Origin of the sequence: Aeromonas sp. Y289-2 (assembly GCF_027705925.1) — a bacterium.
Lineage (GTDB): Bacteria > Pseudomonadota > Gammaproteobacteria > Enterobacterales > Aeromonadaceae > Aeromonas > Aeromonas veronii.
Genome location: NZ_JAPDCH010000005.1, coordinates 113,719 through 171,389, shown reverse-complemented (window position 1 = coordinate 171,389; position 57,671 = coordinate 113,719). Strand labels below are relative to the sequence as shown.

The following is a 57,671-nucleotide window of genomic DNA, read 5'->3' as shown; positions in this document are numbered from 1 at the left end:
GCGCGCCTCGGCCTGCACAAAGCAGGCTTCTACGCGTTGTTGCAACAGGGCGACAAGCTGGGCAGGGGTGGCAGACATCAACATCTCGTCAGATAGCGGATAAGCAAAAGGGGAGCCAGGCTCCCCTTTTATCACAACAGCGAGCCTTACAGGCCAGCGGCAGAGCGCAGCAGTTCGGCCTTGTCGGTCTGCTCCCACGGGAACTCGTTGCGACCGAAGTGACCGTAGGCAGCGGTAGCCTGGTAGATCGGGCGCTTCAGATCCAGCATCTGGATCAGGCCATACGGGCGCAGTTCGAAGTGCTCGCGCACCAGCTTGACCAGCAGATCCTCGGCAACCTTGGCGGTACCAAAGGTTTCCACGCTGATGGAGGTCGGCTCGGCCACGCCGATGGCGTAGGAGATCTGGATTTCACAGCGATCGGCCAGACCGGCGGCAACGATGTTTTTGGCAACGTAGCGGGCGGCGTAGGCAGCAGAACGGTCAACCTTGGACGGATCCTTACCGGAGAAGGCGCCACCACCGTGACGGGCCATGCCGCCGTAGGTGTCGACGATGATCTTGCGACCGGTCAGACCGCAGTCACCCATCGGGCCGCCGATAACGAAACGGCCGGTCGGGTTGATGAAGTATTTGGTGTCCTTGTTGACCCACTCGGCCGGCAGCACCGGCTTGATGATCTCTTCGCGTACCGCTTCAACCAGATCTTTGTGGCTGATGGATTCGGCGTGCTGGGTAGACAGAACAACTGCATCGACACCGATGATCTTGCCTGCGTCGTCGTAGGCGAAGGTCAGCTGGCTCTTGGCATCCGGACGCAGCCACGGCAGGGTGCCGTTCTTGCGCACTTCAGCCTGACGCTTCACCAGCAGGTGAGAGTAGGTGATGGGGGCCGGCATCAGCACGTCGGTTTCGTTGGTGGCGTAGCCGAACATCAGGCCCTGGTCGCCAGCGCCCTGCTCCAGCGGATCGCTGCGGTCAACGCCCTGGTTGATATCCGGGGACTGCTTGCCGATGGCGTTCAGCACGGCGCAGGAGTCAGCATCGAAGCCCATGTCGGAGTGGGTGTAGCCGATTTCACGTACGGTATCACGCACGATCTCTTCGATATCAACCCAGGCAGAGGTGGTTACTTCACCGGCCACCATGACCATACCGGTCTTGACCAGGGTCTCGCAGGCAACGCGTGCCTTGGTATCTTGCTTGAGGATGGCGTCCAGTACCGCATCGGAGATCTGGTCCGCAATCTTGTCGGGATGGCCTTCGGAGACCGACTCGGAAGTAAACAGCTTTGCCATGATAAGAGTCTCAGCTTGTCTGGGTTATCGCCACGGCAATAACCGGATGAATGGGATGGTGTAGAGGTATCTACATCTGGACGTCTATTTTAATTAGCGCCCCCCGTGATTGCCAGCACTATTTTGTCGCGCAGTGTCCAATGGGTCACAAGCGGTGCTCTCCTATCCCGAAAGGGATGGAGATCAAACGTTTTTCTCTGGTTGCTTTGGTCAATAGAGAGCAAGAAAAGCGATTGTCCTCCCAAAGCCACTTTATTCATCCAGATAATATTTGCACGCCGCGCGCCCTGCTGGGACAATAACGCGCCTTAATCTTGGCCATCAAATGAAGCAATCGCAGGAGATTCAGATGCCTTCTCGTAAAAAGCTTGCCAATGCCATTCGTGCATTGAGTATGGATGCCGTTCAAAAAGCCAACTCCGGTCACCCGGGCGCCCCCATGGGAATGGCGGATATCGCCGAAGTGCTGTGGCGTAGCCACCTCAGACATAACCCGAACAACCCCAAGTGGGCCGACCGCGACCGTTTCATTCTCTCCAACGGCCACGGCTCCATGCTGCTGTACTCCCTGCTGCACCTCTCCGGTTATGACCTCTCCATCGACGATCTGAAAAACTTCCGCCAACTGCACTCTCGCACCCCGGGTCACCCGGAGTACGGCTATGCACCGGGCGTTGAAACCACCACTGGCCCGCTGGGTCAGGGCATCACCAACGCCGTTGGTATGGCGATCGCCGAAAAAGCCATGGCTGAGCAGTTCAACCAGCCGGGCCACGACATCGTTGACCACTACACCTACGCCTTTATGGGCGACGGCTGCCTGATGGAAGGTATCTCCCACGAAGCGTGCTCCCTGGCAGGTACCCTGCAACTGGGCAAGCTGATCGCGTTCTGGGATGACAACGGTATCTCCATCGACGGTCACGTAGAAGGTTGGTTCACCGACGACACCGTCAAGCGTTTCGAAGCCTACGGCTGGCACGTAATCCCGGCTGTTGACGGTCACAGCCCGGAAGCCATCAATGCCGCCATCGAAGCCGCCAAGGCCGAGACCGGCAAACCGACCCTGATCTGCTGCCGCACCATCATCGGTTACGGTTCTCCGAACAAATCCGGTTCTCACGACTGCCACGGCTCACCGCTGGGCAACGACGAGATCGCCGCTGCTCGCGCGTTCCTGAAGTGGGACCACGCTCCGTTCGTTATCCCGGCCGATATCGCTGCCGAGTGGAACGCTCAGGAGAAGGGCGCCAAACTGGAAGCCGACTGGGCTGCCAAGTTCGCTGCCTATGAAGCCGCTCACCCGACTCTGGCTGCCGAATTCAAGCGCCGTACCGCTGGCGAACTGCCGGCCAACTGGGCTGCCGAATCCGCCAAGATCATCGAAACCCTGCAAGCCAACCCGGCCAAGATTGCGACCCGTAAAGCGTCCCAGAACTCTCTGGAAGCCTTCGGCAAGCTGCTGCCGGAGTTCATGGGTGGCTCCGCTGACCTGGCGCCGTCCAACCTGACCATGTGGTCCGGCTCCAAGTCTCTGACCAACGACGATGCCTCCGGCAACTACATCCACTACGGTGTACGCGAGTTCGGCATGTCCGCCATCATGAACGGTATCGCCCTGCACGGTGGTTTCATCCCCTACGGCGCCACCTTCCTGATGTTTATGGAGTACGCCCGCAACGCCCTGCGCATGGCCGCCCTGATGAAGCAGCGCGCTATCTTCGTTTACACCCACGACTCTATCGGTCTGGGCGAAGATGGCCCGACTCACCAGCCGGTTGAGCAGATCGCCTCCCTGCGTCTGACTCCGAACATGAGCACCTGGCGTCCGTGTGACCAGGTTGAATCTGCCATCGCCTGGAAACACGCCATCGAGCGTACCGACGGCCCGACCTCTCTGATCTTCTCTCGTCAGAACCTGGCCCAGATGGACCGTACTGCCCAGCAGCTGGCTGATACCGCCAAGGGTGGCTACGTGCTGAAGGATTGCGCCGGTACTCCGGAGCTGATCCTGATCGCCACCGGTTCCGAAGTGGAACTGGCCGTTGCTGCCTATGAGCAGCTGACTGCCAAGGGCCGTGCCGTGCGCGTGGTCTCTCTGCCGTCTACCGACGTGTTCGACGCCCAGTCTGCCGAGTACAAAGAGTCCGTCCTGCCGTCCTCCGTCACCAAGCGTGTGGCCATCGAAGCCGGTATCGCCGACTACTGGTACAAGTACGTCGGTTTCGGCGGCAAGATCATCGGTATGACCACCTTTGGTGAGTCCGCACCGGCCGAGCTGCTGTTCAAGGAATTCGGCTTTACCGTGGAAAACGTGGTTGCGACCGCAGAGTCCCTGTAATAGCTGACTATTGGGCCACTCTGGCCCAATAGCCGGAAAATAAAACGCCCTCCATCGCAAGATGGGGGGCGTTTTTTATTCTGTTACTATAAAAAAAGCCAATACTAACCATTGCTCTATTTGAATGATAAATATCGATTTACAGATGCTTGCCAGGGTATATTGGTGGAGTATGGGTTGACTTTAATAATTAATTTTAGAAAGTGAATTTCTCACTGGGGAGAAGCTTTGGATACAAGTTTAATTGTGGCATGTATAGGAGTGGTTAGTGTATTAGCGAGTGCGCTTGTGCAATATAAGCTAGGTCGTTTGAATGAAAGATCAAAAAAGGAAGAAGAGGTTAGAACTCAAGCATACTTGGATTTTGTTAATGTAGTCTCTGAAATTGCCAGTTCATCCAATAGTGGCAATAGAAGTGTTGATGGTGAACGACATAAAAAACTCGTAAGTTCTAAAAGTAGAGTAGTGCTTTTGGGCAGTGATCAAGTAGTAAGAAGTGTTAGTGATTTTTTATGTAAACACCAGCAGCTTAGTTCAGCAGAATCTTATAAAGATTTTACATTGGTTATAATGGCAATGAGAAAAGATGTGTCAGTAAAAAATAGATTAAAAAGCGATGAGTTAGAAGTGGCATTGTTTGGAAAAAACTAGCCAGTAGGTTCGATTAGCGAAGCGTAATCGGACGTTCGCGTTTTTTAGACGTTGCCATAAAAATAATGTCCATCCTATTACCTAAAAAGAGACCGGCATATAGCCGGTCTCTTTTTTATTTCTGCAACCCTTACGCCTGCGGCGGGGTACTTTCCGCGTTGGATATCACCGCATCCACCTCGGCCTGCTCCACGATGGGCCTTATCAATCTGACGACAAGGGTGCCATGGTTAACACCAGCTTGCCAATATGACGGCCTGAATCCAGCAAATGGTGGGCGGCGGCGGCCTCATGCAGCGGGAAGGTCTGGTAAACCTGCGGTTTGACCTCACCGCGTTCGATAAATGGCCAGACATGAGTTTGCAACTGGGCAATCAGTTCGGCTTTTTCTTGCGGAGTACGCGAGCGCAGGGTGGATCCGATATGGGTCAGCCGCTTTTGCAGCATGGGAAACAGATCCAGATTGGGGGCGGCGCCCGCAATAATGCCGATCTGTACTATGCGGCCATTGATGGCGGCGGCGGCATAGTTGCGCGCGACATACTCCCCGCCAATGATATCGAGAATGATGTCGGCGCCATGGCCATCGGTGGCGGCATGCACTGCCTCGACAAAATCTTCCTCCTTGTAGAGTACGGCCACATCCGCGCCCAGCTTGATGCTGGCGGCCTGCTGCTCGGGTGAGCCGACCGTGGTGATGATTTTGGCGGCGCCAAATGCCTTGGCCAGCATGGTGGCGGTCGTGCCGATGCCGGAGGCGCCGCCATGGATCAAGATAATGTCCCCTTTTTTAAACTGGCCCCGTTCAAACATATTTGACCAGACCGTCATAAAGGTTTCCGGCAGTGCCGCGGCTTCGACAAAGCTCAATCCGGGCGGCAGGGGCAGGACATTGCTCTGGTGGGCGACGCTGTACTCGGCATAGCCGCCACCCGAAATCAGCGCGGCGACCTTGTCGCCAATCTTGAGATGGGTCACCTGCTCCCCCTTGGCGACCACGACCCCGGCGACCTCCAGCCCGGGAATATCCGATGCCCCTGCCGGAGGCGGGTAGAGCCCTTTGCGCTGCATCACATCCGGCCCATTGATGCCGGTTGCATAGTGCCGGATCAAGACCTCATCCGGCTTGGGCTTGGGTGTGGCGCGGGTGGTCAGTTGCAAGACATCGGGGCCACCTGGCTGGGTAATCTCTACCGCGCTCATGGTGGCGGGAATGGAATAGGCGTTATGCATCAGCGGCTCCTTGTAACGAGGTGATATGAGGTTCCCCGAGTGGGATGAGCACCAAGATAGTGGAGATTGCTGATGAATAAACGCAGTATTATCCCTCACCTGTAATGCAAAAATGCATTTCAACCGGGAGTCGTGATGAACTGGGATGATGCGAAAATTTTTCTGGCGTTGCATCGGGAAGGGAGCCTGAGGGGCGCCGCCCGTGTGGTCGGGGTCGATCAGGCCACCATTGGCAGGCGGATTGCCGCACTGGAGCATCGTTTGGCGGCCACGCTGTTTCTCCGTACATCCAAGGGGTATGCGCTGACCCATGTCGGAGAGATAGTGCTGGCCAGCGCCCAGCAGATGGAGCTGGCGGCCATTGATTTTGTGCGGGCGGCGCAAGGGGTCGACAACCGCCTGGTCGGGGAGGTCAGTGTGGCGACCACAGACACCCTGGGGATGGATTTTCTGATACCGGCCCTGACCGAGCTGCATCAGCGTTATCCCGATATCAGGGTCATCCTCAATACCTCGACCCAGGTGGTCAATCTGTCCCTGCGGGAAGCGGATATCGCGATCCGGACGGTGAAGCCGGACAATCCCGACCTGATTATCCGCAAGCTGGCCTCCTGGCCGGTCGGGTTGTATGCCTCCGCCGACTATCTGGCTCGCCATGGCATACCCGAAGCGGGCACCGGTTTTACGGGCCATTCGCTGGTGGTGTATGAGCCCCACTGGCAGAGCGCGCGATCCCCCATGATGCTCGAAGAGGCGGCCGAGGGGGCCACGGTCGCCGCGGGGGTCAATACCAGCCTGATGCTGCGTCAGGCCCTGTTGATGGGGCTGGGGCTTGGCGAGGTGGCGGTTCCACTCGCCGAGCAAGCCGGGTTGGTGCGGGTCTGGCCCGAGCGGCAGTTACAGCAATCCTACGATGTGTGGCTGGTGACCCATCAGGATGTGCAACATGCCGCGCGGGTCAGAGCGGTCATGGATGCCATCGTCAGGGCATTTGCCGCGATGGCCTAAGTCTGGCGGGGATTCTGTTCAGGTTTTGTCGCAGCGTGGTCACACCTCTTGCCATAGTCATGGCGGTTGAGGGAAAACCCTCATTTACTTGGTCTCTGACAGTCAATACTGTGAGACCGAGTCCACCACTACTGGAGCCTGACCCATGACTGACATGCTTGTTGACGATAAACAACCGACCCCGGATCCGGCAGAGCAGAATGCCTTCTTCCCATCGCCCTACTCCCTGAGCCAGTTCACCTCGCGCAAATCTGACCTTGCCGGGGCCGACTATCCCGCTCCCTATCGGGAGGGGCGCTGGAAGATCCTGCTGATCGGGGCCGATGAGCGTTATCTGCCCACCGACAACGGCACCCTGTTTTCCACCGGCAACCATCCGGTCGAAACCCTGCTGCCCATGTATCACCTCGACAAGGCGGGCTTTGCCTTTGACGTGGCCACCCTCTCCGGCAATCCGGTCAAGTTCGAGTGGTGGGCCATGCCCGGCGAAGATGAAGAGGTGCTGGGGCTCTATGGCAAATATCAGGCGCAGTTCCGCCAACCTGCCAAGCTGGCCGACCTGCTGAAAGAGGCGCTGGCTGCCGACTCGGACTATATCGGCGTCTTTATTCCCGGCGGGCACGGCGCCCTGATGGGGCTGCCGCAGAGTGCCGAGGTGAAAGCGCTGCTGGAGTGGGCGATGGCCAACGATCGCTTCATCATCTCCCTCTGTCACGGGCCTGCTGCGTTGCTGGCGGTGGCCAATCCAGAGACCTTCGCGGGCTACAAGATCTGCGCCTTCCCCGATGAGCTGGATGCCCAGACCCCGGCAATTGGCTATATGCCGGGCCACCTCACCTGGAAGTTTGGCGAGAAGCTCAAAGAGATTGGCTTTGAGATCGTCAACAACGGCATCTCGGGAGAGGTGTGCCGGGATCGCAATCTGCTGACCGGTGACAGCCCGCTAGCGGGCAATAACCTCGGCAAGCTGGCCGCCACCACCTTGCTGGAGGCGGTTGCCAAGCGATGAGGTTGTCGTCATCGCCAGCGAATGCGTTGCAGGTCGCGGTGGCGCTGGAAGGGTGCCAGCGGCTGGAGGAGATCCAGCAACTGGTGCGCGCCTTTGCCACCCCGCTGGGGTATCACCGCTTTGCGCTCTTCTCCATCAGTGCCAGCGAGGAGGGGGTGGTCGAGCATCTCTACTGGCTGGAGGGGGAGTGGCTGGAGAGCGGCGAGGCGGTCGACCTGCATGCCTATATGCGCGAGTGCCCGATGGCGATGCATATCAGGGAGCGAGACCAGCCCTTCTTCTGGAGCAAAACGGTTGGCGCTGCTGGCGAGCAATACCGTATCGTTCGCCAGCCTGAGGGGCCTGGCCGACATGGCTTGCAGGTTCCCGTCTATGGGCCGTTGGGACTGGAAGGGGCGATGAGCTTTGGCGGCGATCAGATCGATGCCAGTGCCCACACTCGGGTTGGCCTTGCGCTGATCGCGGCGGCTTTTCATGCAGCTCGTCGCCTGATGGAGATGCCGGTAGCGGGTCACGAGCGTGGCCTCACTGGGCACGAGCGCGAAGTGCTGGAGTGGGTCTCCCGGGGTTGGCGCCATGCCGATATCGCCACCACCCTGAAGCTTTCGGTGCGCACGGTCGAGAACCATCTGCGAAGTGCTCGCCGTCGACTGGGGGTGGCCACTACCGCAGAGGCGGTCAGAGTGGCGATCAGGAACCGCGATATCGAGGGCTGAGGGGCTATCCCTTTGTCTGGCATGTAAAAAGAGACCGGCATATAGCCGGTCTCTTTTTTATTTCCGCAACCTTTACGCCTGCGGCGGGGTGCTTTCGGCGTTGGACATCACCGCATCCATTTGCACCAGGGCGCCAGCGGGCAGCTCGCTCACGCCAATCACGGTGCGGGCAGGCAGATAACCCGGGAAGTATTTGGTGTAGACGGCGTTGACCGCATCCAGATCCGCGATATTGGCGAGCTGGATATTGACCTTGACGATATCGTCCATCACATGGCCGATGCTCTCCACAATCGCCTTGATATTGCTCAGGCACTGGGCGGTCTGCTCCTTGATGCAGCCAGCCAGGATCTTGCCGGTTGCGGGGTCAATCGGCAGTTGGGCAGAGAGATGGTTGTAGTGGGAGAAGGCGACGGTCTGTGTGTGCAAGGGGCTGCGCGGTGCCTTGTCGGTATTGCGGGCACGGATCACCAGATTGTGACGGTCTTCCACCAGTTGTGGCGGGGTGCCGTCACCGTGGGAGATGACCGCATCCATCTGCACCCGTGCCCCCATGGGCAGAGCGGCGGCACTGACTACCGAGCGGGCAGGCAGATAGGCCACGGCGCGGGCGATGGCGGAGTCGGGGAAGAAGGTGGTGTAGACCTCGTTGACGGCCTCCAGATCTGCCAGATCGGTCAGATAGACGGTGACCTTGACGATATCGTCAAACGGCACGTCGATGCTCTCCAGCACCGCCTTGATATTGCGCAGGCACTGGCCCGCCTGCTCCTTGATGCCACCGGCAACCAGCTGGCCCGAGGCGGCCTCGACCGGCAGCTGGGCGCCGATATTGTTGTAGTGGGAGAAGGCCACGGTATGGGTGGAGAACGGATTGTGCGGCGCCTTGTCACTGTTGCGGGCGAGCTTCACCAGCGGGCAAGGATCTTGCGGGAAGGTGCCTTCGCCGTTGGAGATGATGGCATCGATCTGCACAAGCGCGCCCAGCGGCAGGGCGGCGACGGCGAGGGTGGTGCGGGTCGGCAGATAGCCCGGGAAGAATTCGCGATAGACGGCGTTGACCGCCTCAAGATCCGCCATCTCTTTCAGGAAGATGGTCGCTTTGACCATATCGTCCATCACATGGCCGATGCTCTCGATGATTGCCTTGAGGTTGCTCAGGCACTGTCTGGCATGCGCGGTGACATCGCCACTCACCATCTTGCCGGTGGCGGGATCGACCGGCAGCTGGGCGGAGATATTGTTGTAATGAGAAAACGCCACCGTTTGGGTGCTGGGGCCCAGATCCTGGGGTGCATGGGGGGTATTTCTTGCTGACTTGATGATGGTGCCACTCATAGATATGCCTCTTTTTAATATTTGTTGTTCATTCAGGTACAGGTTTACCCCATCTTGTTGTGCGCCACGGCCACTGCGCCAGCGGCGGCATCCCCGGTTATTATTTGTGATCCACTCAATTACTGAGAGGAATAAGGGAAGAGAGGACAGGGTAGATATTTCAGACGCTGCGATTCTATGAGTGGCTATCAGGGGTTGCAAACCGCTGATTGCATTTCTATGAGATGGCTCAATGGGCGCAAATTTAATCATATTGCTATTCAATTCACCCGAAATCGTAGCCAATTCGTGCGCAAATGGTGCCGAACCGGCGAACAGCCTTGCCCTGACTGGGTTTGCTCTCCCCCTCTTCGGGATATTGGCGTGTGAATAAAGGGTTAATATTATGCGCTGATGTGCAAATAATGCATATTATGGTGCATGGATATCTGTTTTCAGCTCTTTTAAGGGGCTATGAAAACTCCCGTTAATATGCATATCCACCTTATTAAAGATACCTCTGGAATATAATTCACGGCTTTTGCATTCCTCTCTGTTAACGATTATTCCGGCATACTCGATGACGCCTTGCTGGCAGCCTGGATCTGTTATTAGCGCCATAAAATTCTATGCCATGAATTTGCACGGCGGATCTGCTCCTGCTGCACAGGAGTTGGGAGCATGGCGTTGGCGTGACGGTGTGCGGGAGCTGTGGTGCTGGATGAGAGGTGGCGCTGGATGAGGGGCGGTGGTGGCAATACGCGTCTCTTCACGCCGGTTGCATCCCCCGATGGGTGGGGTTGCCCCGCGTCATCGCTTTTTCCACTTTTTGCGGCTTTGTCTGATCTCCCTCTTATCTGTGGCTGGTTGTGATGATTGGGATGGTTTTCAGGGCTCGGGAACAGCTCAGGTGATTTCGCAGGAATAAAGTTCAATGTTCTGTTTTTAAAGGGAAATTCGTCAAAAAATGGATTTATCGACCGCTTTTTATGGTTTCTTGATGAAACTGTTAATTAGTGGCGTGATTGCGAGTCAGGTCGCTTTTTTCAATCGCTATTAATCGTATGATTAATAAGGTAATCAAGGAGCCCTGACGGAGAGCATCGATGCACCGGCAGGCCATTGCCCAGGATTGGCAAGCGAGATCGCATCGCGATCATCATTACCTGACAGTGGAGGATTTATGCTGGGTTTCGTTCTGGGCGATATGTATTGTCAAACATCTGGGCAGCGGTTACCTCCTCGCCTGGGAAAGAGTTTTCCCATTCCTGCCGATTACCGACTGCGCGGCCGGGTATCCGCCGCCATCATGACCATCGAGAGCCTGCTCGATACCCCTTATCCGCAAAAGCAGTTTCGTGATCTGGTCTTTGGCGCCTTTATCGAGCGCCAGCGTCGGCTGTTTGGCGAGCATGTCATTGTGGCCCGCATAGAAGGGGAGGAGGGGCTGGAGCTGTCGATTGATCTCTCGTTTGTCAGCACCGCCGTACCTGTGGGCCTGCTGGCCATCTCTGAAGAGCTGGCCCTCGCCACGGCGCCGCGTCCCAAGAAGAGCCATCCCCACTACGAGGCGCTGTGCAAGGCGATCGACTGCATGGTGATGCTGATGTTTTATGGCAAGGTGATCCGCCAGCGGAATACGGTGTTGGAAAATATCGGCCATCAGTTTGGTTATCAGCCCGCGGCGACCCTGACAGCGCGCGTTGGCAAGGGGGGGGAGGATGATTACGACGCCTTCATGGTCAATATCATGACCTGTATTGCCCACTCCAACTCGCTCAAGGAGGCGCTGGAGAATGCCAGCCGGATGGGAATTCAGGAGCCCGCTTTCTTCTGCATCGTCGGTGCGATTGCCAGCACCCTGTGGGGCGTGCCCAGACAGTGGGCGTATCAAGCCTCACAGCTGATCCATCGCTCCCACCATAACTACATCCAGAATCTGCTTCGCTGTGAAACTCGTGCCGGGCGGCGCCATATCAATCTGGAGCCGCCAAAGCCCCCGCTGTTTGCACCGATCCGGCAACAGGTTGTGCGTCTGTTCAAGGGGGCACACTGATCCGCAGCCCCCTTGTCATCACTCAGGCGGGATAAAGTGCACCCAGTACAGCCGGACGGCTGGCGCCGGTGACGGCGGGCAGGTTGCCCGGCTTGCGGTGAACAAAGCACATGGCCAGCCAGGCAAAGGCAGCGCCTTCCACCCAGTCGGGGGCAAGGCCCAGCTCGGCGGTGCTGGCGATGCGCCATGCAGGCAGCAGGCTGGCCAGCTCCTTCAGCAAGGGGGCGTTATGGGCACCGCCGCCGCAGACAAACAGCTCGGCTTTCGGCTGGCTGGCACCGACTGACTCGGGCCGGGCGGGCAGTTGGCGGGCGATGCTGTGGCAGGTGAGCGCCTGCAGGGTGCGCTGCACATCCACGGGGGCGTATGAAGTGCCTGCCAGCTCCCCATCGAGCCAATCGAGGGTAAACATCTCCCGTCCGGTGCTCTTGGGGGCGGGGGTTGCGAAGTAGGGGTGAGCCAGCAGTTTTTCCAGCAGGGCCGGGATGGGCTTGCCACTGGCGGCCCATTTGCCACCGGCGTCATAGCTGCCGCCGTGGGGCTGATGGCGGCGATACCAGCCATCGAGCAGGGTGTTGGCCGGGCCGGTATCAAAACCATATACCCCGCCCGGATTGCCCGGCAGCACCGAGATATTGGCGATGCCGCCGAGGTTCAGTACCACTCGCAGGGCGCCGGGTTTGGCAAACAGCGCTTGATGGAAGGCGGGCACCAGCGGCGCCCCCTGACCGCCGAGGGCCATATCCATGGTGCGAAAATCGGCGATAACGTCGATGCCGGTCAGGGCGGCCAGCAGGGCGGCGTTGCCGATCTGCAGGGTAAAGCCAAGCTGGGGGCGATGGCGGATGGTCTGGCCGTGGCTGCCGATAGCGCGAATATCTTTGGGCTCAAGCTTCGCCTTGGCCAGCAGCGCGTGGGTGGCGGCGGCAAACTCTCGCGCCACCAGATTATCGGCCACCCCCATGCGGTCGATTTCGTTGTCGCCCGGGGTGCAGAGGGCATGCAGCGTGCGTGCGGTCTCTTGCGGCCAGGGGTGACAAAGCGCCGCTTCGACCCGCAGTTCATCCCCGGCGATCATCACCAGCACGGCATCAATGCCGTCCATGCTGGTTCCCGACATCAGACCGATATAGCGCTCAGCCATGGTGTCTCCTTACATTGCTGTTCGAAAATACGGTGTGCAGAGAGGGTGAAGAGGGGAACGGCTTTCATCCCATGCCACATGGCGTGGTCTTTGACATCAGACCGATATAACGCTCAACCATGTTGCATCCTCAATGCGGACCGGAAAAAGAGTGAGAGAAACAGGATAGATAAGCCCTTGCTTCCGTGCCACATGCCGCTCCCGGTGTTCCATCTCATCTTATGTTCGAAAGTGGACTCATTTCAATCTGATTGCCTGGCGCGGGTTCAATAAAAGGGGCTGGCAGGGCCTTCACCCTGCCAGCACAGATGACTTAGTTGCCGCGACTATCCCGCTTGTTCTGGGCCAGCTGCAGCTCGGGGTTGTCGAGCTTGGCCAGTTGCGGCATCGCCAGCTTTTTGAAGTTGGCCAGCTCGCGTCCGCTCAGAGTCTCTGCCTGCGGCAGGGTGAGGGTGCGCGGGTTCTTGTGAATGCCGCCCACCACGAATTCGTAGTGCAGGTGCGGGCCGGTGACGCGGCCGGTGCCACCCAGAGTACCGATGGTCTGCCCCTGCTTCACCCGCTGCCCCTTGTTGACGGTGCGCTTGGAGAGGTGCAGGTACTTGGTCACATAGTTGCCGGCATGCTTGATAAAGACGTAGTTGCCGTTGAACTGGTTGTAACCGGCGGCCACCACGCTGCCGGAGCCCGCTGCCATGATGGGGGTGCCCACCGGCGCCACATAGTCGATGCCGTTATGGGGGCGGATCTTGCCGGTCACCGGATGGAGGCGGCGCGGGTTGAAGTTGGAGCTGATGTATTTGAAGTTGACCGGCGCGCGCAGGAAGCTCTTGCGCATCGCTTTGCCTTCCGGGGTGTAGTAGTTGCCATCTTCATTGAGCACGGCGCGGTAGGCGGTGCCCTGGTTGACGAACTCGGCCGCCAGAATATCGCCGGAGGCGACCCGCTCGTCGTCGCGGAACTTGTCTTCATAGACCACCCGGAAGCTGTCTCCCGGCTGCAAGTCCTGGGCAAAGTCGATATCCCAGCCGAAGATGGCGGCCAAGTCCATGATCTGATCTTCGGTCATCCCCGCATCCACCGCTGCGCCCCAGAAGCTGGAGCGGATCTCGCCTTTGCTCACCTGTTCGCGGGTGTCGAGGGCGATCTTGACGTTGCGAGCGACAAAGGTCTCCTCCTTGCGGCTCACCTTGAGCGCCTGCTCCAGACTGTGGGGGTAATAGAGGCTGTGCAACTGGCCATCTTCGGTCAGCTTGAAGGTGAGCTCCTGCCCCGGTTGCAGCATCCGCAGGGGATCGCTGCCCTCGAGCTGATCGATCAGGTGCAGATCCGTGGTGCTCAGGCCGATGCGCTGGAAGATGACTCCCATGTTGTCGCCACGGCGTACCTTCACCTGCTTGGTGATGTAGCGAGGCTTGGGCGGGGTGACAGGCTGGGCGGCCTCGGCTGGCAGATCGTCGTTTAGCGCGTTGTCGTTAGCCGGTTCCCTCAGGGCAATCTCGTTGCCGTTTTCATCGACCCGTGTTGCTACTGCCTGTTCGCTTGGCCAGGCAGCCAGCATCATGATCATGATGCTCAAGATCAGCACCATCTTGCGGTGCCAGTGGGGGAGTGCGTTGAAGGCGTGCCAAATAACCATGAGAAGCAGATGAAGTCGGGCAGAATGGACGGATTTTACAGCCTTTCCAATTGGCCCGCCATTCCAGTAATATGTTTGGCCCTGTGGAATCGTGATGGAGAGTCAAAAAATGTCCCAGCTCGAGGTGGCGCTAGCCGAGATCAAGCGCGGAGCGGAAGAAATTCTGGTTGAAGAAGAACTTGTCGCCAAGTTGAAGGAAGGGCGCCCGCTGCGCATCAAGTTGGGCATGGACCCGACCGCCCCCGACATTCACCTGGGTCATACCGTGATCCTCAACAAGCTGAAGACCTTCCAGGATCTGGGCCATGAAGTGATCCTGCTGATCGGTGACTTCACTGCCATGGTGGGAGATCCCTCCGGCAAGAACGCCACCCGTCCGCCGCTCTCCGAAGAGGCTATCAAGCATAACGCCCTCACCTATGCCGAGCAGGCGTTCAAGATCCTCGACCCCGCCAAGACCCGCATCGAGTACAACTCGACCTGGCTGAGCGAGCTGGGTGCGACCGGCATGATCAAGCTGGCGGCCAAGCAGACCGTGGCCCGCATGATGGAGCGTGACGACTTCAAAAAGCGCTACACCGGCGGCCAATCCATCGCGATTCACGAATTCCTCTATCCGCTGCTGCAAGGCTATGACTCGGTCGCGCTGAAGGCGGACGTCGAGCTGGGTGGTACCGACCAGAAGTTCAACCTGCTGATGGGCCGCGAGCTGCAAAAAGATGCCGGCATGGCGACCCAGTGTGTGCTGATGATGCCGCTGCTGGTGGGTCTGGATGGCGTCAAGAAGATGTCCAAGTCCGCAGGCAACTACATCGGCGTCCACGACGCTCCGGGCGAGATGTTCGGCAAGATCATGTCCATCACCGACGATCTGATGTGGAACTACTACGAGCTGCTCTCCTTCCGTCCGCTGGCCGAAATCGAAGAGTTCAAGGCAGGCATCGCTGCCGGTACTCTCAACCCGCGCGATGTGAAGATCTGGCTGGCCAAAGAGATCATCGCCCGTTATCACGACGAAGCGGCGGCTGAAGCGGCCCACGAAGATTTCACCCAGCGCTTCTCCAAGAACGCCATCCCGGACGAGATGCCGGAAATCGAGCTGGCACTGGAAGGCGAAGGTCTGGCCATTGCCAACCTGCTGAAAGAGGCCGATCTGGTGGCCACCACCTCCGAAGCGCTGCGGATGATCAAGCAGGGCGCGGTCAAGGTGGATGGCGAGAAGCTGGAAGATGGCAAGGCACTCATCGGTGCCGGTACCGCCGTCTATCAGGTCGGCAAGCGCAAGTTTGCCCGGGTGACGGTCAAATAAGCAGTACCGTCAAATAAGCCGTCGCATCAGGCAAGCTGGCCATCAAACCGGTTCAAGCTTGTTCAACAGGGCCTCCTTCGGGAGGCCTTGTTGTATCTGGGCGGCACGGATCTGGGCGATAAAGTGCCGCAGCACGGCACTGCCTGGGTGTGGCCGTGTCGCCAGACTGATGCTGGTCATCATGCCGTTGCCCTCAATGGGGTGATAACTGACCCCGAGCGGGCGCAGCGCCGCCACCGAGCTGGGCACCAGGGTCACGCCAAAGCCCGCCTGCACCATGCCGACGGTGGAGATCACCTGCGGGCATTCGGGCCCCAGTATCGGCTCGAACCCCGCTTCCCGGCAGAGGCCCACGATGCCGTCATAGAGCCCGGGCCCGATGGCGTGGGGAAACAGAATAAAACTCTCGTCCTTCAGGCTGGCCAGTGGCAAGGGGCCTGGCTTGGCCTTGGGATGGCTGGTCGGCAGGGCGATCAGCAGCGGCTCCTGCTCGATAAGGTGATGGGCAAAGCCCTCGCTACCGCGGCAGGGCAGCCGCAAGATGGCGGCGTCCAGCCGATCGTTGCGCAGCGCTTCCACCAGTGCCGGCATGGTGCCCTCCTGCGGGCTGAGGGCTACCTCGGGGTAGCGCTCCCGATAGTCGTGCAACAGGGTCAGCACCGCAGGGTGGAGCACGGTGGAACCGGCGAAGCCGATCCTCAGCGCCCCCTGCTCGCCCCGAGCAATCCGCTTTACCTTCAGTTTTGCCGCATCTGCCAGCGCCAGGATCTGCGCCGCATCCCGATAGAGGCTCTCGCCCGCCTCGGTCAGCTCGACACTGCGGGTCAAACGACGCAGCAGCGGGGTGCCCAGGGTCTCCTCCAGCTTGCGGATCTGCTGGCTCAGGGGCGGCTGGGCCATGTTGAGTGATTCGGCTGCTCGGGTGAAATTCTGCTTTTCAACAACGGCCATGAAGTAGCGGAGCGTACGAAGTTCCATATCGATTGAGTCTCAAAGTCATGGGATCAGCGTATTGGTGTTGAAATGTGAACCAAGTCACCATTGGATCCGAACGCTAACAGGATTCACGGTGGAGGTGAAACCCGAATGGAACATATTGCAACATCTGACAGTGCCGGGTGCAGCTGTGCCCTCGAAGTGAGCCAGCAGTTTTCCCGCTGGCGCAGGCAGCATGACGGTGGCGAGATCTACCAGAGTTCCCTGATGAGCGCCCTGCTGGCGGGGGTCTACGAAGGGGAGACCACCATGAGCGAGCTGCTGCGCCACGGCGACTTTGGCCTCGGCACCTTCAATCACCTCGATGGTGAGCTGATCGCCTTCGAGCGCCAGATCCACCAGTTGCGCTCCGATGGCTCGGCACGGCCCGCCCGCGCCGATCAGAAGACCCCCTTCGCGGTGATGACCCATTTTCGCCCCTGTCTGGAGCGTCGCTTCGACCACCCCCTGAGCCGTGACGAGATCCACCAGTGGGTGGATCGGCTGGTGGGATCCGACAACGTCTTCGTCGCCCTGCGCCTCGATGGCCAGTTTGAAACGGCCAAGGTACGTACCGTGCCGCGTCAGGAGCCCCCCTATCGCCCCATGCTGGAAGCCATCGAACAGCAACCGCTGTTCCGCTTTGCCGCGGTGGCGGGAACCCTGGTGGGCTTTCGCTGCCCGCCGTTCGTGCAGGGGGTCAATGTGGCGGGCTTTCACGAACACATGATCACCGCCGATCGCAAGGGGGGCGGCCATCTGCTCGACTACACCATGGCCCACGGCACCCTGCGGCTTTCTGTGGTGCGTCACCTCAATCTGGCCCTGCCATCGGATCCCGCTTTCCGGCAGGCCGACCTCAACCCCGCCGATCTCGATCGCGCCATTCAAGCCGCCGAAGGCTGATAGACAAGGAGCAATAACATGGAAAACAGACAGTGGAAGTGCGGTGCCGAGCTGGTGGTTCGTCATCTGGAGGCGCAAGGGGTCAAGCAGGTGTTCGGGATCCCGGGAGCCAAGATTGACCGGGTGTTCGATGCGCTGGAGGACTCCCCCATCGAGACCATAGTGGTACGCCACGAGGCTAACGCCGCCTTTATGGCTGCCGCCGTGGGACGCCTCACCGGCAAGGCGGGGGTGGCGCTGGTCACCTCGGGCCCCGGCTGCTCCAACCTCATTACCGGGTTGGCGACGGCCACCTCGGAGGGGGACCCCATGGTGGCGCTGGGCGGTGCGGTGCGCCGTGCCGATGGTCTCAAGCTCACCCACCAGAGCATGGATACGGTCAACCTCTGCCGTCCGGTCACCAAGTTCAGTGCCCAGGTCAACAGCGGGGCGGCAATCTCGGAAGTGATGGCTAACGCCTTTCGCGCCGCCGAGCTGGGGCGGCCGGGGGCGGCCTTTGTCAGCCTGCCGATGGATATCATCAACAAGCCGGTGCAGGGCAATGTGCTGGTACCCCGCGAGGTGCCGGAGCCGGGCTGCGCCGATGAACAGAATATGGAGCAGGCATTGACCCTGCTGCGCAACGCCCAGAATCCGGTGGTGCTGCTCGGCCTGATGGCGAGCCGGCCGGAAAATGCCGAGGCAGTGCGCGCCTTCCTCGACAAGGCGCGGCTGCCGGTGACCGGTACCTATCAGGCCGCCGGGGTGGTGGACAGCTGCCACTTCGATGACTTTGCCGGACGGGTCGGGCTGTTTAACAACCAGCCGGGGGATCAACTGCTGGCAGGGGCCGATCTGGTGATCTGCATCGGCTACAGCCCCATCGAGTACGACCCCGTGCTGTGGAATGGCGATCGGGAGCGGCGCATCCTCCATATCGACGTGCTGCCTGCCGATATCGACAGCAGCTACTGCCCGACCGCCGAGCTGGTGGGGTCGATCCGTGCCAACCTGTTGCAGCTGACCTGCATCATGGGCAATCCGAAAATCCGCCCCCCCGAGGTGGATCGGTTGCTGCAAGGGGTACGCCAGCAGCGACTGCGACTGGCGATGCGGGCCGATGACCTGCACGGCAATCCGGTTCACCCCTTGCGTATCGTGCGCGAACTGCAGGATCTGGTGCGCGACGACATGACACTCTGCGTCGACATGGGCAGCTTCCATATCTGGATTGCCCGCTACCTCTACAGCTTCCGCGCTCGTCAGGTGTTGATCTCCAATGGTCAGCAGACCATGGGGGTGGCACTGCCGTGGGCCATCGGTGCGGCGCTGGTGCGGCCGGGGGAGAAGGTGATCTCGGTATCGGGGGATGGCAGCTTTATGCAGTCGAGCATGGAGCTGGAGACGGCGGTGCGGCTCAAGAGCAATATCGTCCACATCATCTGGGTCGATAACGGCTACAACATGGTTGCGATGCAGGAGCAGCAGAAGTATTGCCGCACCTCCGGCGTCTCTTTTGGCCCCATCGATTTCAAACGCTATGCCGAGTCGTTCGGGGCGGCAGGTTTCGCGGTGCATTCGGCCGACGAGCTGCGTGCCACCCTGCGGGCCGCGCTGGCGGTGGAGGGGCCTGCTGTGGTGGCGATCCCGGTGGATTACTCCGACAACCCGGGGCTGATGGCCCAGCTCAGGCCAGAAGTATTGGCATAAGTGTAGGCAGCAGTGCTGGCCTGAATCCTTGTGTAAGGGCAGGCAGACCCGCCCATATAGCAAAAACCGGCATCAATGGATGCCGGTTTTTTATTGTTTTGCGGGACTGGTGGCCTTAACGGGCCAGCTGGACGGCGGTGCGTGCGCGGGCCGGTTGTGGGCGGTGTTTGGCTTTTGGCGCGCAGGCCATCTTCAGGCGCAGCCACTCGCGCCACAGCAGCCAGCAGAGCGGCAGGGTGAGCAGCAGCACGGTCGCGGGCTGGGCCATCAGCACGCCATCACGACCCCACAGTTGCGGCAGCAGGAAGATGAGCGGCAGCAGCAACACGGTTTTGGCGATGGAGATGACCAGCGCCTGACGGGTACGCGCCATGGATTGCAGCAGCACGATGCCGAACATGATGATCCCCTCCAGCGGAATGGCGCCGAGGTTGAGGGTCAGGCTGCTGATGGCGGCGGCCAGCAGTTCGGGATCCTTGTCGCCGGTATAGAGCATGGCGACCTGTCCCGGCAGCAGTTGGATGGTGAGCCACACCAGCATGCCGTAGATAAAAGTGAACTTGAGCCCCATCTCCATCAGGTACTTGAGGTTGCGATGGCGCTTGGCCCCTGCCGCCTTGCTGATGAGCGGCTGAATGCCGAACGCCAGCCCCTGCAGAATGACGATAAAGACCGCTTCGGTGTAACCGGCCACGGTAAAACCCGCCAGATCCTTCACATTGCCATACACCATCAGCTGGCTGTTGTGCAGCATCAGCAGCAGGCCGAGGTTGAACTGGGCAATCAGGCTCGGCAGGCCGGTAAAGAGCAGGTGCGGCATGGCGGGGAGGTTGGGTACCAGATCCCGCCAGCTGAGGCGAAGCCGCGCCCAGGGGGTAAAGAAGTAGCCAAGACCGATCAGGCTCACCGCACCCTCTGCCATCAGGGTGGCTTGCGCAGTACCGATCAGTCCCAGCCCCAACCGACCCACCATGATGTAGTTGAGGATGATATTGAGCACGGCGCCGCTGCTCACCAGCACCATGGCCAGTTTCGGGCGGCCATCGTTGCGCAGCAGATAGGGAACCGCCAGATTGCTGGCCAGCAGCAGGGTACCGCCGCCAATCCAGGTGAGGTAGTCACTCGCCTGTTTCCAGGTCTCGGTGCCCTGTTCAATCCCCAGCCCCAGCAGGATATCGGTGTGGGTGTAATAGAGCAGCACCGGCGCAACTACCCCAAGACCGGCCAGCAGCCAGAGGGCGTTGACCAGCGCCTGACGGGCCAGTGTGTCGTTTTTCGCCCCTTGCTGGAAGGAGATGGCGGTGGCGGCCCCCATGCTGATCATGGCGGCCAGACCGATCAGCACCATGATGACCGGATAGACCAGGTTGATCCCGGCGAGGCCAGCGGCGCCCACATAGTGGCCGACGAAGATGCCGTCGATGAGGTAGTAGGCCCCCGAGACCAGCATGGCAAGAATGGAGGGGAGGGCGTAAGCCCAGAAGCGACGGGTCATGGCCCGTTGCCGCAGTGTTAAATAGGCAGACATATCTGTTCTCTCGGGGAGTTCGATTATCGAACAGCTAGTCTAGATTAATACTTATTTGGTGATAATCAGGGTTTCACTTGATGAATTGCTGAGTATTGCTCATTAATCCGGGGTTTTGGTAGTGGGCCTTGAGCATGTCGATCAGGATGCGCAGCCCGCTGCCCAGCTGATGCCGACTGGGATAGAAGAGATAGAAGCCGGCAAAGGTGGGGCACCAGGGCTCCAGCACGGTGAGCAGTTTCCCTTCCGCGACCTTCTGGCTTACCTCCTCTTCCAGACAGTAGGCCAGTCCCAGCCCCGCCTCGGCGGCGCCCAGATAGAGGGCCGGGGTGCTGGTGGTGAGCGGCCCGGTCACTTCGATCTCCAGCATGGTGCCATCGGCGGCAAAGGCCCAGCGATAGTGATGGTGCGGAGTGAGACGATAGCCGATGCAGGCGTGGCGGCTCAGCTCGCTCGGGTGTTCCGGCGTACCGTGCTCCGCCAGATAGGCCGGGGAGCCCACCACCAGATAGCGTTGGGGCGGGCCGAGGGGGATGCCGATCATCTCCTTGGGCAGCAGATCGCCATAAAAGAGCGCGGCATCGTAACCATCCTCAATCAGCCGGGGCATCAGCTCCTGCTCCACCACCTCCACCTGCATCCGCGGATAACGGGCCAGATAGTCGATCAGCACAGGTGCCAGCAGGCTGTCGATGGCGCCGCGGGGGGCGCAGAGTTTGAGTCGCCCCACCGGCTCATCGCTGTTGCGGGCCAGCTCGCAAAGCGCCTCTTCCAAGGTATTGAGGGTGGGGAGCAGCTGCTTGAGCAACCGCTGGCCCGCTTCTGTCGGCACCACGGCGCGGGTGCTGCGGTTGAGCAGCCGTACTCCCAGACGGGCTTCCAGCCCCTTCAGGCTATGGCTGAGGGCGGAGGCGGAGACCCCGAGTTCGAGGGCGGCCTTGCTGAAACTGCGGTGACGGGCGACGGCGGCAAACACTGCCAGTTCGGCGAGATCGGTACGGGTAATGGTCATCATCAATCAACAAAAAGGCGTGAGTCACAAGGGTACGCCAAGGCCGTGCTGCACACAATCCGCGCTAAACGGGTGGCTTGTTGCAAATATGTAGCTGCTCGCAGGCCATTGATTCCAGTGAAACTAAGTTGAATTGTTAAAAAAAACTCACAATAAGGCGCTTTGAGTGTGATCTTGGTCGTCCGAAAGGCGACCAAAATCAAACTTTGGTTGATTAATTCAAAAAAACGCTGTGATTAATAAGGGCATTTAATTAAAGTCAGCCCATCAAGAGTGGCGCACGTTAATCGGTTGTTAATTGAGACGGGCGCCGACCCTCAGGGTCAAAATCTCGCACTGTTGTTTGTTGCAATCCTGTTGTCACAAGGAGTGATGGCCAGGTTGCCGGGGGGGCGAGAGGTTAATATCAAGGACGGACAGCAGGCGTTCCAGGGAGATGGAACCGGGCCAAGGCCCGACCAAACAAGAATCCCATTTTCCTAGATGACAGGAACAACGTATGTCTGACATGAATATTGCAGCTGATGGTCGTTTAGCCAGCAACACCTCCCGCGGCGTCAACAAGGCCGATGTGGTCTGGATGCTGGGTCTGTACGGTACCGCGATCGGTGCCGGTGTGCTCTTCCTGCCAATCAACGCCGGTGTAGGTGGCCTGTGGCCGCTGGTTGCCATGTTGATCCTGGCGCTGCCGCTGACTTTCTTTGCTCACCGTGGTCTGACCCGCTTCGTGCTGTCCGGCTCTACCCGTGATGGCGACATCACTGAAGTAGTAGAAGAGCACTTCGGCAAGACCGCAGGCAAATTCATCACCCTGCTCTACTTCTTTGCCATCTACCCGATCGTGCTGATGTATTCAGTCGCCATCACCAACACCGTCGAGAGCGTGATTGTTCACCAGCTGGGCATGTCTGCACCTCCCCGTGCCGTTCTGTCACTGGCCCTGATCCTCGGTCTGATGGCGGTTGTTCGTCTGGGCGGCCAGGTTATCGTCAAAGCGATGAGCGTGCTGGTATTCCCGTTCGTACTCACCCTGATGGGTCTGGCGTTCTACCTGATCCCGCACTGGAACGGTGCCATCATCACTGAAGCTCCGGCCCTGTCCGACGCCTTCAACGGTGACTTCATCAAGACCCTGTGGCTGGCTATCCCGGTAATGGTGTTCTCCTTCAACCACTCCCCGATCATCTCCTCCTTCGCGGTGGACAACAAAGGTCGTTACGGTGAAGGTGCCGAGAAGAAGTGCAGCAACATCCTGCTGGGCGCCCACGTCATGATGGTAATGACCGTTATGTTCTTCGTATTCAGCTGCGTACTGAGCCTCTCCCCGGCTGACCTGGCTGCTGCCAAAGAACAGAACATCTCCATTCTGTCCTACCTGGCCAACCACTTCGATAACCCGGTTATCGGTACTGTGGCTCCACTGATCGCCATGGTTGCCATCAGCAAATCCTTCCTGGGTCACTACCTGGGTGCGCAAGAAGGCATGAACGGCCTGATGGCCAAGGCGCTGCGCGAGAAGGGCAAGAACGTTGACACCAAGCAACTGAACAAAGTCACTGCCGTGTTCATGATCCTGACCACCTGGGCCATCGCCACCATCAACCCGAGCATCCTCGGCATGATTGAAGACCTGGGCGGCCCGATCATCGCAATGCTGCTGTTCCTGATGCCGATGTACGCCATCACTAAGGTTCCGGCCATGCGCAAATACGCTGGCAACATCAGCAACGGCTTCGTGACCATCATCGGCCTGATCGCCATGTCCGGTATCATCTACAAGCTGATTGCCTGATAACTCCGGTTACCAAGTTGAATGAAGAAGCCGCCTCGCAAGAGGCGGCTTTTTTTATGGCTTTTTGGGGCGGCGAGCGGATGCGGTATCGCTACTTCATCAGCTTCTTCACCTCGTCGCTGGCCAGCGCCTTGTTGAATTTGTCCCGCGCCTCTTTCCCCTTGGCGGAGTTGGTAAAGCAGACGTGGAGAGACTTGTCCTCGAGGATCTTGCCGTTGAAACCGAGGTTGGCGGCGACGTCCTTGAGTTGGGGATCGCTCTCCAGCAGATAGGTCATCACATTCTGGTCGATGACCGCCAGATCGAGCCGACCGTTGCCGAGCTTGAGCAGGTTCTGGCTGTCCGAGCTGGTGGCGTCAGCCGAGAGTGCCTTGCTGGCCACTTTTTCGTCGAACTCGGTGGTATTCACATAGCCGGTGACGACACCAATTTTCTTGCCCTTGAGGTCATCAAGGCTCTGCCAAGTGACCGGCTGATCGGCTCGCTGGGCAAACCCGAGAGGGCCGTTACCTATGGGGTCGGAGAAGAGGCAACTGCTCTTGGGATCAAGATACTCGGGGAAGTAGCCCAGCACCTCTGGGTTGTTGGTCGCCTCGTCCACGGCCCGTTGCCAGGGGTAGAACTTGATGGTCAGCGGATCGCCAGCCAGGACAAAGGCTGCGGTCACCACCTGACTGCTCTTGCCCTGTTCAGGGAGGCTGGCGCTGGTGTAAGGGGGCCATTCAAGGCTGGTCAACACCGCCGCCTGAGCGGCCGACATGCCGAACAAGGGAAGAGTGGCCAGGGCGAGGTGCTTCCATTTCAGGCTCATAGAGATAACTCCTTGTGGTCAAACACCCCTTAAAGATAGCCCCCGGTGTCGATTGCGGATGCCGACCATGGCTGACCGGCATCCGTGCCAGCTATTTATTGTCGATATTCTCCGACTGCCAGAGGGCATAGCCCTTGCCGGAGGCCGTGGTGGGTAGATCAATCTGCATCAGGTCGTTGCCGATGACGAAGGGGCCCGTGTAGCGGGCACGCAGATCCTGCGCCAGATCTTTGACCCTGATCTTGCCGTTGAGGCCGATATGGCTGAACACGGTCAGCGCCGGTTTGGCTTCGTTCATTACCCGGGCCGCCTGCTCGGGGGAGGCGAGGTGACCGGCGATCGCCTTGTAGCCGGGGTTGGCCTTCATCTGTTTGGCAGAGGTCATGGAGACGCAGTGCACCAGCAAGTCGGCCCCTTTGGCCTGCTTCACCACTTCGGGGCTGTAGCGGGTATCGCCGGAGAGCACCACGCTGTGGCCGTGGTAGTCGATGCGATAGCCGAATGACGGCTTGATGTTGACCCCGTGGTCGTTGTCAAAGGCGGTTACCTTGACCCCGTCATGGTTGTAGACCACCCCGGCGGTGACCTCGTGGCTGTTGATCTCCACCCCGTCCAGCGGCGTTCCCTCATCCTTGACCCGGGTGGCGATGTCGGTGGCGTAGGCCTGCTGCAAGCCACGGGCGAGAGCTGTGGTGCCTTTGGGGCCGTAGAGCTCCATCGGCGCGTGGCGCTGGCCATAGGCCGGTTGCAGCCAGCCGGTCAGCCAGAGATCCGCCAGCCCGTTGGTGTGGTCGGAGTGAAAGTGGGTGAGGAAGAAGGCGTTGACCCGGCCGATGGGGATATGCAGCTGCCACAGGCGAGTGGCGGAGTTGCGGCCAAAATCGAATACCAGCTTCTGGTTGCCCGCTTCGACCAGAGTGCTGTAACCGCCCCGACTGATCTGGGGTACCGGAGTGCCGGTGCCGAGCAGGCTGACCCGAAAGATATCGGGCTGAGCTTGAGTTGCTGAGGCTGGGGCATGGTCGTGGTTGCTGATAAAGCTGCTCTCGGCGGCCTGACTGGCGCCGCTGGCCAGCAGACCGACCAGTAATGCGGCCAGATAGGTGTTTTTCATGGGAATTTATCCTGTGGGGAAGGGACGGCATCACTGTATTGGTAACTAAAAGTTGAATAAATTGGCTAAAATCCATTTCTTACTAAACTTTTGGTTGTGAATTAGGACTCGGTAGCGGGTCGTGTTACTCAGGAACGAACAAAGGAGCGGTTGTGGACCGATTGACCAGCATGCGTATCTTCACCCGGGTGGTGGATCTCGGCTCCTACAGCGCGGTGGCGAGCGAAGAGGGGATCAGCGCCCAGATGGTGGGCAAGCATGTGCTGGGACTGGAGCAGTGGCTGGGGGGCAAGCTGTTTCACAAGACCACCCGCCAGCAGACTCTCACCGAACTGGGCCAGCTTTTTCTCGCTCGCTGCCAGCGGGTACAGGAGGAGCTGGCACTGACCGAGTCGCTCACCCAGAATCTGCTGGCCGAGCCGGCCGGCCGGCTGCGCATCGCCGCTCCCCTCAGCTTTGGCCACCACCGGCTGGTGCCGCTGCTGCCCGCTTTTCTCGACCGCTACCCCAAGCTGGATCTGGATCTGCAGCTCACCCCGCGCTGGGTCGATCTGGTGGAGGAGGGATTCGATGCCGCCATCCGCACCCTGCGCCCGCAGGATGAGGCGCTGATCGCCCGTCCGCTGCTGACCCAGCACTACCGCCTCTGCGCTGCCCCCGACTACCTCAATCGCCACGGCGTGCCCCGTCATCCGGCCGATCTCGCCCGCCACCAGTGTCTGCACGGCAACTGGGGCGAGCACGAGCGTTGGCAATTTGTTGGCGAGGATGGTCAGAGCGAGGAGGTGCGGGTCGCCTCGCGCCTGCGCATCAATCACTGGCCAGCCTTGTTGACGGCTGCGCTCTCGGGTGCTGGCATCACCTTGCAGCCAGCCGAACAGGTACGTGAGCATATCGCTGCGGGGCGTCTGTTGCCGCTGCTTGGCCGCTATCAGAGCCCTGCCAAGACCCTCTACTTCATCTATCCGGCGGCGCGGCGGCAGGTGCTCAAGATCACCCTGCTGGGGGATTTTCTGGCCGAGTCCCTGCAAGCTGGGCCCGAGCCCGAATAAAAGGCTGCATATTTTCGCCCCCACGCTTAACCATCGTACTTAACAAAGGAGCGGGGCAGGCCTAACATGGCGGGATGTTTTTTTCGTCAGGACAAAAGGATATGTCTGGGTTGAAAAAGGATCTCGGGCTCTGGCAGGGGATGGGGCTGCTCGCCACCTCGCTGCTCGGCACCGGGATCTTCGTGGTACCGGCGACTGCCGCCTCGCTGGCGGGTGGGGCCTCGCTCTGGGCCTGGTTGCTGCTGATTGCGCTGGTGCTGCCCATCGCCTTTACCTTCGCTCGCCTCGGTCGTCGCTATCCCCATGCGGGCGGTGCGCCGCACCTGATTGGCCTTGCTTTTGGCAACGGCGCCGAGCGCTTCTCCGCCTTCCTGTTTCTGGCAGTGCTGCCGGTGGGGCTGCCTGCCGCCCTGATGATTGCCGCCGGCTTCTGGCACGCCCTGTTCGAGATGGGGGAGTGGACCCTCTGGGCCATCCAGCTGCTGACCCTGCTCGGGGTCTTTCTGCTGGGGCTGCGCGGGGCGCGCTCCTCCGGCAACCTGCAGTTGCTGATCGCGCTCGCCATTTTGGGGCTCACCCTGCTTATCTGGTTCAAGGGGGAGGTGAGCTGGCGCGATGCGGCCCGGCCGCTACCGAGCGCGGATGAGTGGCCCCCTATGGCCACTGCGCTGGCGGTGATGTTCTGGTGTTTCGTCGGGCTGGAAGCCTTTGCTCATATGGGGGAGGAGTTCAAGCGGCCTGAGCGGGACTACCCCATCGCCCTGCTCGGCGGGGTACTGCTGGCGGGGCTCATCTACTGGATCCACTCGCTGGTGGTGCTCAAATATGGCCTCTACGGCGATGAGGCGAAAAACGCCACCGCCATCCCCTCCCTGCTGGCGCTGCTGTTCGGCCCCACCGCCAAGTGGCTGGTGGCGGTGCTCGGCTACCTCTCCTGCTTTGCCAGCATCAACATCTACATTCAGGGCTTTGCCCGGCTGATCTGGAGCATGGCGCGGGAAGGCAAGTTGCCCCCCTCGCTGGCCGTGCTCACCGCGCGCGGCGCGCCGCTGCGGGCGCTCACTCTGGTGCTCGCTATCTGTCTGCTATGCATCACCCTCATCATCTGGCTGCGACTGCCGCTCGATGAGCTGATCCGCTACGCCAACGGCAACTTCGTGCTGGTCTACCTGCTCTGCATGGCGGCGGGCTGGCGTCTGCTCGGCGGGGTGGGCAAGGGGCTGGCGGGGGTGAGCGTTCTGCTCTGCGCTCTGGTGCTGGTGGCGCTCGCCACTCAGGTGCTCTATGCGGTGGTGCTGAGTCTTGGCTACGGCTGCTTCTCCCTGTGGCGGCGCAGACGCCGGCTGCTGACCTCTGACGATATTTGCGCCATCAAGTAGCCCCCGAAAAAAGCCCCGCAGTGCGGGGCTTGTTGTTGTCTGTCAGCGGCTTGCGGGCAGGTCGCTGCGCAAGATGGCGTAGTGGCGCAGGGAGATGAAGCCATCCCCCTTGCGTTCGCACTCCCGCGCCGTGCCCTCGTAGTGAAAACCGGCCCGCTCCAGCAGACGGGCGGAGGGGAGGTTGGGCTCCTCCACCACCGCCAGCAGCCGGTGCAGGTCGGTAGTGCGGTAAGTGAGCGGCAGCCACAGCCGCAGCGCCGCGCTCATCACCCCCTTGCCCCAATGCTCGGGATAGAGCCAGTAGCCCAGCTCGGCCCGCCGATGAGTCGGGTCGGCATCGTTGTAACCGATGGCGCCGAGCGGCTCGCCCGATCGCCGGTCGCGAATGAGGTGCCAGGCGCCACTGCCGGTACGGGTCAACTCTGCATACCACGTCATCTGGGCCTGGCACGCCGTCAGGCTGTCGTAGCTGACGCCGTAGTAGGCGACGACCCGCGGATCCGACAGACCGCGGAAGATGTGGGGCAGGTCGGCGTCGGTGACCGGATCCAGCCTGATGTGGGGTTGTTGCGTTGATGTCATGGTGGCTCCTTGCGGCCAACCGGAGTTGGCCGCGTGAGTTGAGTAGTAATGGATGGATGATGCCGGCATCAGGCAAAGCCGAGCCGCTCGGCAAGGTGCGCCAGCTCGCTCTGCCACTGCTGCTGCAGGCGCGGGGTCTGGTGTCTGGGCTTGCGGGCCAGATCGGCGGCGAGCAGGGCATCGAGTTCATACCAGCGTGCCAGCAGCGCCTCTTCGTCATCTGCCTGTCCAGCCGGGGCCTTCCCCATGGCGGGGTCGGCCAGTGTCTGAGCTGTTGTGGGGAGGGCCCTGCTTGCCTTGTCTGCTGCCGGCAAGGGGGCATCGCCGAGCAGTTCGGCATAGGCCCGCTCGGCGCTGTGGGCCTCCCGGATCTGCCCGTCCCTGATCAGCCAGAAGCGGTTACAGCTGCGCTCGATCAGCTCCCGGTCGTGGGAGACAAGTAGCACGCTGCCCGGGAAGGCGGCAATCGCCTCGGCCAGCTCCTCCTTGCCTGCCAGATCCAGGTGGTTGGTGGGCTCGTCGAGCCAGAGCATGTGGTGGCTGCCGAGGGACAGGGCGAGAAACAGCAGCCGTGCCCGCTCGCCCCCGCTCAAGGTACGTACCTGCTGGCCGTGACGGGCATAAGGGAAGCCCGCCCGGATCAGCGCCTGACGCCGGGTCGTCTCCGGCAGAGGAGCCTGCGAGTAGAGGGCATCGCTCAGGGGGGCGTCGTCAGACAGCTGCTGCAGCGACTGATCGTAATAGGCGATGCTGGCGCCGGGGTGGCAGTACCAGCCCGCCTGCGGGCTCTGCGCGGCCAGTTCGCGCCAGCACTGGCGAAGCAGGGAGGACTTGCCGGTGCCGTTGGCTCCGAGCAGCGCGACCTTGTCTCCCGCCCGCAGCCATAGCCCTTCGGCGCGCAGCAGCGGCGGCAATGCTGGCGCTGGCGATACGTCGAGGGTCTCCAGTCGCAGCAGCGTGTCGGCAGGCAGGCTCACTCCGCGCAGCTCGAGCCGCCAGGGGGCCTGCGCTGCCACCTGGCTCTGCTCCTCCTGCAGGCGGGCGATGCGCTTCTCCATGGATTTGGCCTGACGCACCAGCTTCTCGTTGTCATGCTCTCGCCCCCAGATGGCGAGGCGTTTGCTGCTGGCGCTCAGGCGGTCTATCTCTTTTTGCTCGTCAGCCCGGCGCAGGAGGGCCTGCTCATCCTCGGCGGCCAGCGCCGCTCGCGCCTCGCTGCAGGGCAGGGCGAAGCGGTGCAGCTCGCCATCGCGCAGGATCAGGGTCTGCTCGGTGACCCGATCCAGCAGGCGGCCATCGTGGGAGACCAGCACGAAGGCGCCGCGCCAGCCCAGCAGAAACTGCTCGAGCCAGAGCAGGGCGGGCAGATCAAGGTGGTTGCTGGGCTCATCGAGCAGCAGCAGGTTGGGTTGGCGCAGCAGGGCACGGCCTATCTGCAGTCGGCTGTGCTGGCCGCCGCTGAGTGCACTGACCGGCAGCGTGGCCTGAGCTTCCAGCTGCAACTCGGTCAGCAGCTTGTCCACCTGCCACTCGGCGCTCGGGTCATTGCCCAGCGCATCCAGCAGCACGGCGCGGGTGCTGAGGGTAGAGAGACCGGCGGGTAGTTGTTGGGCCACGAACTCGCAGCGGCAGGCTGCGGCCTGCACGACCCGGCCGGCTTGAGGCGTGCGCTCGCCCGCCAGCAGCGCCAGCAGGGTGCTCTTGCCGCAGCCGTTGGCGCCAATCAGGCCGAGCCTGTCACCTGCGCGGATGCCGAGTTCGAGATTGTCAAATAAAGGAAGGTGCCCCGCACTCATCTGCAGGGAATGGGTACTCATCAGGGTTGTCATGCTCTTGCTCTCTTAAATCGCGGGATCAGAAATCCCTGTCATCAGGAGCGCTGGCGACAACGGCAGAGTCGAGAAAGGTCTCGGTATGGAGGGGAGTCGGCTTTGCTCGAACCCGCTATCGCAGCGCGATGGTATGCAGGCAAGAGCAGGCAAATGTGCCGAACAGGCGGGCCGAAATGATCGGGCACGCTTGGATAACCATGTTTTACCTCCTTTTGTTTCGTTATGGCACGGTGCGGCGATTATAAGAAGAGAGCCGGATCCAGTTCAACGATTTATCATCGTTGCGAGAGGGGCTATGGAGAGGTTGCCCATATGGGCCCACTATTATCTTATCCTTGGCCCCAAACCCCCTGTTGGATCAACTCAACGGCGATTTATAGCCAAAAAAAGTGGGATCCAGCTCCCGTTTTGCTTAAAGTGATCCCTTCCGATCCCGGTGGTCGGAATGCCCGCAAGGATGCCCTTCAGACGTAAACAGGATGGCCTGGCCAGACTGACTCTCAGAGATGTGATTGCTTCGGTTCTCTTTTTATCTGTCACCTGTGGTGATAGCGCCTTGTTCCGTTCAGTCAGCCCGGGTTTTGCGTCTCTCTCATCGTGCATTGTCACCATCTGCAGCGAGTGAATCATGAGCGAATCGGTTTTTGAGATCCACGACTGGACCCTGAGCGTTGACGACAACATGTTGTGTCGCCCCGACCGCGAGGTCTACCTCGAACCCAGACTGGTCAACCTGTTGCGGTTTCTGGCCCATAATGCCGGCACCGTGTTTGGCCGCGATGCCCTGATCAACGAGGTGTGGGATGGCGCCGAGGTGACCGATCAGGTAGTGACCCAGTCCATCTTCGAACTGCGCAAGATCCTCAAAGATGGTCGCACCGATGCGACCGATTATATCGTCACCGTACCCAAGCGCGGCTACAAGCTGGTGGCACCGGTGCGGCCGTTGCAGGTGGTTTCTGTGGTGATGGCGGACGAGCAGCCCGCGGTCAATACCGCTCTCTCAGACAACCCGACGCTCTCCGATCTGAGCCCGCCTGCGGCTGAGCAGGATGATGATGCACAGCCCAATGTCGCCCCTTTTCCCGCCGGGCCCCTGACCCGCGCCATCTCCACCCATGTCAAGGATGCCCGCAGCCGCTGGAAGATGGTGAGTTTCGATATCTTCGTTGCCATCGTGCTGATCGCCATTGTCAGCATGCTCAGCTACCAGCACACCAGCCCCCAGGTGCATGCCATGCTGGATCCCAATCTGCTGGTGTTCCGCTTCCACTCCGGCATGGATGACAACAACGAGAACGTGCGCCTCGCCGATGGCATTACCCGCGCCCTGATGGGGGAGGTGGCGGTGGCCACGCCGCTGAGGGTGCAGTATGGTGCCACCACTCTGATGGGGGGCATCATGCCCGGCAAGGAGCTGAGTGTACGGGTCACCCGCCAGCCCCGTGGCACCTATCTCGATCTGGAGTATCGCAATATCAACACCAACCGGGTGCTGTTCAGCCATCAGTACCAGCTCAGTCGCCACAGTGTGCACGGCGTGTTGCAGGCGAGCAGCCAGGATCTGCTGCGCGCCCTCGACCAACCCGATGCCGAGCCGGGGATGGGCTGGCCCACCGATGATGCCTCCCTGATGGCGATGATGGAGGCGCAGTACTACATCAACAGCCGGGATCCGGTCGCCCTCAAGCGCGGTATCGATCTGCTGGAGCAGGCGCTGATTACCCATCCGGATCAGCCGCTGCTGCTGGCGGAGCGCTATCTGGCTGGCGAGGCGCTGGCCACCTTGGCGGGCAAATCCGAGAGCGAGCGGTTGCAGGGGATTGGCACCCATCTCGCCAGCGTGGTGCAAAACAGCGGCGCCCTGCCAGCCCGGGTGTGGGAGGCGTTGACCCTGCAGGCGATCCTCAACGGCCAGCAACAGCAGGCCAACTATCTGCTGGAGAAGGCGGCGAGTCGCGGCCGCTCGGTGCTCTACTACATACTGCAGGGCAAGCTGGCGGAGCTGGACGGTCGCCCCGAGGCGGCGGGTGATGCCTACAGTCAGGCCTTTCTGATGGAGGCGACCGAGCAGACCTATCTGCTCTGCCAGCAGCTCGGTTTCTACAGCAATATGGAGAGCCTCACTCCGGCTCTGTTCAATGCATTGGGTCAGAGCAAGGTGAAGCTCTTTTAACACCGCAGTTTGGTTTTCCCCCGGTCGGTGCGGTTGCCGACCTCATCCACAGGCTGCCTTCGGGCGGCCTGTGCGGTTTCTGCTCGTCTCAATCCTGCATGTTTGCCACCGGGGATGGTCGCTCTGGTGCGGCCCGATTTATCCCCCGCAGTTCCCCACTATCTACATCTGCCTTTGTCTTGCCCGCGGCATTCGCGGCACACGCGTTTGTTCGGCTTCACGCCGCGCACGCAGCTTGTGACATCTGCTCATGGTTGGCGGCGGGATAAGCTGTCCGTCACGACCCATTTCTCATTGCTGACCTGTTATCGCCATTGAGTTTTATCTCTGAGCCTGGATTGTGATGAGCCGAGCGGAGGGGCGAACAGGATGTGACTGGCCACTCAGGGTGATGATCCGCAGGGCTTCCAAATGGCCGCAAGGGCAGGGGGTTCAATGGGATCTGCTTTATCCCGGGTTTATCTGGCCAAAAATATCAAGACGGCGAGATAAGGGGGTTATCAAGGGGAAAAAATTGGGCAGAAGGATATCAAGGTTTTATCAAGATGGCGGTGCACCATGATGCCAATCTACTGTTTTTGAATGGTTTTTATCAAAAATAATGAGGCGGCGAAAAAAGTTGCCTCATATTTTTATCCGTTAGCTGGTCTTTATGTTTTCTGGGGATGAGAGGCCTAGTCTGTGCCCATTCTTTGGCGGGGCGTTCCGCCAAATGTGTATGTGACGACCCGACCTTTTATAGAACCGGAGATCTTATGTCCCTAGATACGAGCAAGAAGATTGGCCTTATCGCCTGTACAGGTGTGGTGGCCGGCAACATGATGGGGAGTGGCATCGCGCTGCTGCCTTCGGCACTGGCCACCATCGGCTCCATCTCTGTCTTTAGCTGGGCAATCTGTCTGGTAGGCGCCATGGGCCTCGCCTTCGTTTTCGCCCGCCTTGCTACCAAGAACCCGCAAGAGGGTGGCCCCATTGCTTACGCTGGCGAGATCTCTCCGGTGTTCGGTTTCCAGACCGGTGTGCTTTATTACCACGCCAACTGGATCGGTAACCTGGCCATCGCCATTACCGGCGTCTCCTACCTCTCGGTCTTCTTCCCCATTCTCAACAGCCCGATCCCGGCCGCAGCAGCTACCATCGCTGCCGTCTGGATCTTCACCTTCGTCAACCTGCTTGGCGGTAGCTGGGTGAGCCGACTCTGTACCCTGGGTCTGGTGCTGATCCTGCTGCCGGTTGTCGGTACTGCGGTGATGGGCTGGGGTCATTTTGATGCCACCGTCTACAGCCAGAACTGGAACACTACCAGCGGCAGCGACCTGCATGCGGTCATCAGCGCCGTGCTGATCTGCCTCTGGTCCTTCGTCGGTGTTGAATCTGCCGCCGTCTCTTCCGGCATGGTGAAGAACCCCAAGCGCACCGTACCGCTCGCTACCATGCTGGGTACCGGTATCGCGGGTGTTATCTACATCCTCTCTACCCAGGTGATCAGCGGCATGTTCCCGGCCGGTGAAGTGGCTGCCTCCGGCGCCCCGTTTGCAATGGCCTCTTCCGCCATCTTCGGTAGCTGGTCTGCGCCGTTCGTCTCTGCCTTCACCGCTCTGGCCTGCTTCACCTCGCTCGGTTCCTGGATGATGCTGGTGGGCGAGGCGGGCAAGCGTGCCGCCAACGACGGCAACTTCCCGAAAATCTACGGCGAAGTGGACAAGAACGGCGTGGCCAAGAAGGGTCTGATCCTGGGCTCCCTCAAGATGACTGCCCTGATGGTTGGCCTGACCGCCTTCACCTCCCAGTCCGCTCACGCTGCCGATCTCTTCAACGTGCTGACCACAGATGCGGTGCTGCTGACCATGCTGCCCTACTTCTACTCCAGCATTAACCTGATCCGCTTCGAAGGCATGACCTCCCGCAGCATCGGCGCCATGATCTTCTCCGGTGTGGCCTGTGTCTTTTGTCTGGTGGCCCTGATGGGTGCCAAGGGTTCCAACCTCACAGCTACCTTCGTGGTGTCGCTCATCATCCTGATGTTCTACGCCAAAAAACAGGGTCTGCGTCAGCACGACGCCCTGCTGAGCGAACAGCCCAGCAACTAATTCCCCCTTTTATCTTCCGAGCGCTCTTCACTCACCATCCCTGATGGAGAGCGCCCCTTTACGTGTGGAGCATTACGATGAATATCATTGCCATCCTCAACCACCTCGGCGTTTTCTTTAAAGAAGAACCCATTCGCCAGCTGCAAGCCTCCCTCGAGCGCAAGGGTTTCGAGGTTGTTTATCCGGTCGACGTCGCCGACCTGCTGAAACTGATTGAGAAGAATCCCCGCGTTTGCGGCGCCATCTTCGACTGGGACAAATACTCCCTGGGTCTGTGCAAGGAGATCCACGATCGCAACGAGAAGCTGCCGATCTTCGCCTTCGCCAACGACCAGTCCACTCTGGATATTCACCTGACCGACCTGCGTCTGAACGTGCACTTCTTCGAGTACCGTCTCGGCATGGCTGACGACATCGCCCTCAAGATGGGTCAGGCCACTCAGGAGTATCAGGACGCCATCCTGCCGCCGTTCACCAAGGCACTGTTCAAGTACGTGGAAGAGGGGAAATACACCTTCTGTACTCCGGGTCACATGGGTGGTACCGCCTTCCAGATGAGCCCGGCCGGCAGCATCTTCTATGACTTCTACGGCCCGAACGCGTTCAAGGCCGACGTCTCCATCTCCATGCCGGAGCTGGGCTCCCTGCTGGATCACTCAGGTCCGCACAAGGAAGCCGAAGAGTACATCGCCCGTACCTTCAACGCCGATCGCTCCTATATCGTTACCAACGGCACCTCTACTGCCAACAAGATCGTCGGCATGTATTCAGCGCCGGCCGGCAGCACAGTGCTGGTTGACCGTAACTGCCACAAGTCGCTCACTCACCTGATGATGATGAACGACGTGACCCCGATCTACTTCCGTCCGACCCGCAACGCCTACGGCATTCTGGGCGGTATCCCGCAGAGCGAATTCACCCGCGACACCATCGCTGCCAAGGTTGCCGCGACACCGGGTGCCCAGGCTCCCCGTTACGCCGTCGTCACCAACTCCACCTATGATGGCCTGCTCTACAACACCGGCTTCATCAAGGAGAGTCTGGATACCCCTTACATCCACTTCGACAGTGCCTGGGTGCCTTACACCAACTTCAGCCCGATCTATGAAGGCAAGTGCGGCATGAGCGGCGAAGCCATGCCGGGCAAGGTGTTCTACGAAACCCAGTCCACCCACAAGCTGCTGGCGGCCTTCTCCCAGGCATCGATGATCCATATCAAGGGTGACGTGGAGGAAGAGACCTTCAACGAAGCCTTCATGATGCACACCTCCACCTCGCCGCAGTACGGCATCGTGGCCTCTACCGAGATCTCCGCTGCCATGATGCGTGGCAACACCGGCAAGCGTCTGATCAAGGACTCCATCGATCGCGCCATCTCCTTCCGCAAAGAGATCAAGCGTCTGCGTGATCAGAGCGAAGGCTGGTTCTTCGACGTATGGCAACCGGACAACATCGACACCGTCGAGTGCTGGAAGCTGGATCCGAAAGATGACTGGCACGGCTTCAAGGACATCGATGACAACCACATGTACCTGGATCCGATCAAGGTCACCCTGCTGACCCCGGGTATGGGTCGTGATGGCAAGCTGCTGGAGAAGGGCATTCCTGCTTCACTGGTCTCCAAATTCCTGGACGAGCGCGGCATCGTGGTCGAGAAGACCGGCCCTTACAACATGCTGTTCCTCTTCTCCATCGGTATCGATCAGTCCAAGGCGATGCAACTGCTGCGTGCCCTGACCGAGTTCAAGCGTGGTTATGACCTGAACCTGACCATCAAGAACATCCTGCCGAGCCTCTATCGTGAAGACCCGAGCTTCTACGAAGGGATGCGCATTCAGGAGCTGGCCCAGAGCATCCACGATCTGACCTGCAAATACCGTCTGCCGGAGCTGATGTTCAAGGCGTTCGACGTGCTGCCGGAGATGAAGATGACCCCGCACGCTGCATGGCAGCAAGAGCTGGCGGGCAATCTGGAAGAGGTGCCGTTGCGTGACATGGTTGACCGCATCAGCGCCAACATGATCCTGCCGTACCCGCCGGGAGTACCGCTGGTACTGCCGGGCGAGATGGTGACCCAGGATTCTCTGCCGGTGCTCGAGTTCCTCGAGATGCTGTGCGAGATCGGTGCCCACTACCCGGGTTTCGAGACCGACATCCACGGCCTCTATCGTCAGGCCGATGGCAGCTACACCGTCAAGGTGCTGCGTTAATCGACAGTGACAACAGTCGAAAGTGACAACAACGGGCCGCAAGGCCCGTTTTTCCCTCCGGAATTCCTGTTCTTATTGCGTGAGTCGCCAACCATGAAGCGAGTGCTCTCCATTCAATCCCACGTAGTCTTTGGCTGTGCCGGCAACAGCGCCGCCGTTTTTCCCATGCGTCGCCTCGGGATCGAGGTGTGGCCGATGAACACTGTGCAGTTCTCCAACCACACCCAATATCGTGAAGGCTGGCAGGGGATGGTGATGCCCGGCGGTCATATCCGTCAGCTGGTAAACGGCCTGGCGGAGATCGGCGTGCTGGCCGAGTGCGATGCGCTGCTGAGCGGCTACCTCGGCTCGGCCGAACAGGGGGAGGAGATCCTGGCTGCTGTGGCCCGGCTCAAGGCGCTCAATCCGACCGCCCTCTATTTTTGTGACCCCGTGATGGGTCACCCCGACAAGGGGTGCATAGTGGCACCTGGCGTCGCCGATTTTCTGAAAAACCGGGCACTGGCCTGCGCCGATATGCTGGCCCCCAATCTGCTGGAGCTGGAACAGCTCACCGGCCGCGATATCCGCAATGTGCCGGAGGCCATCGAGGCGTGCCAGCAGTTGCGCGCGCAAGGGGTCAAGCTGGTGATGGTCAAACATCTGGGCAAGGCCGGTTTTGCCATGGACCGCTTCGAAATGCTGCTGGTGTGCGAGGAGGGGATTTTTCACCTCTCCCGCCCGCTCTACCCTTTTGCTCGCCACCCCATCGGGGTGGGGGATCTGCTGAGCGCCACCATGCTGGCCAATCTGCTGGCGGGTTGTACCCCGGTAGCGGCGTTCGAGCTTACCAACGCCAGCGTTGATGCAGTGCTGGCTCGCACCTGGCTGGCGGGGGCCTACGAGCTGCAACTGGTGGCGGCCCAGCACGAGATGGCGCTGCCGCAGGTCTCCATCCGGGCGACCCGCCTCTGAGCTGTTTGTACCAACAGCAGAAACAACAAAGCCCTGATCATCAGGGCTTTTTACATTGCAGATTCGAGGAGAGGGCTTAGTCCTGCGGGCTTTTGAGCGCCTTGACCACATCCTCTTTGGGCTCCAGCTCCTTGACCTGATTGAAGATCTCCAGCTCCCCTTGCGGACTGACGGTGTAGGCATCGGCATCCTGATAGCTGCCGCTGCCCGCGCTCTCGATGATGACCACCAGCTCGGGCTGTTTGTCGCCATTCAAATCGACCAGTTTCAGCTCCCGGATAAAGCCGTTGCGAGCCATCACCTTGCCATCCTGAAACTCATCCAGTGGAAACTGGGCGTTCTGGCCCGAATAGAGCCGCACGTCATAGCTGCCGATGGAGGCGGGCTCACCGGCCCCCTGCTCCACCCGGATCACCTGCCCGGAGGGGAGGGTCAGTTGCTTGCTAAATCCCTCTTCGGCTTGTGCTTGTGCCGCCAGCGGCAGGGTCAGCAGCCCTGCCATCATCAATGCTCTGTTCATCTTGCAACCTCTTGCTGTCTCTTGAGTGCGGGCTCCCGGGGAGCCCGCCGTGATGTTGCTACCAGATCTTCACCCGCTTCTGGGGCGGCAGATAGAGCTTGTCCCCCGGCTGGATGTTGAATGCCTCGTAGAAGGCGGGAATGTTCGGCACCACGCCGTTGACCCGGTACTCGGGGGGCGAGTGGGGGTCGGAGCGCAGCAGCATCTGCATCAGCTCGGGGCGATACATCCCCTTCCACACCTGCGCCCAGCCGAGGAAGAAGCGCTGCTCGCCGGTAAAGCCATCCAGCACCGGCGCCTCCTTGCCATCCAGCGACAGCTCGTAGGCTTTGTGGGCGATGGTGAGGCCGCCCAGATCGCCGATGTTCTCCCCCAGGGTAAACTGGCCGTTGACGAACTGGCCGTTGATGGGCTCGAAGCGGTTGTACTGGGCCACCAGACGGCTGGTGCGGAAGCGGAACTCCTTGAGATCCTGCTGTGTCCACCAGTCGCGCATCATGCCGTCGCCGTCGGATTTGGCTCCCTGATCATCAAAACCGTGGCCCATCTCGTGGCCAATGACCCCGCCGATGGCGCCGTAGTTGACCGCATCATCCGCCGTCATGTCGAAGAAGGGGGGCTGCAAAATGGCCGCCGGGAAGACGATCTCGTTGTTGCTCGGGTTGTAGTAGGCGTTCACCGTTTGCGGCGACATGTGCCACTCGTCCCGGTCGACCGGCTTGCCGAGGCGCGCCAGACTGTCTGCGTATTCAAAGGCTTGCGAGCGTTGCAGGTTGCCCACCAGATCATCCGGTTTGATGGTGATGGCGCTGTAATCCTTCCACTTGTCGGGGTAGCCGATCTTGGGGCGGAACTTGGCCAGCTTCTCGAGTGCCTGCGCCTTGGTCTCGGGCGACATCCAGTCGAGTTCCTTGATGCTCTGGCCGTAGGCGGTGCGCAGGTTCTCCACCAGCTGCTCCATCCGCTCCTTGGCCGCTGGCGGGAAGTAGCGGGCCACATAGAGCTGGCCGACCGCTTCACCCAGATGATCGTTCAGCACCCCGAGCGCCCGCTCCCAGCTGGCGCGCTGCTTGGGCGTGCCGCTCAGGGTGGTGCCGTAGAAGGCGAAGTTGGCGCGGTCGGTCTCGCTGTCGAGATAGGGGGCGTAGTCGGTCAGCAGTTGCCACTTGAGGTAGGCCTGCCAGTCGGCGATGGGGGTCTGGGCCATCACCTGATCCAGCGCGCTCAGATAGGTCGGCTGACCGATGATGAGCTCCGGCTGGGCCGCAATGCCCGCGGCGTTCAGATAGGCCTGCCAGTCGAGATGGGGGGCGAGTCGTGTCAGTTCGCTGGCGGGGCGCTTGTTGTAGTTCTTCTCCCGATCCCGCAGGGCGACGTTGTCCCACTGGATGGTGGCGAGCCGGGTTTCGAGGGCCAGAATCCGTTTGGCCTTGCCGCTCGGGTCAGACTCACCGAGGCGGCTCAGCATGGCGGCGATGTGCTGCTGGTACTTCTGGCGCAGGGCCTGACTCTCGGGATCCTGCTTGAGGTAGTAGTCCCGATCCGGCAGCCCCAGTCCCCCCTGATAGAGGTAGACCGCATAGCGGTCGGGGGACTTGGCATCGGCGTCGATCCAGATGCCAAACGGCGCGCCGCCGCCCATGCGGCCCGACTGGGCAAAGGCGCGGGCCAGCGTGGCCTGATCACCGATCCGGTCGATATCGGCCAGCGCCGGTGCCAGCGGGGTGAGCCCCTTGGCGTCACGGCCTGCCTGATCCAGATAGCTGGCGTAGAGATCGCGTATCTGCTGGGTCGGCGTGCCGGTGGCGGCCTCCTGCTTGGCCAGCCCCTCGACCAGCACCCGCACATCGGCAAGGGATTTGTCCCGCAGCATGTAGAAGGCGCCATCGGCGGGGCGATCGTCGGGGATCTTGGCGGTGGCTAGCCACTTGCCATTGACGTAGCGGAAGAAGTCATCGCCGGGTTTGACCTGGGTGTCCATATTGGCCAGCGCCAGCCCGGAGTGTTTGGGGGAGTCTTGCGGTGCCTGACTGCAGCCAGCCAGCAGGGCCAGTCCAATCAGGCCGGCCAGTAAGCTTTTCTTATTGTTCATCTTGTTTGATTCCAATTCGGATTGTTTGCTTCCCTGCCCATCTTCCTTGCTCCAACCGGTTGTGCGACCGCCTTGCGGCCAGCCTGGTGGAGAGGGCGGGCGAGCCTCACTCTAGCAGCAGGGTTGCAGCTTGATAAGCCCGACTCTGCTAAGATCGGCCGGTCCGTTTTGGGGAAGCCTATGATTTCTCATCTTTATTCTCGCTTTTGTCTGACTATGCCAGCGCCGGAAGGTTCCACCGGTCTGCTGGTGGCCTTCAGTGGCGGCCTCGACTCCACCCTGCTGCTGGTGCTGGCTGCGCAGTATGCTCGCGAGCACGGCCTGCCACTTCGCGCTCTGCACGTGCACCACGGCCTCAGTTCCCATGCCGATGAGTGGGTCGCTCATTGTGAAGCCGTGTGTCAGCAATTGGCGGTGGAACTGCTGGTCGAGCGGGTGACTCTGGCCCGCGGCAATGGCGAGAGTCTGGAGGCGCAGGCGCGCACAGCCCGTTACCAGCGGCTGACCGCCCGGATGCGGGAGGGGGAGTGGCTGCTCACCGCCCACCATCAGGACGATCAGCTGGAGACCCTGCTGCTGGCCCTCAAGCGCGGCGCCGGTCTGCGTGGCCTGGCGGGGATTTTGCCAAGCCAGCCCTTTGCCGGTGGCCTGTTGCTGCGGCCGCTGCTCGATATGAGTCGCGCCGAGCTGGCCGAGGCGGCGGCAAATCTCCCCTTTGGCTGGGTGGAGGATGAGAGCAATCTGGACGTGAGTTATGACCGCAACTTTTTGCGCCAGACGCTTATCCCCCAGCTCAAGGCGCGTTGGCCCGCCATGGCCCAGACCGCGGCGCGCAGCATGGCCCTGTGCGCCGAGCAGGAGGCACTGCTGGACGAGCTGGCCGAGAGCGACTGGCAGCAGGCGGGCGAGGGGGAGGCGCTCCAAATCGGCCCGCTGCACGCCCTTTCACCCACCCGGCGCAACAACCTGCTGCGCTACTGGATCCGCCGTCAGGGGGGGGAGATGCCATCCCGTGAGCAGCTTGCCCGGCTCTGGCAGGAGGTCGCGCTGGCGCGCGGCGATGCCAATCCCCAGCTCAACTGGGGGCGCCAGAGCTGCCGCCGTTTTCAGGAGCAGCTCTATCTGGTGAGCCCTGACCTGCAACCCTGTCATCAGGTGTTGCCGCTCACCGTGGGTGAGCCGCTGACCTTGCCGGACGGGTTGGGTGAGCTGGTGGTGCGCATGGCGGAGCACGGCGAGGGGCTGCTGCGTTCCCCCCGGCCGGACGAGCCCCTCTCGGTGCGTTTTCAGGTGGCGCCCGGGATCCCCCTCAAACCGGTGGGGCGAAGCGGCAGTCGGCGGATGAAGAAGCTGCTGCAAGAGTATGGCGTGCCTTCGTGGCAGCGGGGGCGCATCCCCATCCTCTACTATGGCGAGCAGGTGGCGGCGGTGGTGGGGCTCTTTGTTTGCGACGGTTTTATGGCACAGAGTGCCGGGCTGGTCTGTCACTGGCAGGGAAGCGGTGCCGCCCCGGTTTTGCCCGAGCAGGATCTTGCCTGAGGTGATCTCGGTGTGAGGGGGGATTAGCCCCAAAAAAAGAAGCTCCGGTCACATGGCGCGCATGTGCCGGAGCAAAGAAGAGTTCGGGATTATTCGTTAGGGCTGGCTTTGCCGGCTTTTTTGCGGGCGTAGAGGTGACTGTCGGCCGCCTCGTAGAGGCTCGGCACATCGACCCCGGATTGCCAGCTGGCGGCGCCAAGGCTGCATCCGACCGAGAAGGTGCTGAGCTCCTTGTTGGTCATCAACATGTGCTGCAGTCGCAGCCAGACCGGGCGCCACGCCTCGGGTTCTGCCGGTTGCAGCAGCAGGGCAAATTCATCTCCCCCGAGCCGGAAGGCTTGATCGGTGCTGCGGATGCACCCCTTGAGCAGCTGGGCGAAGCGGCTCAGCACCAGATCCCCCACCGGATGACCCCAGGTATCATTGATCTGCTTGAAGCGATCGAGATCCAGCAGCACCAGCACCAGACCGTGGGGCTCGCGGCTGTGCTGCTCGATGGCGCGGCCGATGGCCTCGTCAAAGTAGGAGCGGTTGCCAAGGCCGGTCAGGTGATCGAGCCGGACCAGCTGATCCAGTTTTTCCAGCCGCAGATAGAGGGGCAGCAGCAGGCAGAGCAGCTGATGGTATTGCATCAGTACCCGTTGCTGGCTGCCGCTCAGCGGATGTTCCAGCTCGTAGTGAAGCTGGCCGAGCAGCTGGCCGTGCTGGCCGCGCAGCTCGAACGGATAGTTGTGCAGGTTGAGGGTGGCCAGCGGCGGGTGCTGGATCAGCACATGGGGCTGGCCACAATCGAGGTAGAGACCGTGGATCCTGACAATTCTTGCCGCACGATCGGCAAAAGTTGTCAGCAGACCGCCGAGATCGCTCTGCCCCAACAACTGCTCGAGCAACTGGTTGCGTTCAACGCTGGGCAACGGCGTGAGCCGCTCCATCTGGCGAACCCACTGCTCGATGCCATGGCTAAAGCCATTAAGTGACGACGTATTTTCCATGGTCTTCCACCTGTAACACCTGACTACTGTCTCCTCCCTGCAATTGGCATGCCCAATATATCTTTCCTGCCCGCCAGATCGGCTGACTAAGCTTAAGTCGATAAAAGGAGAGGAAAATTTGTACACCGACCTGTTGATCCTGCTGTTCGCCGCCGTCCTGCTGGTGGCAACTTTCCGGCGCCTCGGCTTGCCGGTCATCCTCGCCTACCTGATTGCCGGCGTCTTGCTCGGCCCCCACGGGCTGGCGGTGATCACCGGCCAGTCGATCATGCAGACCATTGCCGAGCTCGGGATCGTCTTTCTGATGTTCTCGCTGGGGCTGGAGTTCTCCCTGCCGAAATTGCTGGCGATGCGCCGGTTGGTGCTGGGGGTCGGGATGTTGCAGGTGCTGCTCACGTCACTGCTTTTCTTCGCCATCGGCTGGTGGTGGGGGCTGGGTCTGGCCCAGTCGCTGGTGGTGGCGGGGACGTTGGCACTCTCCTCGACTGCGGTGGTGATCAAGCAGCTCGGCGAGCAGAAGCAGCTCCATACCCGCCGCGCCCAGCTGGGGGTGAGCGTGCTGCTGTTTCAGGATCTGGCGGTGGTGCCCCTGCTGGTGATGATCCCGATCCTCGCCCAGCCGGAAGTGCAGGGCAGCGCCCTGGCCGCCGAGATCGCCTGGGCCACCCTCAAGGGGCTGTTTGCACTCTTCACTCTGCTGGCGGTGGGCAAGTGGTTGCTGCCGCTGCTGTTTCACGAGGTGGCGCGAGCCCGCTCCGACGAGTTGTTCGTGCTGAGTGCCCTGTTGGTGGCGCTGCTGGCTGCCTACATGACCCATTCACTCGGATTGTCGATGGCGCTGGGGGCGTTTCTGGCGGGGATGATGCTGGGGGAGTCCCACTACCGTCATCAGCTGGAGGTGGACATCAAGCCCTTTCGCGACGTGCTGATGGGGCTCTTCTTTATCACCATCGGCATGGCCATGGAGTGGGAACTGGTGGCGCGGGCTTGGTGGCAGGTGCTGATCTGCGTGGTGTTGCTGGTGCTGTGCAAATCCCTGCTGGTGCTGCTGGCCGGGCGGCTGATGGGGGAGCGAAAGCGCGACAGCATGGCCGCCGGCATCATGCTCAGTCAGGTGGGGGAGTTTGGCTTCGTGTTGCTGGCACTGGCGCTGCACCACGGCTTGCTGGATCAGCAACTGGTCTCCCTGCTGATCGGCATCGGCATCATCTCCATCGCCATGACCCCCTGGCTGGTGACTCAGGCCCATTCGCTGGCCCGCAGCCTCACCGATCCGGCGCTGCTGACTCGCTCCGAGGTGGCACAGTCGGGCCTGAGCAAAAACCAGCATGTCATCATCGCCGGCTTTGGCCGGGCGGGGCAGACCTGTGCCCGCTTTCTCAAGATCGAGGAGATCCCCTTTCTGGCCCTAGACCTCGACCCCGAGCGGGTGAGCGAGGCCAAGCTGGCGGGGGAGCAGGTAGCCTTCGGCGATGCCAGCCGCCGCGATATTCTGCTGGCCGCCGGGTTGTTGCGCGCGCGGCTGGTGATCATCACCTTCGATGATCGCAAACGGGTGGAGGCGATGCTGGCACTGATCCGCGAACTGGCGGGGGATCTCAAGGTGCTGGTGCGCACCCGGGATGACAGTTTTCTGGAGCAGTACAAGCAGGCGGGGGCGTTTGAGGTGATCCCCGAATCCCAGGAGGGGGCCCTGATGCTGGTCTCCCACCTGCTGCTCAATTGCGATATCCCCATCGGTCGGGTGATCCGCCGGATGGAGCTGGAGCGCAGCAGCCAGTATCGCTTTCTGCACGGCTTCTACTGGGGGGATCAGAGCGCCAGCAATCTGGAGGCAGATCAGCTGCTTGAACGCCTCCATCCTCTGTTGCTGCACGATCAGGCGTGGGCGGTAGGTCGTGAAGTGCGCGAGTTGCCGCTCGATGAGGTGCGGATCAAGGAGGTGCAGCGTGGCGATCAAAGTCTGGAACCCAGACCCGAGCTGGTGCTGGCGGCCGGTGACCGGCTGATCCTGTTTGGTACCGTGGTGGCGATGGAGCAGGCGGAGCAGCGTTTGCTGGAGGGGCGCTGAGTCCCCTTGCACTCATCGGCCGCCTCCTTTACTCCCGCTCTTTTGGTAGCCCTTCGATATCGAGGAAGGCGACGACCCGCTCCCGCTCCCTCAGGGTGTCCTGATAGCCCAGCTTGATCAGCTGCTGACAATAACCCGGATAGAACATCAAAAAGCTGGCCAGACTGCTGGTCTCATCCCCCTTCACACCCAGCACCCGCAACAGGCGGCGCAACTTTAGCGGCAGTTTGCGCAGGTAGGCCAGTGCGATGGTGTCGAGATCCTGACTCGGTTTCAGCACGCAGGTCTCCACCCGCTTCAGCTTGAGGCGATTGCGCTCCCGCTCAGGGATAAGATCCAGAGTCTGGTTGATGCGCCACAGCCGCTCCAGATCGGAGTTGAGGGTGTCGGTAAAGACCGTATCGAGCAGATGGCTGGCAATATTGGAGCTGGTGAGATGGCCGTGATGATGGGTCGGTGCCGAGTGGGCTGGCGGATCCAGGGTGATCAGCAGGATCCGCTCCGCCCCCAGATGGATGGCGGGGCTGAGCGGGCTCAACTGGTGGATGGAACCGTCGCCGTAGAACTTCTCGCCGATCCGGGTGGCCGGAAAGACGAAGGGCAACGCCGAGGAGGCGAGCAGATGCTCAGATGTAAGCACGGTGCGTACCCCGCGCCGTCTGGCCCGCTCCCAAGGATGGTGGTCGGCCCGCCCCTGAAAGAAGGTGGTGGAGAGGCCGTCATCGTAATCCGATGCCGTGATGGCCAGCGCCTCCAGACTGCCGTAGAGGATGTTGTCATCGATGCGGTGATAGTCGATGAGTTGATCCAGCAGGCGGTGCAGCGGCGCGTTGTCAAAGAGGTGAAAGGCGTGGTTGGTGTGGGGATTGATCAGCCCTGCCGACCCTTCGTACATCAACCGCCACAGCAGGCGCCCCGGGTGAAAATCGAAGATGTGGTGAGTCTCGAAACGGCGCCAGACCCACTCCAGCTTGCGCACCCCCAGATGGAAGCAGGAGGCGTAGCAGGCGAGCGCGGTGACATTGATAGCCCCCGCCGAGGTGCCGCAAAGGATGGGAAAAGGGATGCCGAGATTGCGCGGGTAGAGCTCCGCAATCGCCTTGAGGGCGCCGACCTGATAGGCGGCGCGAGCACCGCCACCGGTGAGCAACAACGCTGTATTGGGTCTGGCCATATGCTGGCGCCTTATCGTGTTCTGACAAGAATGTTCCCACTGACAAGTTAACTATAAGGCGCTGTATCAAATATAAAAACGGGCGCTCGCCCGTTTTTTTCATGGCCCCGTGTCAAAGGGCGCGGTGAGGATTTTCCGGCCGCGCCAGCTGATCGAAGGCGGCGAATACCGGGGCGCTGGCGAGGATGCGACCGTGGCCCAGACCCCGGGTGCTCACCAGCCGGGTATGACCATCCTGGCTGGCCCGCAAGGAATCGCCGTGCGGGGCAAATCTGTCCTCCTCGTCGTGCACGATCATCGCCGCGCCGCTGCGACTGGCGAGTCGGCCCAGCGGATCAACCGTGCTCAAGGGGTGCTGGTACTCCTGCTCAATCTCCTTGACCACCGCATCGAACAACCGGATGGAGTAGCCGGAGCGCGCCACCATGCCGTAGAGCTGGGGCACATAGTCGAGCACCGGCGAAATCAACAGCAGCGGCAGGGTATCGATACCCGCCTGACGGCTGGAGAGGGTGACGGCGCCTCCCATGCTGTGGGCGATGACCCCGTGCAGCGGGCATACTTCGCTGGCCAGCTTGGTCGCCAGTTCGTCGAAGGCGCGCACGAAGCGGGGCAGGTGGCCAGTGTTGCCTGCGCTCTGGCCGTGGGCCGGATGATCGTAGGCAATGGCGGTGAAACCTTGCGCGGCGATATGGCTCATCAGCGGATAGAACTGGCTGGCGCTGCCGGACCAGCCGTGCATCAGCAGCCACAGCGGCCCCTGACCGAGCCGATAGCTCATCAATACCCCTTCGCTGGTATGGACGGCCTGCTTCACCAGACCGGCAGGTTCGTGGCCATCCCGCTGATTGCGCTGGGGGGTGAGCAGCAACTTGCTGGCGGTGCGCTTGGCATGGGTGGGGGCGAGTCTGTGGTGTAACCGGGTGCCGATCCCCAGCAGCCATTTGCTCGGGCTGAAGCGGCTGGTGTTGAAGTAGATCTTGCTGCTCATGGTCATCCTGTGGTTTTTATGTGCGAACGGTCGTGCTTTTTTGTTGATTTTTAAAAGTTAGTGTTGAACGGATGCCAAAACATCAGCGCCAGCTGCTCAGCAGAGCGTCCACCTCGGGCCAGAAGTGGCGGGCCGGATCCTGACACAGTTCGAGATCGTTGAACACCTGATCCGCCAGATAGAGGCCATAGAGGCGGTAAACGGCGCGCCAGGGATCCATCTCCCGTCGCCACTCGCCTGCGGCTTGACCCTGCACCACCTGACGGGCCAGATAGTCGAGCCAGAAGCGCACCAGTTGCCGGGCGGCTTGTTGTACAGGGCTCTCTTGCTCATGGCCATCCTGCACCGAGGTCCAGGCGTCGAGGAACATGCAGCGTCCGGCGAAGCAGTGGTTCCACGCCTGCCAGGCACGCAGCAGGGCGATCAGCTTGTCGTGCTGGCACTGGTGCTCCTGCTGACGTACCGGCTGGATCACCCGCAGCCGGAACACCTCGGCGGCGTACTCCAGCACGGCTATCTGCAGATTGTCGCGGGATTGAAAGTGGGCAAACAGGCCGCTTTTCGACATCTCGCAGGCGCTGGCCAGCGAGCCGATGGTCAGGCTCTCCAGCCCTTGCTGGCTCGCCTGCTCAAAGGCAGTCTGCAAAATGTTTTCCCGGGTCAGGCGCCCCTTGCTCATCACTATCTCCTCATTGGCGCTGGCAGCATAAAGTACGATCGTGCTAATTGTCGAGCAACAAATAGCCAGCATGGCTGGCTATCTCATCTGGCCTGTGTCGCCGCGTTCGGGGCTCAGCTCTCCTTGATATCGAGCTGTTGCAGGGCGATGACCGCCTGAGTGCGGTTTTTGACGCCCAGTTTTCTGAAGATGGCGGTGATATGGGCCTTGATGGTGGCCTCGGAGACGTTGAGCTCCCAGGCGATCTGTTTGTTGAGGCTGCCATCGCGCAGCATGATCAGCACCTTGTATTGCTGGGGGGTAAGGCTGGCCAGCTTGCTGGCGAAATCGGGGCCGTCTTCCGATTCAGGATGGAGCGAGATGCCTTCCGGCACCCAGTTATCCCCCCCGATCACCGTATTGAGGGCGTTGACCAGCTCCTTCATCGGTACCGATTTGGGAATGAAGCCGAGCGCCCCGAGCCGCAATACCTGCTGGATGATGGCCGCATCTTCCGAGGCGGAGACCACCACGATGGGCAGGTCGGGATACTGGCCGCGCAGGTGGGCCAGCCCCTCGAATCCATTGGCTCCCGGCATCTTGAGATCGAGCAGCAACAGGTCAACTTCGGGGTGCTCGCCGAGCAGGCTGGTCAGGCTGTCGATGGAGTCCGCTTCCAGCAATTGAGCGTCGTTGATGGCCATGTGCACAGCTTGGTAAAGGGCGCCCCGAAACAGGGGGTGGTCATCTGCGATGACGATGGTAAATTGGCTGTCCATATTTCGGTTAATGGCTCACATTGTTGCTAACTGATTGTTTTGAAAAATCAAACTAGCATCGCTCACCAAGAGGGTCAAACCCGCCGGTGCGCAAATGTGAAGCGACCATCGGATGTTTTGCCATCAAGGGCAGGCAGGCCGGTCGCAGGCAACTCATGCAGGAGGCAACAGATGGGATCCTTGGTATTGGCGGTGGGCACCGGCTCCACCTGGGCAATGCGGGCGGCACTGGTGCTCGCCATGAGCGGGCTGACATGGCAGGAGCAGGTGTTCGATCTGGAGGATGCCAAGTCGCTGGCGCGGCTCAAGCGGCTGGCACCGGCCGGTCTGGTGCCCTGGCTCGAACACGATGGCGTGCGGGTTCACGACTCGCTGGCCATCGCCGAATATGTTCACGAGATCTGTCCCGACCGTCAGCTCTATCCGGTTTCGCTGGCCGAGCGGGCACTGGCTCGCAGCCTCTGCGCGGAGCTACACGCGGGATTTCGCCAGATCCGTTCTCTGCTCCCCTTCTTTCTTGGGGCGCCAACCCGTATCGATCCCCCGGTGGAGGCGGTCGGCGAGCTGGCTCGCTTGCAGGAGATCTGGTCGCAGGCGCGGGGCCCCTTCTACTTTGGCGAGGCGGGCATTGTCGATGCCTTCTATGCCGTGATGGCCTATCGACTGGCCAGCTACGGCATCCTGTTGCCCGGCCAGGCCGGAGCCTATCAGCAGGCGCTGCTCTCTTGGCCTCTGTGGCAGGAGACCCTGCTCAAGGCGCGGTTGCAGTGGCCGGTGGCAGCGCGCCAGTCACTGTGAGCCTTGGCAGATAGATAAACGAGAGAGAGGAGCCAGTGGCTACCCTCTCTGTTGCTGGTGAATGTGGCTCAAGAGTTACTTCTGCCGACCGGCAAAGACCACCACCACCTTGTCATCCCCCTTCTCCCGCACGAAGGCGTAGGGAGCATCCGAGAGTTTCTGGTGGCTGCCTGCCGCAATGGCCGGATGGGCGGCGCGGAACTGGCCCAGTTGCTGCCAGTGCTTGACCAACTCGGCCTTGTCGCCGCTGGCAAGCTCCTGCCAGTTCATGTCCGAGCGCAGCGCCTGATCGAACACCCCGCCATCCTTGGCCAGCCCGCGGCCGGACTCGTCGCCGTAGTAGAGCTGGATGCCGCCCGGCAGCAGCATAAAGCTGTTGGCGACCCGGCGCTGTAGCGGCACATCCTGATAGTCGCCAAAGAACAACTTGGTGTCATGGGAGCTGATGTAGCTCAACACGTTGAACTCGGGATCCTGATTGATGCGGCTGGCGTAGCTGGCATAGGTGGGCTCGGCGCTGGCCATGCACTGGGCCTGGGGCAGGGCGAACTCGCGCTGATAGTCGAAGTTGATCAGGGAATCGAAACCGTTCTGATACCAGAAATCCTTGGCCACCCCGTGATCCCACACCTCACCCACCATGTAGAAGGGCAGAGCGTCGAGGGCCTTGCCCGGGTTGTTGGTCTTCCACTCCTTGAGTGCAGCGGTGCCCGCCTGCTTGAGCTTGGCCCACACTTCGGGCTCCAGATGCTTGACGGTGTCGGCGCGGAAGCCGTCGATGCCAAAGCGGCGCACCCAGTCGGTGTGCCAGGCGATCAGGTAGTCGCTCACGGTAGCATCGGGCAGTGCCTTGGCGAGTGTATCCTTTTTCGCCGCCAGCAACGGCGGCAGCCCTACCGGTTTGACCGATTCGGTCAGAAAGTCCGGCAGCCCCGCCACCGAGCCGGTGACGTCGTTGGTGCCGGGCTGCGGGTAGCCGGGCAGACCGGCGCGCACCCAGTCACCACTCCACCACTTGTTCCACGCGGGTGATTGATAGTCGATGAACTGGTTGTAGCCATGCCAGTTGAGGCCGCCGCTCGGGCGCCACTGGTTCCAGACGGTCGGCAGTTTGCTGCTGTTCTGAGTTAGCTCGGTGAGCCCCAGATCTTGCAAGTCGGCGAGGGTAGCGTAACCGGCGTGGTTCATCACCACGTCGAGGATGATCCGCATGCCGCGCTTGTGGGCCTCGTCCACCAGGGTTTTCAGGCTCTCTTCATTGCCGTAGTTGGGGTCAATCTTGGTGAAGTCGAGCGCCCAGTAGCCGTGGTAGGCGTAGAAGGGGAAGTTGCCCTGCTCGCCACCGCCGATAAAGCCGTGCACCTGCTCCACCATGGGGGTGATCCAGATGGCGTTCATGCCGAGGCTCTTGATGTAGTCGAGCTTCTCGGTCAGCCCCTTGAAGTCACCGCCGTGCCAGGTGGCTACCTCATCCTGACCATCCTTCTGGCGGCCGAAGCTGTGGTCGTTGGCGGGGTCGCCGTTGTGGAAGCGATCGGTCAGCAGGAAATAGACGCTCGCCTGATCCCAGCTGAACGGTGCTGGCTTGGCCGCCTTGACCGGTTCGAGCAGCAGCAGGCCACCGCTCTCTTTGCTCGGGGTCAGGGTCAGCTTGCCCTGTTTGACCACCGCCTCCTGTTTTGAGTAGGCATCCCTCAGTCGGGTGCCGTCGGGCCAGACCCCTTTGAGCGACACCGTGACCGGGCCGCCATCCCAGCTGATGCAGGGCTCTTCTGGTGGCTGGCGCTTGAACTCGCTCTTCTTGGTCGCCCGCAGCACCTTGAGGCTGGGGGTATCCGGGTTGAAGGTGAACTGATACTCCCCTGCCAGCATCACCCGCAGGGTAAAGCTCTGATCCTTGCTGCATTTGTCCATGGGCTGGGCGGTGCCGAAGGGGAGCGGCTTGCTCTCGCTCGGGCCAAAGCTGGTACCGCAACTGTTGTCTGCGTCGCTGATGCGGATCTGGTGGCTCCCCTTAGCGAGCGTGTGGGTCAGCTCCACCATGCCCTTATCCAGCGCGATCGGGGCCGCTACCGGTTGACCATCCACATAGAGGCGAACCTCGGGGGCGGCCATCGCCTGTTGGATGAACAGAGGGGCGGCCAGCAGGGCAAGCCAGAGAGGGGATAAGTGATGAGCACGACGCATAAGCCATTCCTTGAGCAGGGCAGTTCGGACAAGGGCCCATTCTAGGAGCAGCAAAGCGCGCCTTGGATCGGCAAAATGCCGATTTGTGACTTCAGTTCAAATGGTTACGTTTTCAAGCCGAGGAAAGTGTGACGGAGAGGAGATGGGAGGCTCTGTCGATCAAAATAGCGGCCATAAAAAAATGCCGGTCAGGTGACCGGCATTTGGTGTATCAGGCATCGTCGTCACATCAGACGGTGAAGAACTTGAAGTTGACGAAGGCCACCGCGATGAAGGAGGCCACCATGCCGCTGATACAGAGCACAGCAGGGCGGATGGCGGGCCAGCGATGGGTCAGCAGAATGATGGCCAGCAGGGTCGGGTAGAGCCCGAACATATAGCGTGGCATGGCGTTGAGGCCGGTCATCAGCGGGATGGTGCAGCAGATGAACATCAGGGTCGCTTCAGCCCAGCGTTTCTGGCTGAACAGGTAGCCGTTCAGGCACCAGCCGAAGATCACCATGATGGAGAGGTAAGCCTTGCGTCCGCCCAGCTCGAAACCGCTCAGCCACCAGTCCAGCGGGCTGTCCATGTAGCGACCCCAGGCCACCTGAATGTGCTTGAAGGCAAAGGCATCGCCGGTCAGGTGATAGAGGTAGACCATGTAGGCAAACAGGCCAAACGGGATCATCCAGAGGGTGAAGACCACCTTGAAGGCGCGCTCGGTAAAGCGGAAAAATTCCCGCCAGCCGTAGGCCTGCAGCGCCAGGATCAGCACCGGGAAGACCATCATCACCCCCAGGTTGCGGGTGGCGGAGATACAGACCCCCAGCACGGCCACCATCAGCCACTGCTCCCGATAGGCGAACAGGAACATCCCCAGCATCAGCGCCATAAAGGTCGACTCGGTATAACCGGAGACGAAGTAGGCGGAGAAGGGGGAGAAGGCGAGCAGCCATACGCCAAAGCGGGCGGTATCGTCCCCCAGCTTGAGCTGACGCAACACCAGCAGCATCAGCGGCAGGCTGGCGAAGAAGGAGATATTGGTAACAATGATGAGGCCGATCAGGCTCTCCACATTGAACAGGTTGGAGATGGCACCGGAGACCATCGGATAGAGCGGCATAAAGGCCCAGTTGGCCGCATTGCCCTTGCTCAGCCAGCGCGGGTAGAGGTCGTAGCCGTTCTCGATAATGCGCTGGAACCAGACGCAGTCAAACTGGCAATAGGCCTGCAGCGGGCCAATGTCGGGGGAGCCATAGAGCTGGACCCCGAAGTAGCCCATGCCATACAGCGCCACCCGGCTCAGCATGAAGGCGGCGATGATCATCAGCCAGTCACGGCCGCTGATGCGCAGTGACGGGCGATAGGGGAGTGCAGCCCCGGTTAGCGGGGCAGTATTGGTCATATCATTCATCAGGCAAAAACCCAGACGCGAGAAAGAACGTAAGTGAGGACGGTAACGGTCAGGGTGGCGATGACCACCGGCAGCAGACCGGAGAGCCCCGCAAACAGCAGGCCGCTCAGGATCAGGTTACGCACCGCCAGCGAGAAGAGGGCGACCAGCAGAAACTTGCTGGCGGCTCCCTGCTTCTGGAAGGTGATGTAGCGGTGACCAAAGAAGGAGAACCAGAACGCGATGGCAAAAGCCAGCGTGGTAACCAGGTGCTCCGAGATGGTGGGCCAGGTATGAAACAGTGCGATGGAGGTGCCAAGGTCGACGAGGGTAGCCCCCCCGCCGACAAAACCGAAACGTACCAGTCGCCAGAATTCCTCGCGGGAGATCATTGAGGCGCTTGCTCCTGCTGCTCTTGCGGGTTGCTGTCAGCGCTCTGCGGTTTGGCCGCATCCTGCTTGGCATACTGGCCATAGACCCCTTCAATGAGGTAGACCGGGCGCTGTTTCACTTCCACAAACATGCGGCCGATGTACTCGCCGATGATGCCGAGCGACAGCAGCTGGATACCGCCGAGGAACAGCACTACGGACATCAGGGAGGCGTAACCGGGCACGTCGATGCCGAAGAAGATCACCTGGGTGATGATTTTCAGGATATAGAGGAAGGCAACCAGCGAGACGCTGACACCCACATAGCTCCAGACCCGCAGCGGCCAGCTGGAGAAGCTGAGCAGACCGTCGAGGGCGAAGTTCCACAGCTTCCAGTAGTTGAACTTGGTTTCACCGGCGTGACGGGCAGGGCGCTCGTAGGGGACGCCAACGGCACGGAAACCGGCCCAGGCAAACAGACCTTTCATGAAACGGTTGCGCTCCGGCAGCAGCTTGATCGCCTCGACCACGCGACGGTCGATCAGGCGGAAGTCACCTGCGTTCTCCGGCAGCTTGGTGCTGGTGGAGAGCGCATTGAAGAAGCGGTAGAAGCCACCGGCAGTCAGGCGCTTCATCGGGGTATCGGCACTGCGATCGACGCGGATGCCGTAGACGGTGTCATAGTCACCGGTCTGCCACAGTTTGACGAACTCCAGGATCAGGGCGGGCGGGTCTTGCAGGTCCACGTCCATCGGTACGATGGCATCCCCTTTGGCCTGATGCAGACCGGCGGTCAAGGCGGCTTCTTTACCGAAGTTGCGTGCCAGGTTGACCAAGGTTACGCGCGGATCGCGGGCGATGGCCTGCTCGACCACTTCACGGGTGCGGTCACGGCTGCCATCGTTGACGAATACAATTTCAAGCTGGTCTTTCAGCGGGGCCAGTTCGTTGTCTATCGCGTTGATGAAGGCATCGATGCTCTCTTCCTCGTTGTAAACGGGAACGACCAGAGAGAGTCGAAAATCTGGATGCGACATAAGAACGTCCTTATTTGGGATAGTTGTTTTTATATAATGGTATTCGGGGCAAGGATCACTGGGCTACGGTCAAACGTACCGACTGCACATTGATGGGAGTAGGTGCCGAGAGCGCCAGAAAATTGGGGCGCTTGGGATCTGCCGTGAGCGAGTCACCGGGCAGACTGAGGCGGATTTCGTTGATGCCCGCTTTGGCCAGTTTCACCGTGGTGGTGAAGTCGTGACCCAGCGCCACTTTCAACAGGGCTCCGGCTTCCGGGCTGTTGATGCGGGCTTGTACGGTAAGCTGATCCGGATTGGCCGCCTGCTTGGGCAGCACAAAGTAGAGACCGCCCTGACCGCTGAGCAGGGTACCTTCATCGCTCGGCTTCTTGGCCCAGCCTTCGCTGGAGAGGAAGCGGCTCGGCTTGGTCAGATTGAGTTCGTTACCAGGCTGATAGGTCATGCTGGAGTTGTGTTCCCAGAAGCGTGTCTTGCCTTCCAAATAATAGAGTTTGTAGGCCAGGCTCACGTTGGGGTGAGCAGCCAGATAGAGGGTGTAAAGATAAAAACCGCTTAACGCCAGAATGGCAGTCAAAAAACCGAACTTTTTGTACGTCATATCACTCTCTATGCCTGACAGAATGGGTAGGCCGATGTCGCGCATATGCTAATCCAATTGCAAAAAAAGCATAGTGGATCACAAAAAAATATTTGGTCACATATTAACCCCTTTTTACCCCTGTTCCAAACGTTGCTGTTTCCCGGTTAAACAGGTCTGGCGGGGCGCAGGTTGCCAGTAGTGCTCCGGCGGGGTATTTGGCAAATAGACGTGCTTTGCTGCGTCATTTTCTAGCGGATGCGATAGTCATCTGGCCTCTATCGCCATTTTGTAGGGGGCGATTTATGATGACTCACTTATTCGTCAAGGATGACATATGAAGTGGATCTCTTGCTGTCTGTTGCTTGGATTATGGGCGCCAATGGCATTGGCCAGGGCCCTGTGTCCCGAGCCCATTCAGGTCGGTTACGATAACTGGCCCCCCTACCATTATTACGAAGCCGACTCACCGCAAGAGGTGCGCGGTTATGCCGCCGAGGTGCTGACGGCTGTGCTCACTTCCATGCACTGCAAGGTCAACTATGTGGAGCTGCCCTGGAAGCGGGTACTGCACGAAATGGAATATGGCGAGATAGACATGGCGATGGAGGCGAATATCAATGATGAGCGCGCTCGTTATGCCTGCTTTTCCGACTCCTACAACCCGGGGCGTACCTTGCTGTGGATCCACAAGGGCAGCCACTATCCCGAGCAGGATCTGGCGAGCTGGCTGGCCAGTGGTTACTCCCTCGGCGTCACCAAAGAGTACTTCTATGGTGATGAAGTGATGTCGCTGCTCGCTCGCTATGCCAAACAGGTGAGTGCGGTGAGCGACCAGCAAAATTTTGAGAAGCTGGCCCGCGGCCGGATCGACGGTTTCCTCGGTGACATGCTGGCTACCCCCAGCGCCCTTAACAAGGAGGGGATGAGCGGTCTGTTCACCAGTCACCCCATGGTGGTATCTGAATCGCCGAGCTTCTTTATGTTGGGCAAGCGCAGCTTTTCGCCGCAGTTCTTGCAACAATTCAATCAGGCGTTGGCGCGGTTCAAGGAGACAGATGCGTATGACATTATCTGGCAGCGTTATGCCCCCGGGCGCTAGCAATGTATTGGCCGTTCACGCATCATGAGCGGCCTGAGCATCGGGTCTGCTTGTCAGGCCCGACAGAGTGAACAAACCGTTTTGAGGTACCCATGGGGATGAAGTATTGGCTGGCCCTTGCCAATCTGGTGTGGCTGGGATGTTTGCCCGCTGGCGCGGTACATGCGACCGAAGCACAAGTTGTGGTGGCGGCCAGTGAAACTGGACACGACTGGTATCAGGGCAGTCAGGCCGAACAGGCCCGTGTCGAGCTGGAGCAGCAGTTGCAAGAGGCTGTGCTTGCCCAGCTGCATCCCGATTTTTTCACACTGTGGAAGCGCCTGCAGGCCACCCCTGCAGACAAGCGCGGTGCCATCTATGACGACATTTTTGCCAAGCTGAGCCGTTTCCAGCACGCCTGGCGGGGGATGGATCTGGTCTCTCGCGAGCAGATGAAGACCCTCAAGCTCGATTTGAACCGCCCTGTGGTGACCCAGCCCAGCGATGATGACCTGCTCACCCAGGTGAAATCCCTGCGCCCTCAGGTGGCGGAATACGAGGCGGTGCGGGCCAAAGTGCACAAACTTCTGGCGATGCCGATGGCCAGCAAGTGGCCAACCCTCGATATGCCGACCCTGCGTGCCGGAGAGAGCTCCGCCGAGCTCGGCCAAATCCGCGCCATGCTCAACGAGCTGGGCGACAGCGCCCCGAGCCATGGTGATCAGATTTACGATGGTGATACCGAGCAGGCCATCAAGCAGTTCCAACGTCGTCACGGTCTCACCGCAGACGGCATCATCGGTCGTCAGACCCGCTCCTGGCTCAATACCGGCCCGCAAGTGCGCGCCAGCCTGCTGCTGCGCAACCTGTGGCGTCGCGATCTGGTGGATCAGCTCGCCGGTGGCCGCTACGTGTTGGTCAATATTCCCGACTACCGCCTGAGCGTGGTGGAGTCCGGCAACGAGGTATTCACCAGCCGGGTCATCGTCGGCAAGGAGCAGCGCGCCACTCCCATTCTGGCCAGCGAAATTCGCTCCATCGTGCTCAACCCCTCCTGGCATGTGCCGCGCTCGATCCTGAGCAAGGACATCCTGCCCAAGCTGGGTCGGGATCCCGCCTATCTGAGTCGCGAGCAGTTCGAGGTGATCGACAGCGAGGGCAATCCGGTCCAGTTCACCGAAGAGGGGTGGCATCAGGCGCTGGCCGCCGGTTTCCCCTATCGCCTGCGGCAAAAGCCGGGGGATCACAATGCCCTGGGGCGCTACAAGTTCTACCTGCCCAACAATGACGCCATCTATCTGCACTCCACCCCGCGCAAGGCGCTGTTCGAACAGGGGGCGCGCGCCTTCAGTTCGGGTTGCATCCGGGTGGAGCATGCTGACGATCTGGCCGAGCTGTTGTTGGCGGACTCCCGCTATCAGCCGGACAAGGTGGCCAATATCCTCAAGGAGAGCCAGACCAAATGGTTGCCGCTTACCACGCCGATCCCGGTCTTTACCGTCTACTGGAGCAGCTGGATCGACGAAAATGGTCGCCAGCAACTGCGCAACGACATCTACGGATTTGATCGGGTCAGCTTCCAGAGCCGCCTGCTGTGATCCCT

General features: G+C 60.6%; 46 protein-coding genes (1 of these 46 running past the window's edge). 21 read left to right on the top strand and 25 right to left on the bottom strand.

The features are described from left to right. Together OKC43_RS10115 and metK are read right to left on the bottom strand one after the other, a co-directional pair. Nucleotides 1-78: the start of a SprT family zinc-dependent metalloprotease gene (locus OKC43_RS10115; protein WP_005349798.1), read on the bottom strand. The gene continues 450 nt to the left of window position 1, outside the view; 78 of the gene's 528 nt are visible here — the first part of the coding sequence; its start codon is at nt 76-78; the stop codon falls past the left edge of the window. A gap of 68 nt (nt 79-146) precedes the next feature. Continuing rightward, nucleotides 147-1,298 (bottom strand): methionine adenosyltransferase, encoded by a 1,152-nt coding sequence (gene metK / locus OKC43_RS10110; RefSeq protein ID WP_033116068.1) that lies wholly within the window; start codon nt 1,296-1,298, stop codon nt 147-149. 349 nt (nt 1,299-1,647) lie between these two features. Between metK and tkt the strand changes: the two genes are divergently transcribed. Further along, the gene (gene tkt / locus OKC43_RS10105) at nt 1,648-3,639 is read left to right on the top strand and encodes a transketolase (protein WP_236271881.1); all 1,992 of its coding nucleotides are present in this window, start codon (nt 1,648-1,650) and stop codon (nt 3,637-3,639) included. A gap of 228 nt (nt 3,640-3,867) precedes the next feature. Beyond that, the gene (locus tag OKC43_RS10100; RefSeq protein WP_236271882.1) at nt 3,868-4,290 is read left to right on the top strand and encodes a hypothetical protein; all 423 of its coding nucleotides are present in this window, start codon (nt 3,868-3,870) and stop codon (nt 4,288-4,290) included. A 204-nt stretch (nt 4,291-4,494) separates the two neighbouring features. On the opposite strand, the gene OKC43_RS10095 is transcribed toward OKC43_RS10100, so the two are convergent. Next, nucleotides 4,495-5,523 (bottom strand): NAD(P)H-quinone oxidoreductase, encoded by a 1,029-nt coding sequence (locus tag OKC43_RS10095; protein ID WP_236271883.1) that lies wholly within the window; start codon nt 5,521-5,523, stop codon nt 4,495-4,497. A 135-nt stretch (nt 5,524-5,658) separates the two neighbouring features. Here OKC43_RS10095 and OKC43_RS10090 point away from each other — a divergent pair, with 135 nt between their 5' ends. From OKC43_RS10090 to OKC43_RS10080, 3 genes are all read left to right on the top strand, one after another. After that, complete coding sequence (locus tag OKC43_RS10090) at nt 5,659-6,531, top strand: LysR family transcriptional regulator (protein ID WP_236271884.1); 873 nt, start codon at nt 5,659-5,661, stop codon at nt 6,529-6,531. A 145-nt stretch (nt 6,532-6,676) separates the two neighbouring features. Next, nucleotides 6,677-7,540 carry a glyoxalase III HchA gene (gene hchA / locus OKC43_RS10085; protein ID WP_064341753.1) on the top strand — a complete coding sequence of 288 codons (864 nt, stop codon included), beginning with the start codon at nt 6,677-6,679 and terminating at the stop codon, nt 7,538-7,540. Next, the gene (locus OKC43_RS10080) at nt 7,537-8,256 is read left to right on the top strand and encodes a PA1136 family autoinducer-binding transcriptional regulator (RefSeq protein ID WP_236271885.1); all 720 of its coding nucleotides are present in this window, start codon (nt 7,537-7,539) and stop codon (nt 8,254-8,256) included. The genes hchA and OKC43_RS10080 overlap by 4 nt, the downstream gene beginning before the upstream one ends. A 72-nt stretch (nt 8,257-8,328) precedes the next feature. Here the strand turns inward: OKC43_RS10080 and OKC43_RS10075 are convergent, their stop codons facing one another. Further along, complete coding sequence (locus OKC43_RS10075) at nt 8,329-9,594, bottom strand: RidA family protein (protein WP_236271886.1); 1,266 nt, start codon at nt 9,592-9,594, stop codon at nt 8,329-8,331. A 1,162-nt stretch (nt 9,595-10,756) separates the two neighbouring features. On the opposite strand from OKC43_RS10075, the gene OKC43_RS10070 reads away from it, so the two are divergent. After that, nucleotides 10,757-11,629: a hypothetical protein gene (locus tag OKC43_RS10070; RefSeq protein ID WP_236271887.1), complete on the top strand. Its 873-nt coding sequence runs from the start codon at nt 10,757-10,759 to the stop codon at nt 11,627-11,629. A gap of 22 nt (nt 11,630-11,651) precedes the next feature. On the opposite strand, the gene OKC43_RS10065 is transcribed toward OKC43_RS10070, so the two are convergent. Together OKC43_RS10065 and OKC43_RS10060 are read right to left on the bottom strand one after the other, a co-directional pair. Continuing rightward, on the bottom strand, nt 11,652-12,773 hold the full coding sequence (locus OKC43_RS10065) for an anhydro-N-acetylmuramic acid kinase (protein WP_236271888.1): 1,122 nt from the start codon (nt 12,771-12,773) through the stop codon (nt 11,652-11,654). A 313-nt stretch (nt 12,774-13,086) separates the two neighbouring features. Continuing rightward, nucleotides 13,087-14,412, bottom strand: a complete 1,326-nt coding sequence (locus tag OKC43_RS10060) for a peptidoglycan DD-metalloendopeptidase family protein (RefSeq protein ID WP_103251486.1) — start codon at nt 14,410-14,412, stop codon at nt 13,087-13,089. A gap of 109 nt (nt 14,413-14,521) precedes the next feature. Between OKC43_RS10060 and tyrS the strand changes: the two genes are divergently transcribed. Beyond that, the gene (gene tyrS, locus OKC43_RS10055) at nt 14,522-15,721 is read left to right on the top strand and encodes a tyrosine--tRNA ligase (protein ID WP_005347884.1); all 1,200 of its coding nucleotides are present in this window, start codon (nt 14,522-14,524) and stop codon (nt 15,719-15,721) included. Nucleotides 15,722-15,763: 42 nt separating this feature from the next. Here the strand turns inward: tyrS and OKC43_RS10050 are convergent, their stop codons facing one another. Further along, on the bottom strand, nt 15,764-16,699 hold the full coding sequence (locus tag OKC43_RS10050) for a LysR family transcriptional regulator (RefSeq protein WP_139410007.1): 936 nt from the start codon (nt 16,697-16,699) through the stop codon (nt 15,764-15,766). 108 nt (nt 16,700-16,807) lie between these two features. Between OKC43_RS10050 and budA the strand changes: the two genes are divergently transcribed. Together budA and alsS are read left to right on the top strand one after the other, a co-directional pair. Then, entirely contained in the window at nt 16,808-17,602 is a 795-nt protein-coding gene (budA, locus tag OKC43_RS10045) for an acetolactate decarboxylase (protein ID WP_005338506.1), read from the top strand. An 18-nt stretch (nt 17,603-17,620) separates the two neighbouring features. Further along, nucleotides 17,621-19,291: an acetolactate synthase AlsS gene (gene alsS, locus OKC43_RS10040; RefSeq protein WP_236271890.1), complete on the top strand. Its 1,671-nt coding sequence runs from the start codon at nt 17,621-17,623 to the stop codon at nt 19,289-19,291. 115 nt (nt 19,292-19,406) lie between these two features. Here the strand turns inward: alsS and OKC43_RS10035 are convergent, their stop codons facing one another. Both OKC43_RS10035 and OKC43_RS10030 read right to left on the bottom strand, forming a co-directional pair. Further along, nucleotides 19,407-20,819 carry an MATE family efflux transporter gene (locus OKC43_RS10035; RefSeq protein ID WP_236271891.1) on the bottom strand — a complete coding sequence of 471 codons (1,413 nt, stop codon included), beginning with the start codon at nt 20,817-20,819 and terminating at the stop codon, nt 19,407-19,409. 73 nt (nt 20,820-20,892) lie between these two features. Continuing rightward, complete coding sequence (locus OKC43_RS10030) at nt 20,893-21,831, bottom strand: LysR family transcriptional regulator (protein WP_064338523.1); 939 nt, start codon at nt 21,829-21,831, stop codon at nt 20,893-20,895. Nucleotides 21,832-22,330: 499 nt separating this feature from the next. Between OKC43_RS10030 and OKC43_RS10025 the strand changes: the two genes are divergently transcribed. Beyond that, nucleotides 22,331-23,623 (top strand): HAAAP family serine/threonine permease, encoded by a 1,293-nt coding sequence (locus tag OKC43_RS10025; RefSeq protein WP_005338498.1) that lies wholly within the window; start codon nt 22,331-22,333, stop codon nt 23,621-23,623. 91 nt (nt 23,624-23,714) lie between these two features. Here the strand turns inward: OKC43_RS10025 and OKC43_RS10020 are convergent, their stop codons facing one another. Both OKC43_RS10020 and OKC43_RS10015 read right to left on the bottom strand, forming a co-directional pair. Further along, nucleotides 23,715-24,434 carry a substrate-binding periplasmic protein gene (locus OKC43_RS10020; protein WP_236271892.1) on the bottom strand — a complete coding sequence of 240 codons (720 nt, stop codon included), beginning with the start codon at nt 24,432-24,434 and terminating at the stop codon, nt 23,715-23,717. Nucleotides 24,435-24,525: 91 nt separating this feature from the next. Next, the gene (locus OKC43_RS10015) at nt 24,526-25,548 is read right to left on the bottom strand and encodes an MBL fold metallo-hydrolase (protein ID WP_236271893.1); all 1,023 of its coding nucleotides are present in this window, start codon (nt 25,546-25,548) and stop codon (nt 24,526-24,528) included. 152 nt (nt 25,549-25,700) lie between these two features. On the opposite strand from OKC43_RS10015, the gene OKC43_RS10010 reads away from it, so the two are divergent. Then, nucleotides 25,701-26,600: a LysR family transcriptional regulator gene (locus OKC43_RS10010; protein WP_236271894.1), complete on the top strand. Its 900-nt coding sequence runs from the start codon at nt 25,701-25,703 to the stop codon at nt 26,598-26,600. Nucleotides 26,601-26,701: 101 nt separating this feature from the next. Beyond that, nucleotides 26,702-27,979, top strand: coding sequence for an L-methionine/branched-chain amino acid transporter (gene yjeH / locus OKC43_RS10005; RefSeq protein ID WP_031227415.1), 1,278 nt, complete (start codon nt 26,702-26,704; stop codon nt 27,977-27,979). 42 nt (nt 27,980-28,021) lie between these two features. Here the strand turns inward: yjeH and OKC43_RS10000 are convergent, their stop codons facing one another. Both OKC43_RS10000 and OKC43_RS09995 read right to left on the bottom strand, forming a co-directional pair. After that, nucleotides 28,022-28,561, bottom strand: a complete 540-nt coding sequence (locus OKC43_RS10000; protein WP_021229177.1) for a GNAT family N-acetyltransferase — start codon at nt 28,559-28,561, stop codon at nt 28,022-28,024. A gap of 68 nt (nt 28,562-28,629) precedes the next feature. Continuing rightward, nucleotides 28,630-30,390 carry an ABC-F family ATP-binding cassette domain-containing protein gene (locus OKC43_RS09995; protein WP_236272500.1) on the bottom strand — a complete coding sequence of 587 codons (1,761 nt, stop codon included), beginning with the start codon at nt 30,388-30,390 and terminating at the stop codon, nt 28,630-28,632. A gap of 631 nt (nt 30,391-31,021) precedes the next feature. Between OKC43_RS09995 and cadC the strand changes: the two genes are divergently transcribed. The 4 genes from cadC (at nt 31,022) to pdxY (ending at nt 37,823) form a co-directional block, all read left to right on the top strand. Continuing rightward, nucleotides 31,022-32,569 (top strand): lysine decarboxylation/transport transcriptional activator CadC, encoded by a 1,548-nt coding sequence (gene cadC, locus OKC43_RS09990; protein ID WP_236272501.1) that lies wholly within the window; start codon nt 31,022-31,024, stop codon nt 32,567-32,569. Nucleotides 32,570-33,324: 755 nt separating this feature from the next. Then, the gene (cadB, locus tag OKC43_RS09985; RefSeq protein WP_005338486.1) at nt 33,325-34,659 is read left to right on the top strand and encodes a cadaverine/lysine antiporter; all 1,335 of its coding nucleotides are present in this window, start codon (nt 33,325-33,327) and stop codon (nt 34,657-34,659) included. 77 nt (nt 34,660-34,736) lie between these two features. Further along, nucleotides 34,737-36,869 (top strand): lysine decarboxylase CadA, encoded by a 2,133-nt coding sequence (locus OKC43_RS09980; protein WP_236272502.1) that lies wholly within the window; start codon nt 34,737-34,739, stop codon nt 36,867-36,869. A gap of 93 nt (nt 36,870-36,962) precedes the next feature. Continuing rightward, nucleotides 36,963-37,823: a pyridoxal kinase PdxY gene (gene pdxY / locus OKC43_RS09975; protein ID WP_236272503.1), complete on the top strand. Its 861-nt coding sequence runs from the start codon at nt 36,963-36,965 to the stop codon at nt 37,821-37,823. Between the two features lie 76 nt (nt 37,824-37,899). Here pdxY and OKC43_RS09970 read toward each other — a convergent pair whose 3' ends face one another. Together OKC43_RS09970 and OKC43_RS09965 are read right to left on the bottom strand one after the other, a co-directional pair. Then, nucleotides 37,900-38,343: a PliI family lysozyme inhibitor of I-type lysozyme gene (locus OKC43_RS09970; protein WP_158112076.1), complete on the bottom strand. Its 444-nt coding sequence runs from the start codon at nt 38,341-38,343 to the stop codon at nt 37,900-37,902. Between the two features lie 58 nt (nt 38,344-38,401). Then, a complete protein-coding gene (locus OKC43_RS09965) occupies nt 38,402-40,435 on the bottom strand; it encodes a M13 family metallopeptidase (RefSeq protein WP_236272504.1) in 2,034 nt (677 codons plus the stop codon). A gap of 180 nt (nt 40,436-40,615) precedes the next feature. Between OKC43_RS09965 and tilS the strand changes: the two genes are divergently transcribed. Continuing rightward, a complete protein-coding gene (gene tilS, locus OKC43_RS09960) occupies nt 40,616-41,974 on the top strand; it encodes a tRNA lysidine(34) synthetase TilS (protein ID WP_236272505.1) in 1,359 nt (452 codons plus the stop codon). Nucleotides 41,975-42,063: 89 nt separating this feature from the next. On the opposite strand, the gene OKC43_RS09955 is transcribed toward tilS, so the two are convergent. Next, nucleotides 42,064-42,966, bottom strand: coding sequence for a GGDEF domain-containing protein (locus OKC43_RS09955; protein WP_005347848.1), 903 nt, complete (start codon nt 42,964-42,966; stop codon nt 42,064-42,066). 118 nt (nt 42,967-43,084) lie between these two features. Between OKC43_RS09955 and OKC43_RS09950 the strand changes: the two genes are divergently transcribed. After that, nucleotides 43,085-45,037, top strand: a complete 1,953-nt coding sequence (locus OKC43_RS09950; protein ID WP_005338473.1) for a monovalent cation:proton antiporter family protein — start codon at nt 43,085-43,087, stop codon at nt 45,035-45,037. Nucleotides 45,038-45,065: 28 nt separating this feature from the next. On the opposite strand, the gene OKC43_RS09945 is transcribed toward OKC43_RS09950, so the two are convergent. The 4 genes from OKC43_RS09945 to OKC43_RS09930 form a co-directional block, all read right to left on the bottom strand. Then, nucleotides 45,066-46,211, bottom strand: coding sequence for a patatin-like phospholipase family protein (locus OKC43_RS09945; protein ID WP_005347843.1), 1,146 nt, complete (start codon nt 46,209-46,211; stop codon nt 45,066-45,068). A gap of 112 nt (nt 46,212-46,323) precedes the next feature. Then, a complete protein-coding gene (locus OKC43_RS09940; RefSeq protein WP_236272506.1) occupies nt 46,324-47,202 on the bottom strand; it encodes an alpha/beta hydrolase in 879 nt (292 codons plus the stop codon). An 82-nt stretch (nt 47,203-47,284) separates the two neighbouring features. Further along, nucleotides 47,285-47,881, bottom strand: a complete 597-nt coding sequence (locus OKC43_RS09935; protein WP_204419418.1) for a TetR/AcrR family transcriptional regulator — start codon at nt 47,879-47,881, stop codon at nt 47,285-47,287. Between the two features lie 113 nt (nt 47,882-47,994). Beyond that, nucleotides 47,995-48,639 (bottom strand): response regulator, encoded by a 645-nt coding sequence (locus tag OKC43_RS09930; protein WP_005338467.1) that lies wholly within the window; start codon nt 48,637-48,639, stop codon nt 47,995-47,997. Between the two features lie 171 nt (nt 48,640-48,810). Here OKC43_RS09930 and OKC43_RS09925 point away from each other — a divergent pair, with 171 nt between their 5' ends. Beyond that, on the top strand, nt 48,811-49,437 hold the full coding sequence (locus OKC43_RS09925; protein ID WP_236272507.1) for a glutathione S-transferase: 627 nt from the start codon (nt 48,811-48,813) through the stop codon (nt 49,435-49,437). 75 nt (nt 49,438-49,512) lie between these two features. Here OKC43_RS09925 and OKC43_RS09920 read toward each other — a convergent pair whose 3' ends face one another. The 5 genes from OKC43_RS09920 to OKC43_RS09900 form a co-directional block, all read right to left on the bottom strand. Further along, the gene (locus OKC43_RS09920) at nt 49,513-51,624 is read right to left on the bottom strand and encodes an alpha-amylase (protein WP_236272508.1); all 2,112 of its coding nucleotides are present in this window, start codon (nt 51,622-51,624) and stop codon (nt 49,513-49,515) included. A gap of 229 nt (nt 51,625-51,853) precedes the next feature. Next, a complete protein-coding gene (locus tag OKC43_RS09915) occupies nt 51,854-53,020 on the bottom strand; it encodes a hypothetical protein (protein ID WP_005338464.1) in 1,167 nt (388 codons plus the stop codon). Continuing rightward, a complete protein-coding gene (locus OKC43_RS09910) occupies nt 53,020-53,391 on the bottom strand; it encodes a GtrA family protein (RefSeq protein ID WP_005338463.1) in 372 nt (123 codons plus the stop codon). The genes OKC43_RS09915 and OKC43_RS09910 overlap by 1 nt, the downstream gene beginning before the upstream one ends. Beyond that, nucleotides 53,388-54,407 (bottom strand): glycosyltransferase family 2 protein, encoded by a 1,020-nt coding sequence (locus OKC43_RS09905; RefSeq protein ID WP_058056731.1) that lies wholly within the window; start codon nt 54,405-54,407, stop codon nt 53,388-53,390. The genes OKC43_RS09910 and OKC43_RS09905 overlap by 4 nt, the downstream gene beginning before the upstream one ends. A 55-nt stretch (nt 54,408-54,462) precedes the next feature. Further along, nucleotides 54,463-55,008, bottom strand: a complete 546-nt coding sequence (locus OKC43_RS09900; RefSeq protein WP_041202288.1) for a hypothetical protein — start codon at nt 55,006-55,008, stop codon at nt 54,463-54,465. A 316-nt stretch (nt 55,009-55,324) separates the two neighbouring features. Between OKC43_RS09900 and OKC43_RS09895 the strand changes: the two genes are divergently transcribed. Both OKC43_RS09895 and OKC43_RS09890 read left to right on the top strand, forming a co-directional pair. Further along, nucleotides 55,325-56,089, top strand: coding sequence for a substrate-binding periplasmic protein (locus OKC43_RS09895; protein WP_270659076.1), 765 nt, complete (start codon nt 55,325-55,327; stop codon nt 56,087-56,089). A gap of 92 nt (nt 56,090-56,181) precedes the next feature. After that, nucleotides 56,182-57,666 (top strand): L,D-transpeptidase family protein, encoded by a 1,485-nt coding sequence (locus OKC43_RS09890; RefSeq protein ID WP_040066667.1) that lies wholly within the window; start codon nt 56,182-56,184, stop codon nt 57,664-57,666. The last annotated feature ends 5 nt before the right edge of the window (nt 57,667-57,671 follow it).

Excerpts from the sequence above, each read along its gene's own strand:
- cadB (WP_005338486.1), top strand. The coding sequence starts at position 33,325 with ATGTCCCTAGATACGAGCAAGAAGATTGGCCTTATCGCCTGTACAGGT.
- budA (WP_005338506.1), top strand. The coding sequence starts at position 16,808 with ATGGAACATATTGCAACATCTGACAGTGCCGGGTGCAGCTGTGCCCTC.
- OKC43_RS09980 (WP_236272502.1), top strand. The coding sequence starts at position 34,737 with ATGAATATCATTGCCATCCTCAACCACCTCGGCGTTTTCTTTAAAGAA.
- OKC43_RS09890 (WP_040066667.1), top strand. The coding sequence starts at position 56,182 with ATGGGGATGAAGTATTGGCTGGCCCTTGCCAATCTGGTGTGGCTGGGA.
- cadC (WP_236272501.1), top strand. The coding sequence starts at position 31,022 with ATGAGCGAATCGGTTTTTGAGATCCACGACTGGACCCTGAGCGTTGAC.
- yjeH (WP_031227415.1), top strand. The coding sequence starts at position 26,702 with ATGTCTGGGTTGAAAAAGGATCTCGGGCTCTGGCAGGGGATGGGGCTG.
- OKC43_RS09930 (WP_005338467.1), bottom strand. The coding sequence starts at position 48,639 with ATGGACAGCCAATTTACCATCGTCATCGCAGATGACCACCCCCTGTTT.
- OKC43_RS10080 (WP_236271885.1), top strand. The coding sequence starts at position 7,537 with ATGAGGTTGTCGTCATCGCCAGCGAATGCGTTGCAGGTCGCGGTGGCG.
- OKC43_RS10015 (WP_236271893.1), bottom strand. The coding sequence starts at position 25,548 with ATGAAAAACACCTATCTGGCCGCATTACTGGTCGGTCTGCTGGCCAGC.
- OKC43_RS09910 (WP_005338463.1), bottom strand. The coding sequence starts at position 53,391 with ATGATCTCCCGCGAGGAATTCTGGCGACTGGTACGTTTCGGTTTTGTC.
- OKC43_RS09945 (WP_005347843.1), bottom strand. The coding sequence starts at position 46,211 with ATGGCCAGACCCAATACAGCGTTGTTGCTCACCGGTGGCGGTGCTCGC.
- OKC43_RS09955 (WP_005347848.1), bottom strand. The coding sequence starts at position 42,966 with ATGGAAAATACGTCGTCACTTAATGGCTTTAGCCATGGCATCGAGCAG.
- OKC43_RS10075 (WP_236271886.1), bottom strand. The coding sequence starts at position 9,594 with ATGAGTGGCACCATCATCAAGTCAGCAAGAAATACCCCCCATGCACCC.
- OKC43_RS09925 (WP_236272507.1), top strand. The coding sequence starts at position 48,811 with ATGGGATCCTTGGTATTGGCGGTGGGCACCGGCTCCACCTGGGCAATG.
- OKC43_RS10070 (WP_236271887.1), top strand. The coding sequence starts at position 10,757 with ATGCTGGGTTTCGTTCTGGGCGATATGTATTGTCAAACATCTGGGCAG.
- hchA (WP_064341753.1), top strand. The coding sequence starts at position 6,677 with ATGACTGACATGCTTGTTGACGATAAACAACCGACCCCGGATCCGGCA.
- OKC43_RS10090 (WP_236271884.1), top strand. The coding sequence starts at position 5,659 with ATGAACTGGGATGATGCGAAAATTTTTCTGGCGTTGCATCGGGAAGGG.
- metK (WP_033116068.1), bottom strand. The coding sequence starts at position 1,298 with ATGGCAAAGCTGTTTACTTCCGAGTCGGTCTCCGAAGGCCATCCCGAC.
- OKC43_RS09970 (WP_158112076.1), bottom strand. The coding sequence starts at position 38,343 with ATGAACAGAGCATTGATGATGGCAGGGCTGCTGACCCTGCCGCTGGCG.
- OKC43_RS09965 (WP_236272504.1), bottom strand. The coding sequence starts at position 40,435 with ATGAACAATAAGAAAAGCTTACTGGCCGGCCTGATTGGACTGGCCCTG.
- OKC43_RS09940 (WP_236272506.1), bottom strand. The coding sequence starts at position 47,202 with ATGAGCAGCAAGATCTACTTCAACACCAGCCGCTTCAGCCCGAGCAAA.
- OKC43_RS09905 (WP_058056731.1), bottom strand. The coding sequence starts at position 54,407 with ATGTCGCATCCAGATTTTCGACTCTCTCTGGTCGTTCCCGTTTACAAC.
- alsS (WP_236271890.1), top strand. The coding sequence starts at position 17,621 with ATGGAAAACAGACAGTGGAAGTGCGGTGCCGAGCTGGTGGTTCGTCAT.
- OKC43_RS10020 (WP_236271892.1), bottom strand. The coding sequence starts at position 24,434 with ATGAGCCTGAAATGGAAGCACCTCGCCCTGGCCACTCTTCCCTTGTTC.
- OKC43_RS10060 (WP_103251486.1), bottom strand. The coding sequence starts at position 14,412 with ATGGTTATTTGGCACGCCTTCAACGCACTCCCCCACTGGCACCGCAAG.
- OKC43_RS10035 (WP_236271891.1), bottom strand. The coding sequence starts at position 20,819 with ATGTCTGCCTATTTAACACTGCGGCAACGGGCCATGACCCGTCGCTTC.
- OKC43_RS10000 (WP_021229177.1), bottom strand. The coding sequence starts at position 28,561 with ATGACATCAACGCAACAACCCCACATCAGGCTGGATCCGGTCACCGAC.
- OKC43_RS09895 (WP_270659076.1), top strand. The coding sequence starts at position 55,325 with ATGAAGTGGATCTCTTGCTGTCTGTTGCTTGGATTATGGGCGCCAATG.
- tilS (WP_236272505.1), top strand. The coding sequence starts at position 40,616 with ATGATTTCTCATCTTTATTCTCGCTTTTGTCTGACTATGCCAGCGCCG.
- OKC43_RS09920 (WP_236272508.1), bottom strand. The coding sequence starts at position 51,624 with ATGCGTCGTGCTCATCACTTATCCCCTCTCTGGCTTGCCCTGCTGGCC.
- OKC43_RS10095 (WP_236271883.1), bottom strand. The coding sequence starts at position 5,523 with ATGCATAACGCCTATTCCATTCCCGCCACCATGAGCGCGGTAGAGATT.
- OKC43_RS10025 (WP_005338498.1), top strand. The coding sequence starts at position 22,331 with ATGTCTGACATGAATATTGCAGCTGATGGTCGTTTAGCCAGCAACACC.
- OKC43_RS09935 (WP_204419418.1), bottom strand. The coding sequence starts at position 47,881 with ATGAGCAAGGGGCGCCTGACCCGGGAAAACATTTTGCAGACTGCCTTT.
- OKC43_RS09900 (WP_041202288.1), bottom strand. The coding sequence starts at position 55,008 with ATGACGTACAAAAAGTTCGGTTTTTTGACTGCCATTCTGGCGTTAAGC.
- OKC43_RS09995 (WP_236272500.1), bottom strand. The coding sequence starts at position 30,390 with ATGACAACCCTGATGAGTACCCATTCCCTGCAGATGAGTGCGGGGCAC.
- OKC43_RS09915 (WP_005338464.1), bottom strand. The coding sequence starts at position 53,020 with ATGAATGATATGACCAATACTGCCCCGCTAACCGGGGCTGCACTCCCC.
- OKC43_RS10030 (WP_064338523.1), bottom strand. The coding sequence starts at position 21,831 with ATGACCATTACCCGTACCGATCTCGCCGAACTGGCAGTGTTTGCCGCC.
- tkt (WP_236271881.1), top strand. The coding sequence starts at position 1,648 with ATGCCTTCTCGTAAAAAGCTTGCCAATGCCATTCGTGCATTGAGTATG.
- OKC43_RS10065 (WP_236271888.1), bottom strand. The coding sequence starts at position 12,773 with ATGGCTGAGCGCTATATCGGTCTGATGTCGGGAACCAGCATGGACGGC.
- tyrS (WP_005347884.1), top strand. The coding sequence starts at position 14,522 with ATGTCCCAGCTCGAGGTGGCGCTAGCCGAGATCAAGCGCGGAGCGGAA.
- pdxY (WP_236272503.1), top strand. The coding sequence starts at position 36,963 with ATGAAGCGAGTGCTCTCCATTCAATCCCACGTAGTCTTTGGCTGTGCC.
- OKC43_RS10050 (WP_139410007.1), bottom strand. The coding sequence starts at position 16,699 with ATGGAACTTCGTACGCTCCGCTACTTCATGGCCGTTGTTGAAAAGCAG.